Annotated in this window: 55 protein-coding genes (2 of these 55 cut by a window edge); 27 read left to right on the top strand and 28 right to left on the bottom strand. The window is 32.3% G+C overall.

The window, feature by feature from the left end; translation table 11 throughout:
- Window positions 1–33: the final stretch of a YdeI/OmpD-associated family protein gene (locus RH81_RS14295; RefSeq protein WP_033961524.1), read on the top strand. Its footprint begins 531 nt before the window's first position; the window shows 33 of its 564 coding nt (coding positions 532–564); the start codon falls outside the window, past its left edge; it ends in the stop codon at window positions 31–33.
- A 48-nt stretch (window positions 34–81) separates the two neighbouring features.
- On the opposite strand, the gene RH81_RS14290 is transcribed toward RH81_RS14295, so the two are convergent.
- Entirely contained in the window at window positions 82–1,548 is a 1,467-nt protein-coding gene (locus RH81_RS14290; RefSeq protein WP_033962161.1) for a hypothetical protein, read from the bottom strand.
- A gap of 1 nt (window position 1,549) precedes the next feature.
- Window positions 1,550–2,677, bottom strand: a complete 1,128-nt coding sequence (locus RH81_RS14285) for a vWA domain-containing protein (protein WP_033961523.1) — start codon at window positions 2,675–2,677, stop codon at window positions 1,550–1,552.
- 138 nt (window positions 2,678–2,815) lie between these two features.
- Between RH81_RS14285 and RH81_RS14280 the strand changes: the two genes are divergently transcribed.
- From RH81_RS14280 to RH81_RS14270, 3 genes are all read left to right on the top strand, one after another.
- A complete protein-coding gene (locus RH81_RS14280; protein WP_033961521.1) occupies window positions 2,816–3,250 on the top strand; it encodes an RrF2 family transcriptional regulator in 435 nt (144 codons plus the stop codon).
- Window positions 3,251–3,299: 49 nt separating this feature from the next.
- A complete protein-coding gene (gene ric, locus RH81_RS14275; RefSeq protein ID WP_033961520.1) occupies window positions 3,300–4,031 on the top strand; it encodes an iron-sulfur cluster repair di-iron protein in 732 nt (243 codons plus the stop codon).
- Between the two features lie 156 nt (window positions 4,032–4,187).
- Window positions 4,188–5,402: a hypothetical protein gene (locus RH81_RS14270; protein ID WP_033961518.1), complete on the top strand. Its 1,215-nt coding sequence runs from the start codon at window positions 4,188–4,190 to the stop codon at window positions 5,400–5,402.
- Here RH81_RS14270 and RH81_RS17340 read toward each other — a convergent pair.
- From RH81_RS17340 to RH81_RS14160, 22 genes are all read right to left on the bottom strand, one after another.
- Window positions 5,377–5,613, bottom strand: coding sequence for a cytochrome C oxidase subunit IV family protein (locus tag RH81_RS17340; RefSeq protein WP_033961516.1), 237 nt, complete (start codon window positions 5,611–5,613; stop codon window positions 5,377–5,379). The genes RH81_RS14270 and RH81_RS17340 overlap by 26 nt on opposite strands.
- Before the next feature lies 1 nt (window position 5,614).
- On the bottom strand, window positions 5,615–6,196 hold the full coding sequence (locus RH81_RS14260; RefSeq protein WP_033961513.1) for a cytochrome c oxidase subunit 3: 582 nt from the start codon (window positions 6,194–6,196) through the stop codon (window positions 5,615–5,617).
- Window positions 6,197–6,214: 18 nt separating this feature from the next.
- Complete coding sequence (locus RH81_RS14255) at window positions 6,215–7,990, bottom strand: nitric oxide reductase activation protein NorD (protein ID WP_033961511.1); 1,776 nt, start codon at window positions 7,988–7,990, stop codon at window positions 6,215–6,217.
- Between the two features lies 1 nt (window position 7,991).
- Window positions 7,992–8,765: a CbbQ/NirQ/NorQ/GpvN family protein gene (locus tag RH81_RS14250; RefSeq protein WP_033961508.1), complete on the bottom strand. Its 774-nt coding sequence runs from the start codon at window positions 8,763–8,765 to the stop codon at window positions 7,992–7,994.
- An 89-nt stretch (window positions 8,766–8,854) separates the two neighbouring features.
- Entirely contained in the window at window positions 8,855–10,132 is a 1,278-nt protein-coding gene (locus RH81_RS14245) for an alginate export family protein (RefSeq protein WP_033961506.1), read from the bottom strand.
- A 17-nt stretch (window positions 10,133–10,149) separates the two neighbouring features.
- Window positions 10,150–11,493: a cbb3-type cytochrome c oxidase subunit I gene (locus RH81_RS14240; RefSeq protein WP_033961504.1), complete on the bottom strand. Its 1,344-nt coding sequence runs from the start codon at window positions 11,491–11,493 to the stop codon at window positions 10,150–10,152.
- A gap of 11 nt (window positions 11,494–11,504) precedes the next feature.
- Window positions 11,505–11,939 (bottom strand): c-type cytochrome, encoded by a 435-nt coding sequence (locus RH81_RS14235; protein ID WP_033961503.1) that lies wholly within the window; start codon window positions 11,937–11,939, stop codon window positions 11,505–11,507.
- Window positions 11,940–11,960: 21 nt separating this feature from the next.
- Window positions 11,961–12,686 carry an SCO family protein gene (locus RH81_RS14230; protein ID WP_033961502.1) on the bottom strand — a complete coding sequence of 242 codons (726 nt, stop codon included), beginning with the start codon at window positions 12,684–12,686 and terminating at the stop codon, window positions 11,961–11,963.
- A 2-nt stretch (window positions 12,687–12,688) separates the two neighbouring features.
- Window positions 12,689–13,462: a formylglycine-generating enzyme family protein gene (locus tag RH81_RS14225; protein WP_033961501.1), complete on the bottom strand. Its 774-nt coding sequence runs from the start codon at window positions 13,460–13,462 to the stop codon at window positions 12,689–12,691.
- A gap of 27 nt (window positions 13,463–13,489) precedes the next feature.
- On the bottom strand, window positions 13,490–14,941 hold the full coding sequence (nirK, locus tag RH81_RS14220; RefSeq protein ID WP_033961500.1) for a copper-containing nitrite reductase: 1,452 nt from the start codon (window positions 14,939–14,941) through the stop codon (window positions 13,490–13,492).
- Window positions 14,942–15,254: 313 nt separating this feature from the next.
- A complete protein-coding gene (locus tag RH81_RS14215; protein ID WP_033961499.1) occupies window positions 15,255–17,252 on the bottom strand; it encodes a TonB-dependent receptor plug domain-containing protein in 1,998 nt (665 codons plus the stop codon).
- Window positions 17,253–17,369: 117 nt separating this feature from the next.
- The gene (locus RH81_RS14210) at window positions 17,370–18,233 is read right to left on the bottom strand and encodes a hypothetical protein (RefSeq protein WP_033961497.1); all 864 of its coding nucleotides are present in this window, start codon (window positions 18,231–18,233) and stop codon (window positions 17,370–17,372) included.
- Between the two features lie 103 nt (window positions 18,234–18,336).
- Window positions 18,337–18,729, bottom strand: a complete 393-nt coding sequence (locus tag RH81_RS14205; RefSeq protein ID WP_033961495.1) for a hypothetical protein — start codon at window positions 18,727–18,729, stop codon at window positions 18,337–18,339.
- A gap of 47 nt (window positions 18,730–18,776) precedes the next feature.
- Window positions 18,777–19,229 (bottom strand): hypothetical protein, encoded by a 453-nt coding sequence (locus tag RH81_RS14200; protein ID WP_152604843.1) that lies wholly within the window; start codon window positions 19,227–19,229, stop codon window positions 18,777–18,779.
- Between the two features lie 21 nt (window positions 19,230–19,250).
- The gene (locus tag RH81_RS14195; protein ID WP_033961492.1) at window positions 19,251–20,033 is read right to left on the bottom strand and encodes an ABC transporter permease; all 783 of its coding nucleotides are present in this window, start codon (window positions 20,031–20,033) and stop codon (window positions 19,251–19,253) included.
- A complete protein-coding gene (locus tag RH81_RS14190) occupies window positions 20,026–20,733 on the bottom strand; it encodes an ABC transporter ATP-binding protein (RefSeq protein WP_033961489.1) in 708 nt (235 codons plus the stop codon). Before RH81_RS14190 ends, RH81_RS14195 begins: the two co-directional genes overlap by 8 nt.
- Window positions 20,727–21,962, bottom strand: coding sequence for a nitrous oxide reductase family maturation protein NosD (locus RH81_RS14185; protein WP_033961486.1), 1,236 nt, complete (start codon window positions 21,960–21,962; stop codon window positions 20,727–20,729). The genes RH81_RS14190 and RH81_RS14185 overlap by 7 nt, the downstream gene beginning before the upstream one ends.
- Before the next feature lie 4 nt (window positions 21,963–21,966).
- The gene (locus RH81_RS14180) at window positions 21,967–22,404 is read right to left on the bottom strand and encodes a nitrous oxide reductase accessory protein NosL (protein ID WP_033961485.1); all 438 of its coding nucleotides are present in this window, start codon (window positions 22,402–22,404) and stop codon (window positions 21,967–21,969) included.
- 31 nt (window positions 22,405–22,435) lie between these two features.
- Window positions 22,436–23,035 (bottom strand): hypothetical protein, encoded by a 600-nt coding sequence (locus tag RH81_RS14175; RefSeq protein WP_033961484.1) that lies wholly within the window; start codon window positions 23,033–23,035, stop codon window positions 22,436–22,438.
- A 121-nt stretch (window positions 23,036–23,156) separates the two neighbouring features.
- Window positions 23,157–25,127, bottom strand: a complete 1,971-nt coding sequence (gene nosZ / locus RH81_RS14170) for a Sec-dependent nitrous-oxide reductase (RefSeq protein WP_033961479.1) — start codon at window positions 25,125–25,127, stop codon at window positions 23,157–23,159.
- A gap of 26 nt (window positions 25,128–25,153) precedes the next feature.
- A complete protein-coding gene (locus RH81_RS14165; protein ID WP_033961476.1) occupies window positions 25,154–25,729 on the bottom strand; it encodes a fasciclin domain-containing protein in 576 nt (191 codons plus the stop codon).
- A gap of 6 nt (window positions 25,730–25,735) precedes the next feature.
- Window positions 25,736–26,239 (bottom strand): c-type cytochrome, encoded by a 504-nt coding sequence (locus RH81_RS14160; RefSeq protein WP_033961475.1) that lies wholly within the window; start codon window positions 26,237–26,239, stop codon window positions 25,736–25,738.
- A gap of 212 nt (window positions 26,240–26,451) precedes the next feature.
- Between RH81_RS14160 and RH81_RS14155 the strand changes: the two genes are divergently transcribed.
- The gene (locus tag RH81_RS14155) at window positions 26,452–29,694 is read left to right on the top strand and encodes a WD40/YVTN/BNR-like repeat-containing protein (RefSeq protein ID WP_033961472.1); all 3,243 of its coding nucleotides are present in this window, start codon (window positions 26,452–26,454) and stop codon (window positions 29,692–29,694) included.
- 53 nt (window positions 29,695–29,747) lie between these two features.
- On the opposite strand, the gene RH81_RS14150 is transcribed toward RH81_RS14155, so the two are convergent.
- Window positions 29,748–30,425, bottom strand: coding sequence for a Crp/Fnr family transcriptional regulator (locus RH81_RS14150; protein WP_033961471.1), 678 nt, complete (start codon window positions 30,423–30,425; stop codon window positions 29,748–29,750).
- 108 nt (window positions 30,426–30,533) lie between these two features.
- On the opposite strand from RH81_RS14150, the gene RH81_RS14145 reads away from it, so the two are divergent.
- The 11 genes from RH81_RS14145 to RH81_RS14095 all read left to right on the top strand — a co-directional run bounded on the left by RH81_RS14145 (window position 30,534) and on the right by RH81_RS14095 (window position 41,855).
- Window positions 30,534–32,912: a heavy metal translocating P-type ATPase gene (locus tag RH81_RS14145; RefSeq protein ID WP_033961470.1), complete on the top strand. Its 2,379-nt coding sequence runs from the start codon at window positions 30,534–30,536 to the stop codon at window positions 32,910–32,912.
- Window positions 32,909–34,273, top strand: a complete 1,365-nt coding sequence (hemN, locus tag RH81_RS14140; RefSeq protein WP_033961468.1) for an oxygen-independent coproporphyrinogen III oxidase — start codon at window positions 32,909–32,911, stop codon at window positions 34,271–34,273. The genes RH81_RS14145 and hemN overlap by 4 nt, the downstream gene beginning before the upstream one ends.
- A 76-nt stretch (window positions 34,274–34,349) precedes the next feature.
- Entirely contained in the window at window positions 34,350–34,535 is a 186-nt protein-coding gene (ccoS, locus tag RH81_RS14135; protein ID WP_033961466.1) for a cbb3-type cytochrome oxidase assembly protein CcoS, read from the top strand.
- A 10-nt stretch (window positions 34,536–34,545) separates the two neighbouring features.
- Window positions 34,546–36,735, top strand: a complete 2,190-nt coding sequence (gene ccoN / locus RH81_RS14130) for a cytochrome-c oxidase, cbb3-type subunit I (RefSeq protein WP_033961463.1) — start codon at window positions 34,546–34,548, stop codon at window positions 36,733–36,735.
- A gap of 6 nt (window positions 36,736–36,741) precedes the next feature.
- Window positions 36,742–36,927: a cytochrome c oxidase subunit IV gene (locus RH81_RS14125; RefSeq protein WP_033961462.1), complete on the top strand. Its 186-nt coding sequence runs from the start codon at window positions 36,742–36,744 to the stop codon at window positions 36,925–36,927.
- Window positions 36,924–37,832 (top strand): cbb3-type cytochrome c oxidase N-terminal domain-containing protein, encoded by a 909-nt coding sequence (locus RH81_RS14120; RefSeq protein ID WP_033961461.1) that lies wholly within the window; start codon window positions 36,924–36,926, stop codon window positions 37,830–37,832. Before RH81_RS14125 ends, RH81_RS14120 begins: the two co-directional genes overlap by 4 nt.
- A 53-nt stretch (window positions 37,833–37,885) precedes the next feature.
- Window positions 37,886–39,310, top strand: a complete 1,425-nt coding sequence (gene ccoG / locus RH81_RS14115; protein WP_033961460.1) for a cytochrome c oxidase accessory protein CcoG — start codon at window positions 37,886–37,888, stop codon at window positions 39,308–39,310.
- A gap of 13 nt (window positions 39,311–39,323) precedes the next feature.
- Window positions 39,324–39,770: a FixH family protein gene (locus RH81_RS14110; protein WP_033961459.1), complete on the top strand. Its 447-nt coding sequence runs from the start codon at window positions 39,324–39,326 to the stop codon at window positions 39,768–39,770.
- Window positions 39,771–40,472 (top strand): sulfite exporter TauE/SafE family protein, encoded by a 702-nt coding sequence (locus tag RH81_RS14105; protein WP_033961456.1) that lies wholly within the window; start codon window positions 39,771–39,773, stop codon window positions 40,470–40,472.
- An 87-nt stretch (window positions 40,473–40,559) separates the two neighbouring features.
- A complete protein-coding gene (locus RH81_RS14100) occupies window positions 40,560–41,393 on the top strand; it encodes a universal stress protein (protein WP_033961454.1) in 834 nt (277 codons plus the stop codon).
- A gap of 12 nt (window positions 41,394–41,405) precedes the next feature.
- Window positions 41,406–41,855 carry a pyridoxamine 5'-phosphate oxidase family protein gene (locus tag RH81_RS14095; protein ID WP_033961451.1) on the top strand — a complete coding sequence of 150 codons (450 nt, stop codon included), beginning with the start codon at window positions 41,406–41,408 and terminating at the stop codon, window positions 41,853–41,855.
- A gap of 3 nt (window positions 41,856–41,858) precedes the next feature.
- On the opposite strand, the gene RH81_RS14090 is transcribed toward RH81_RS14095, so the two are convergent.
- Entirely contained in the window at window positions 41,859–43,022 is a 1,164-nt protein-coding gene (locus RH81_RS14090; RefSeq protein ID WP_052172572.1) for a M14 family metallopeptidase, read from the bottom strand.
- Between the two features lie 2 nt (window positions 43,023–43,024).
- Window positions 43,025–44,908, bottom strand: a complete 1,884-nt coding sequence (locus RH81_RS14085; protein WP_241478989.1) for a CBS domain-containing protein — start codon at window positions 44,906–44,908, stop codon at window positions 43,025–43,027.
- Window positions 44,909–45,005: 97 nt separating this feature from the next.
- On the opposite strand from RH81_RS14085, the gene RH81_RS14080 reads away from it, so the two are divergent.
- Complete coding sequence (locus RH81_RS14080; RefSeq protein ID WP_033961448.1) at window positions 45,006–45,425, top strand: CBS domain-containing protein; 420 nt, start codon at window positions 45,006–45,008, stop codon at window positions 45,423–45,425.
- Window positions 45,426–45,495: 70 nt separating this feature from the next.
- On the opposite strand, the gene RH81_RS14075 is transcribed toward RH81_RS14080, so the two are convergent.
- Window positions 45,496–46,329, bottom strand: coding sequence for a universal stress protein (locus RH81_RS14075; protein WP_033961446.1), 834 nt, complete (start codon window positions 46,327–46,329; stop codon window positions 45,496–45,498).
- 197 nt (window positions 46,330–46,526) lie between these two features.
- On the opposite strand from RH81_RS14075, the gene RH81_RS14070 reads away from it, so the two are divergent.
- The 10 genes from RH81_RS14070 to RH81_RS14025 form a co-directional block, all read left to right on the top strand.
- Window positions 46,527–47,159 carry a superoxide dismutase family protein gene (locus RH81_RS14070; RefSeq protein WP_033962155.1) on the top strand — a complete coding sequence of 211 codons (633 nt, stop codon included), beginning with the start codon at window positions 46,527–46,529 and terminating at the stop codon, window positions 47,157–47,159.
- 150 nt (window positions 47,160–47,309) lie between these two features.
- Window positions 47,310–48,017, top strand: coding sequence for a hypothetical protein (locus RH81_RS14065; RefSeq protein WP_033961444.1), 708 nt, complete (start codon window positions 47,310–47,312; stop codon window positions 48,015–48,017).
- Window positions 48,018–48,225: 208 nt separating this feature from the next.
- Window positions 48,226–49,140, top strand: coding sequence for a hypothetical protein (locus tag RH81_RS14060; protein ID WP_033961441.1), 915 nt, complete (start codon window positions 48,226–48,228; stop codon window positions 49,138–49,140).
- Window positions 49,141–49,229: 89 nt separating this feature from the next.
- Window positions 49,230–50,093, top strand: a complete 864-nt coding sequence (locus RH81_RS14055; protein WP_033961440.1) for a hypothetical protein — start codon at window positions 49,230–49,232, stop codon at window positions 50,091–50,093.
- A gap of 332 nt (window positions 50,094–50,425) precedes the next feature.
- Window positions 50,426–51,745, top strand: coding sequence for a hypothetical protein (locus RH81_RS16625; protein WP_052172571.1), 1,320 nt, complete (start codon window positions 50,426–50,428; stop codon window positions 51,743–51,745).
- 1 nt (window position 51,746) lies between these two features.
- Window positions 51,747–53,504, top strand: coding sequence for an ATP-binding protein (locus RH81_RS14045; RefSeq protein ID WP_206539390.1), 1,758 nt, complete (start codon window positions 51,747–51,749; stop codon window positions 53,502–53,504).
- A gap of 1,950 nt (window positions 53,505–55,454) precedes the next feature.
- Window positions 55,455–55,667 carry an immunity 17 family protein gene (locus RH81_RS14040; protein WP_033961439.1) on the top strand — a complete coding sequence of 71 codons (213 nt, stop codon included), beginning with the start codon at window positions 55,455–55,457 and terminating at the stop codon, window positions 55,665–55,667.
- 31 nt (window positions 55,668–55,698) lie between these two features.
- Window positions 55,699–56,391 carry a hypothetical protein gene (locus RH81_RS14035; protein WP_152604842.1) on the top strand — a complete coding sequence of 231 codons (693 nt, stop codon included), beginning with the start codon at window positions 55,699–55,701 and terminating at the stop codon, window positions 56,389–56,391.
- A gap of 231 nt (window positions 56,392–56,622) precedes the next feature.
- The gene (locus RH81_RS14030; protein WP_033961437.1) at window positions 56,623–57,594 is read left to right on the top strand and encodes a 3-oxoacyl-ACP synthase III family protein; all 972 of its coding nucleotides are present in this window, start codon (window positions 56,623–56,625) and stop codon (window positions 57,592–57,594) included.
- Window positions 57,595–57,627: 33 nt separating this feature from the next.
- Window positions 57,628–57,671: the 5' portion of an SDR family oxidoreductase gene (locus RH81_RS14025; RefSeq protein ID WP_033961435.1), read on the top strand. 778 nt of this gene lie beyond the right edge of the window; the window shows 44 of its 822 coding nt (coding positions 1–44); its start codon is at window positions 57,628–57,630; its stop codon lies beyond the right edge, outside the window.

Here is a 57,671-nt window from a genome sequence, read left to right as displayed (position 1 = left end):
GCTAATAATATAAAAAGTAGAGGTAATTGGTAAATTAGTTTATAAAACTAAAAAGGGAAGCAATTTGCTTCCCTTTTTAAATTATATTCCATTAATAAAACTACCATAAGGATCTTTGAATTGAATGCCTTCAGTAAATCGGTATTTACTAAGTTGCTTAAATTCTACAAGAGCCCAAAGAACAAACTCTTTAACGAAATAACTATCTTCTTTACTTATATTAGGTTGATGTAATCCTAACAAATCATCTAATGGAGAAATTGCATCAAGTAAACTCTTATATTCTTTGTCTCGCAAATCGTCTAAAATTTCAAATCCATCTTTTTGATTGAAAAACCATGATATGATATCGTCATAAGGTGTTTCATCATTTTCTTTTTTTAACTTTTCTATCTTCGGAAAGAATTCAGGAAATAAACTCTTAACAGCTTCACCAATTAAATTATAAGCTACAACAGCTGCACCTTCTTGTTCTCCTTCATAAACCAATTCTACCTTTCCAGTAATTGCAGGAATGATTCCGACAAAATCGCTTAAACGTAGCATCGTTTTGTCATCACCTGACAACAATGCTCTACGTTCTGCTGTACTAAATAAGTTTTCTAAAGCTGTAATACTAAGCCTAGCACTTACACCACTTTTAGCATCTATGTATTCACTTTCTCGAGCTTCAAATACAATTTGCTCTAATAAATCTCTTGCTAAATCTGGAACGATTACAGCATCCTTCTGACTTTCAACAAGTTTGGCTTCTTGTTCTGTAATCAAACGAGCTGTTTCAATATCAACTGGATAATGCGTTAAAATCTGACTTCCAATCCTATCTTTCAATGGTGTAACAATACTTCCTCTATTGGTATAATCCTCTGGGTTTGCTGTAAAAAGAAACTGGACATCTAATGGTAATCTCAATTTAAAACCTCTAATTTGAATATCACCTTCTTGCAAAATATTGAATAATGCTACCTGAATTCTAGCTTGTAAATCTGGTAATTCATTAATTACGAAAATACATCGATTTGCTCTTGGAATCATTCCGTAGTGAATGACACGATCATCAGCATAACTTAATTTTAAATTCGCTGCTTTAATAGGATCAACATCTCCAATAAGATCTGCAACTGTCACATCTGGTGTTGCTAATTTTTCGGCAAAACGATCACTTCTATGCAACCAAGCGATTGGTGTATCGTCTCCTTTTTCTGAAATTAACTCGGTAGCAAAACGAGAAATAGGGTTAAGTGGGTCATCGTTAATCTCTGAGCCATCCACATATGGAATGTATTCGTCCAACAAGTTTAGCATCAAACGTGCTAAACGCGTTTTTGCCTGTCCACGAAGACCTAATAAATTAATATTATGTCTTGAAAGAATAGCGCGCTCTAGTTCAGGAATTACAGTGTTTTCATAACCATGTACACCTTCAAAAGCTGTTTCTTTGTTTTTTATTTTTTCAATTAGATTATCTCTTAGTTCATCTTTTATAGATCTAGATTGATAACCAGCTTTTTTTAAAGCGCCTAAAGTTTTTATTGTTTCTATCTTCATTTTATCCTTTAATTCTTTTTTTTCTGTTTGTTTCATAGTCTTCAAAAATCATTTCACCCAATCCTTTTAAACCAGTATAAAAGGCTTTTCCTTGATTGGCTCTTGTAAACTCTTGAACAAATTGCATCAAGTATTGATCTTGAGCAATCATAAATGTGGTAATTGGTATGTGCAATTTTCTTGCTTGTTGTGCCATCGCGTAGCACTTATTAGTGATGTAAGGATTAAGTCCGTTGCTATCCTTATAATATTGTCCATCAGGCAATCGCAGACAACTTGGCTTTCCATCGGTAATCATGAAAATCTGCTTATTCGTATTTCGTTTTCTTCGGAGTAAATCCATTGCCAATTGCAAACCAGCTACTGTATTGGTATGATAAGGTCCAACTTTTAGATATGGCAAATCTTTAATTTCAATCTGCCACGAATCATTTCCAAAGACAATAATATCTAAGGTATCTTTTGGGTAACGTGTTGTAATCAATTCTGCCAATGCCATTGCAACTCGCTTTGCTGGTGTGATGCGATCTTCACCATATAATATCATACTATGACTAATATCTATCATCAAAACAGTACTCATCTGCGACTTGTGCATTGTTTCTTCAACGATCAAATCATCTTCAGTTAAATTAAAATCATCAATACCATGATTAATTTGAGCGTTTCTTAAACTTTCGGTCATAGAAACTTTATCTAAAGCATCTCCAAACTGATAGTTTCTAAAATCTCCAGTATGTTCATCTCCAATTCCTGGGCTTTTACTTTTGTGATTTCCCTGTCCACTACGCTTAATTTTTCCAAAAATATGATCTAAAGCCTGCTGACGAATTGCACGTTCGGTCTTAGCAGTAATTGCCATTCCTGCTTTTCCATCGGGATCAATTTCTTCTTTGATATAGCCTTTCTTTTTAAGATCTTCAATAAAATCGTCAATAGAATATTCAGCAGTAGTTAACTCATACTCCTTATTTAATTCTCGAAGCCATGAAATAGCCTCATCAAAATCTCCAGAAGTGTGTGTAATAAGCTCTTTTAAAATTTCAAAAAGTGTTTCAAAAGGTGATTTATTAGGAGCTTCGTAAGGTTTAAAAACGAATCCTTTCCTTAAATCTGTATTATATTTCATAGCACTATAAAAATACTGCTTTTTGTACCAATAGATATTAAAGGAATTATAAAATAATGCAAGATTTTTTCATTTTTATATCAGACAATTTTGTCCTAGTTAAAAAATTTTCTGATATTTGCATTAAAATAACAATCAATGTTTTCAAAAGCTTGTGAATACGGAATTAGAGCATCAATATTTATTGCTAAAAATTCTATTGAAGGCAGACGAGTAAGTCCTAAAGAAATATCAAAAGAGATTGATTCTCCTCAAGCTTTTACTGCAAAAATTTTACAAGATTTAGTAAAACACAAAATCATTAAATCTATTCAAGGAGCCTATGGTGGCTTTGAAATAGATAAGGATCTAATTGCTACCGTTAAATTATCTCAAATTGTTGAGGCCATAGATGGCAATAGCGTGTATTTGGGTTGTGGCTTAGGATTAAAAGAATGTAGCGAAGATCATCCTTGTCCAATGCATGATAAATTCAAATCCATCCGTAACGGTTTAAGAGACATGTTAGAAAACACAAATTTGGATGAATTAGCAAGAGGTATAAAAAATGGTGAAGCATTTTTAAAAATTTGAAAAAAAATTTGAATATAAATAGGATAAACTTGTCCGAAATGAATTAATTATGGAAACATTAGAAAAAAACACTCAAAAAGAAATAGGCCATTTTGTTGCTAAAGATTACAGAACTGCCGCTATTTTCTCAAAACACAAAATTGATTTTTGCTGCAATGGTAATAGAACAGTAGCAGAAGCTTGTGATAAAAAAGGCATTGATAGTAATTTATTAATGGATGAAATAAATACAGTTTTGAGCAATAAGGGAGCTGAAACGATTGACTATAAATCGTGGCCTTTAGATTTATTAGTGGACTATATTGAAAAGAAGCATCACAGATATGTTGAAGAAAAAATTCCTGTTATTCGTCAATTTTTAGATAAGTTATGCCGTGTACATGGTGAGCGTCATCCAGAATTGTTTAAAATCAACGAATTGTTTACAGGTTCCGCAGGCGACTTAGCAGCACATATGAAAAAAGAGGAACTAATTCTTTTCCCGTTTATAAAGCAATTGGTAAAAGCTAAATTGGAAGGTGGAGCTGTGCAATCTCCTCAATTTCAAACTGTAGAAAATCCAATAGCTATGATGAAACATGAACACGATAACGAAGGAGAACGCTTTAGAAAAATTGCAGAGCTTACAGATAATTACAATCCACCAGCAGATGCCTGCAATACGTATAAAGTAACCTTTTCAATGCTAGATGAGTTTGAAAAAGACTTGCATTTACATATTCACCTAGAGAATAATATTCTATTTCCAAAGGCTGTACAATTAGAAAAACTCTTTGCTTAACATTTGGTTTTTATTTAAGTTACACTTCCTATGAGTTACTTAACCTATTGTAATTGCTGTATTTTCGAGGGAAACCACAGAAGTTACAATATTTGGACTCAGGGGAAGTGTTCTTTTTTTTAATACCTTTAATCATTAAGTATACAAAGAAATAATATGCAGAAAAAACTTGTTATTGTTTGCCTTCTAAATTTTTTAGTAGCCGCTTTAATGGGTTTAGCATTACGTTATTCATTTATTGAATCCATAGGATTAAATTATCGATATCTAACACATGCGCATTCTCACGTTGCTATGTTGGGTTGGGTCTATTTAATGTTGTTCGTGTGTATTGTACATTATTTTATCCCAGAAAAAAAGCCAATCTACAATCGTTTGTTTTGGTTAACTCAGTTTGCTGTAATTGGTATGATGCTTAGTTTTCCTTTTCAAGGTTATGGCGTTGTTTCTATTACATTTTCAACATTGCACATCTTATGTAGTTACTATTTTGTTTATTTGATATGGAAGCATCACAAAACAACATCTAAGGCTACTGCGTTACTTTTAAAGGCTTCACTCCTATTTATGTTATTATCAACATTGGGAGTTTGGTGTTTGGGACCTGCCGTAGGACTGATGGGTAAAGCCTCTGCATTTTATCAAATTGCCATACAGTTCTTTTTACATTTTCAGTTTAATGGTTGGTTTTTAATTTCTGCTTTAGCCATCCTATTTCATTTATTAAACATTGAATATTCTAAAACAATTAAACGCTTTTTTTATTTACTAATAATCTCAACAATACTAACAGTGGCATTACCTATTCAATGGTTTGCTCCTCATAACATTTTATTATGGATTAATGGAATTGGGACTATTTTTCAACTCATTACATTGTTTTATTTTTTAAAAATCTTTAGGCTTAACAAAGTTATTTTATCAAAAAATGAATTTAAACTGACCAATTACTTATTATACTTTGCCGTCTTTTGCTATAGCTTAAAAATTGTATTACAAGGGCTCACATTAATTCCAGAATTAGCAAGTAATGCCTATCAACATCGCAACTTTGTGATAGGATTTATTCATTTATTAATGTTGGGAGTTATTTCAGGGTTTTTATTTTCTTTTATTCTGAAAAAGGAATTAGTCAACACCTCTAGAACTTTATACCTAGGAATCTATAGCTTTCTTTTAGGTTTCATTTTAACTGAAATAGTATTGTTTATTCAAGGCTATTATTTTTACTTCGGAAAAGGATTACTTCCTAATTATTACTTGTTACTCTTCATTTTTAGCATTTTAATGCCTTTAGGAATACTTTTACTCCTATTAAATATGACAAGCCATAAAAGCAATCCTATTAAAAAACCACCACAATTGAAGTGATAAAAAACAATAGGAAGGCAACAATGATTCCTTTCCAAAATCCGTGTGCTTTTTTTAGTTCCATAAATTGAAAAGCAATACCCAAGAACTTTAGTGAAGACAGTAACAAAATGAGCAGCACAATATAATTGCTATTTAGTTTAGAAACCAAAGCTGAAACTATTGTCAGTATAATTAATATTATCCAAGTTAAGGTTGCGTTTAGTTTCATATCAAAAAAGTAAATAAATTACAGGAAAAAGTAACATCCATATCAAATCACACATGTGCCAAAATGCAGCACTAGACTCAACATCTTCAATACTAGTAGTAGAATTTTCTTTTCTTATTCCAAAATAAACAGTAGTTAAAATCACCAAACCTACAATAACATGAATGACGTGAAACAAAGTAAGCATCCAATAAAAGGTAAAAAAAGTGTCGTAGTTAAGATCAAAGCCTTGACTGATTTTCTCATTATATTCAAAGCTCTTTAATCCTAGAAAAAGAAGACCAAAAAACATAGTTAAGAGCAATAACTTTTGAAACTTCTTTTTATTACCTTTCTTTAATTCTGTTACTGAAATTGCCATAAAAAAACCACTAGTCAGTAAGAATATGGTATTTATCAATCCAAAAGTTTTACTCAATTTTAAGCTAGAATCATGAAATAATTCAATTTCTTGATTGCCATAATAAGCCATTGCAATGAGTGCTGCACCAAAGGTGAATAACTCAAGAAAAATGATAATCCAGATTAGTATTCCTCCAGGAGGATAGTATACGTTTTTATAATCTATAGTTATTTTTTGCATCTATTAAAAAATTTCAAGTTATGATTGATGCTTAATTTTCTCATACAATTTCACAAGAGATTGTAATAATTCTACAGGAGTTGTAAGGATTTGGTAGTGATTTTGTCCGAACATTTGTGGTAAATAATATTTAGCTTGTGCTTCAATAGCTAATGCATACGAATTGATTTGGCGCTCATTTAATTCCCTTAAGGCTTGCTTCACATCATTAATCCCGTACTTTCCCTCATATTTATCGTAATCGTTTGGCTTTCCATCAGAGATTAAAATTACCCATTTGTTTTTAGTATCACGCTTATCTAACAAAGCACCCGAATGACGTAATGCAGCACCAATTCTTGTATAGCCACTTGGCTCTACTGCTCCTACTCTATGTTTTGCTGTATTCCAGTCATCATCAAAACCTTTAAGTGTTAGGTATGTGGAGTGATTTCTCGTTTTTGAGTAAAAGCAATCGATAGAAAAATCGATATTGAATTCATCCAAAATTTCACCAAACAAAATAGATACCTGCTTTTCTACATCTATCACTCGGTTTCCGTCGGCATAACCATCACTAGAAAGGCTAACATCTAAAAGCAATAAAATAGATAAATCCTTCTCTTTTTTCCGTTTAGATAAATAAATTTTTTCTGAAGGTGTATGTCCAGATTTTACATCGATGAACAAATCAGTTATTGCATCAATATCAAATTCCTCTCCCTGTGTTTGATTTCTTTGCTGCTGGTATTTATTATTAACTGTGGTTAGCATTTTTCGTAAACCAACCAAGGTAGACCTATTATCGTTTAATGTTTTTTTATAGTAATCAACATCTCTCTTCAGCTGTGTTTTTGGATATACTTTACAAAAATCCTCCTTATAACTTCTGTCCTTATAATTCCATTCGTCATAAGTTATATGGTAACCAGAGCTGTCACTTTCGGCACTTTCTAAAATTGTAGTATTCTCTGTAAACTCCGCCTGATACACAGAATGTGCAGTGTCATCAACACGAACTGTATGTTTCATATTCACCTCATCTAAGGCATTAGAATGATCTTCTAGATCATCATCACCATCCATATCTCTAAAATTACCACCAAATTCTTCTGCAGTTTCTACCTTTTCAAATTGATGTTGCAACACAGCATCCTCCATTTGTTTTTGGTCTATTTGCACAGAGATTATTTCTTCTACAGCTTTAGATTTGATAGTTGTTTTAACTTGCTCTTGATTGGCTTCCTTAACCTTATCAGTGAAATTCTTTAATTGTATATCAGTATCATCATTAAGTGAATCTTTCATCCATTTTCCATAGATAAACGAATAATCTGCAGGAAGTTTTGACGTTTCTATTAGTTTATAATGAGAGATGAATTTATTGTAATAATTTTCAGCTATCGGGAACTGTTCAAATAAACCCTTGAGCACTTTATTTGCCGTTTCTTCAGCTTTTTCTTGTGATTCTTTAAGGTCATGATCTACATTATCTTTCCAATTTAGATCTAAATTTTTCTGAATGGATAAATACAATATTCTGAATAAATAAAAAGAAATATTTTCATCTATGGTAGAGAAATCATAGAACTTGACAGGTAAGAAAAAGTTATTGTTTTTGAAACCTCCTTCTCTTTCCGCTTCAAATATTTCAATAGCTTCACCAGTAATAGCACGAGCAAAAATCATTAAGCGTGGTTTGAGATCACTTAAATAAACAGCATGTTCTAATGCTGCCTCTTTCTTCCTTTTTCGTTTTTTAAAAAAGAAAGCAAACTTGGTGAAAATATATTCATCTGGCTCGAACTCAAACATATTATATCATTAAATCACTTAAATCTTTTAGTGCTTGAATAACTTCTAAATCGTCAGTTAATGGTTCTACAACGGCAACATGCACTGCTAATCTTTTTGGCAAGCCGATATGAATTAATTTAGCTGCATCTACCAATAATCGTGTTGAAACGGTTTCAGTTAAACCCAATTCTGTTAGATTTCTAATCTTAGTTGCAATGTTTACCAACTTTTTAGCCACATCAGGTTCAATTCCTGTCTCAGACACAACTATTTCAGCTTCTAACTTTTCTGTAGGATAGTCAAAAGAAATGGCAACAAATCGTTGTCTAGTAGACGGTTTCAGTTCTTTAAAACCTCGTTGATAACCAGGGTTAAACGAAGCGACAAGCATAAAGTTTTCATGTGCTTTAATGGTTTTTCCCAACTTATCAATAAACAATTCTCTTCGATGATCTGTTAAAGAGTGAATAGCTACAATTACATCTGGTCTAGCTTCTGCTATTTCATCTAAATATAAAATATGTCCTTCTTTAACAGCCGTTGTTAATGGACCATCCAACCAAACTGTTTCTGCTCCTTTAATGATAAAACGTCCGATTAAATCTGTAGACGATGTTTCTTCATGACAGGAAATAGTAATTAATTTAGTGTTTAATTCATGAGCCATGAACTCAATAAATCTCGACTTTCCGGTTCCTGTTGGTCCTTTTAATAAAAAAGGAATCTTACACTTATAGGTATGTTCAAAAACCGTGATTTCTTTTCCTACTTCTTGATAAAATGGCTTACTCATTTTAGTGTTTTTTATCGAATTAAAAAACCAGAGTCAATCTTCCTTCAAAATTTCGACTCTGGTTTATTTAAAAATTTAATTATCTAGACTTACTGTGCTTGTAGCGTATGTGAAAATAATTTCGGTTTAAAGGTAATCATCACCCAAGCCCAAGAATTATTTTCATCTTTATCTCCGCCTTTTAATATCTCCATAGTATCTGTAGCAAACATTTTAGAATACCCAGCATTTAATGAAATATCACTAGCCAATTTATAACCAACCGTTAAATCTATTTCTGTTCCCAGATTGCTATCCATTTTTTCTGTACCATCAAATACATTTCCTGCAGATGAGAAAAAGTGAGGCATTATTTTAGCCGAAAACTTGTTATTTTTATAGCCTATTGACCCATAAAAATCGTTCAAACCAACATTATTAGCATGGTTTCCAACATAAAAATAATCCATAAAACCATTAAACTTATGATTTGTACCAAATAATGGCGCAAAAGATTTTATATCAGCATCTGTATCATCCATATCCTTACCTGAAAGAAATTCTGCTCCAATACCAACATTAAAATTATCATTTATTTTATAACCTAAGTTCCCTGAAAAATAAGAGGCACTTACATCTGTATCTAACGATTTTCCAGTTTGAAAGTATGCTGCTACATTAGCATTAAATTTACCTGAAGCATATGTTAATCTTGGACCAACAGTTTGCATATAATCGATGGTTTGCTTTTCATCAGGTAAGTTTTCATTCTCTAAATACTCAATTCCTGTATTTAAAGCTAAAACACTTAATCCAAATTTCTCAAAACTACCATGATACCATGCATACTGAAATGATTTGTATCCAGCAGCATTACTATATAAGTTATCTACATTAGATTGTGAATCTGAATTTAACGCTAAACCGACATCGAATTTATGGTTGGCATTAGGTACATATTTAAACAAAAATGCATCATGGCTTCTTGCTTGCTGAGCCCAACCTACGCTTCCAAATATTCTATGGTCATCATAAACTATTTCTTGGCGTCCGAATTTAAAAGACACTTTTCCATTCAGTTTATAGGTTGCCCAAGCTTCGTGTAATGCTGATGCTTGATCATCACTAGCTAATGTGCTTACATCTCCCCAAACTCTAATGTTTTGAAAAACGACTTTGAAATTCATTTTCTCATTTACAAATCCAAAGTTTAATCGCGTACGTTGAGACACGAAATTTGTTCCATCTTCATCGGTATTTAAAAGAGTTCCGAATCCGTGTTTATTTTCGTAACGTGGCCTTAACTCTGCTGACAAATCAAAGGTTTGTGCATAAGAATTTAGTCCCATTAACAGTGCAATGGTGAAATAAACTATATGTTTTTTCATTTTTTTCTAAGTTTTTTTTAGTCTGTTGACGTTAGGTCTATAGCTTCATCAGTTGGTCTTCCATGTTTGTAGAAATCAATGATGTATAGAATAATTCCTGTTACAAATAAAGTAGCACACAGAATTAGCACATAAAAATGAACTTCGATTTCTTTCTGAACTTCCATAAATTCCATTTTCATTTTACGTTCCAAATATACTTGAACAACTCCGGCAACACCAAAGGCGACTGTCATACCAATCATTCCTATATTTGAAAACCAAAACGCCATTCTTCCACGAGAACTATCATAGAGTTTCCTACCAGTCATATTGGGTAAAGAGTAGCTTATAATTGCTAAAACAATCATTGCGTAAGCTCCCCAAAATGCAAGGTGACCATGCATAGCTGTTACTAAAGTTCCGTGTGTGTATAAATTTGTTTGTGGTAATGTGTGTGCAAATCCTAATAATCCTGCACCTACAAATGAAACAATAGCAGCTCCAAGTGTCCAGTATAATGCTAATTTGTTTGGATGTTTCTTTTCTCCTTTTCTGTACATATTTACTGCAAATAAAGCCATGGCTAAAAATGCTAAAGGTTCTAAAGCAGAGAATATACCACCAACGATTAACCAAATTTTATTTACTCCAATATAGTAGTAATGGTGACCTGTTCCTAAAACACCAGATAAGAATGTTAATCCTACAATAACATATAGCCATTTCTCAATAACTTCTCTATCAACACCAGTTAGTTTAATTAATAAGAAAGATAAAATACCTCCCATTATTAACTCCCAAACACCTTCAACCCAAAGGTGAACAACCCACCATCTAAAGAATGAATCTGTTACTTGACTATCAAAAGGCAACATTCCTGGCAAGTATAATAAAGCTGCAAAGAATAACCCCATAGTAAGCACTAATGCTGTTGTTGTTCTACGTTTTCCTTTAAATAAGGTCGTTAGAATTATTCCTAAAAATAAAAGTACATTTATAACAACTAGGTAATCAAGACCTCTTGGTATTTCTAAGAACTTACGTCCTTCCCAAATATTAAAGTGAAAACCTATAATTGCAGCAACTCCAACTAATGCTAAACTAATTAGCTGTACATAAGCTAGTTTTACACTTACGAGTTCGCGTTGTGCTTCTTCTGGAATAATATAATATGCTGCTCCCATAAAACCAGATAGTAGCCAAACTACTAATAGATTTAAATGAACTGCTTTTGCTGTGTTAAATGGAATAATATCATGCAAACCGTCAAATCCTGCGTGTGCAAATCCCATAATAAAACCGTATACTAATTGTAATACGAATAGCAACATTGATAATGCAAAAAACCAATACGCTACTTTTTGTGATTTATATTTCATAATGTTTTAGTTTAATTATTATCTTTTGCTAATGGTGAGACTACTGTGTCGAATCCGTTTAAATCAATATCATCTATCCAATCGAAAAATTCAATTATATCTAATGCCTCTTCTTCTGAAAAACCATAGGCAACCATTTTTCTGCCGTTAGGTTCCCATGCAACAGGCGACATTAAAACTGCTTTAATGTAACCTTTACCTCTTCTGTCAATTACTTTAGTTAATTCTGGAGCATAATAGCCTCCTTCTCCTAAAATAGTATGACATCCCATACAATTGTTTGAATCCCAAAGATTCTTACCACGAACAACAGCTTCTGTGATATTCTCATGGTTTGTTTGATCAACATCTTTTGATAAAGAAAAAATGGTAAGTCCAATAAATATTAGGAAAGTAACCAATGTTCCTCCAAGAAAAAAAGCGCGTGCTTGTTTTTTTGATAACATATTATTTAGTTTTGATTAGTATTATTTGTTATTTGTTAATTCTAAAATAGTCTGAACGGTTTCTTTATTATCAACCCCTAAACCTTCTTGTTGGTGCGCTAATTCTCCTTTGTTATTAAACACACTTATTATATTTGAGTGAGAAAAGTCTAAAGGCGATATTTGTTTGTATTTCACAGCTAAAACATTTGCGAATTCTCTAACTCCACTTACGGTTCCTTGAAGAAAAGTCCATTGTTCACCATCCATGAGATTTTCTTTTGCAAACGTTTTTAAATGTTCTGGCGTATCAGTTTCTGGATCAATACTCACTAAAACAAATTGAAGGTTGTCTAAGTTTTCTTTTGGAATTTTAGCCTCAATATTTCTCATATCTGCTACTAAACGTGGACATGCAGCTTTACACGTTGTGTAAATCATTACCATGACTAAGGTTTTTCCTTTTAAATCTTCAAGCTGAATAGTTTCTCCTTCTTCAGTATTCCATTTAGATGTTAAGTTGAAAATAGATTCATCAGAAATTTCGCCATCGTCGACTACTTTTGAAGTTTTACTTGCTACTGGTTTTAAATCCATTTTACAGATTGGACAACTCCCAGATTCAGAATAAGTTTTATCTCCCTCACATTGCATAGGACATTGATACAAATCAAACTTTTGCTTGTCATTTTTAGACGTTTTAGAATTGCAAGAAACCATGGTTAAAAGCAATATAAACACTGAGGTTACTATTTTTAATTGTTTCATTTTTATTCTTTAATATCTTTTACGCATCTAAATCCTAAATTTTTCAAACCGTATTTTGCTTTTACACTACCTCTTATAGCGTAACGCATAAAAGCTGCATAATTCATTAAATCTGTAGCGCCAATTGCAGCACTTCCACAAAATAAATTACTATCATTATCTACATCTTTTCTAGATTCACCAGAAATTAAAACCGAATTAAAATCTGAAGTCCATTCCCAAACCAAACCATGTAAATCGTAAACTCCCCAATAATTTTTAAAGGTTGAACCTATTTCATTATTAAAAGTTTTTGGCTTTTCATACCAACTTAAAATATACTTATTGTAGGTTTCTAAAGATCTGGCATCTGGCATAGTTTTGTTTGCCATTGCAACATATTCCCATTCATCTATAGTTGCTAATCGTTTACCTTGGCAATCGCAATAATCGTTTGCAACGAACCAAGAAACATTGGTAACAGGAGCTTTTAAAGATTGATTTTTTCCTAGAATAGTATCAGAAATCCAACTAACCAAATAATTATCGTCTGCAAAAATCTTTTTAATATTAGATCGCTGCCATTTGGGTTTCTTTTTAATAAATTCCAAAAACTCTTTGTTTGTTACGGGATAGACATCCATTTGAAAATCACCAATAGTCACTTTTAATGAATCTCTCCCATAAAGTGGTATATAAGTTCCACCTTTTACAGATACCATTTTAGACTGACTTTGAGCCATTGTCATTGTTAGTAATAAGGATATACTCAATGTCAGTCTTAAAACAGTTATCATCTTTTGCTATTAATTTTTAATTATAGTTTAGTGACCGTTTTTAACAGCTTCAACTTGAGACTTAGTAACATTTGTTTTGTTATTATCCCAAGAGTTATAGATATACGTCATTACATCAGCTATCTCATCACTGCTAATTGCTTGTCTTGTCATAACACTGTTATACTTCTCTCCATTTACAGTAATCTCTCCTGTTTTTCCCTTAAGAACTATTTGAATAGCTCTATTGACATCAGCATTTAAATAATCTGATTTTGCTAAAGGAGGAAATGCGTTTGGAATACCTTGTCCTTCTGCTTGATGACAGGCAAAACAAGTTTGCATATAAACATTCTTCCCTGATTCCATTTTTTCAGCTAAGGTTTTATCTGAAGATGCCACTACTGTTTTAACATTTTCGTCTTCTGGCATTTCTTGAATTCCACCACCTTCTGGTTGATAAATTCCTTCTTGCATCATACCAGAATATATCTTCATATCTTCTTCACCTTGCACTTTAAGCATTCCTAAAGCACCTTTATTAAATGCTCTAAAAATAGAGTGATCTACCAAAATAAATGTTCCAGGAACATCAACTCTAAATTCAACTATAGCAGCTCCACCTGCAGGAACTAGAGTTGTCTGTACATTTGTATTAATCATATCACCTCCTTCTACATGAACTTTATCGAAAATTTCACCAATAACATGAAATGACGACACTAAATTTGGACCTCCATTACCAACATAAAGACGAACGGTTTCACCAACATTTGCAGTAATAGCATTATCTCCTGTTAAAGCACCTACACTACCATTAAATACAACATAGTCAGCATCTTCATCAACCGCTTTTTGCATATCAAATGGTTGTAGACCTGGTTCTCCATGTTCACCTTTAGTATAAAAGTCACCTTGCATGATATAGTATTCTTTATCTACTTGAGGTAAACCTCCTTCAGGTTCAACTAGAATTAAACCATACATACCATTAGCAATATGCATTCCAACTGGTGCAGTCGCACAATGGTATACATATAACCCAGGGTTTAAGGTTTTGAAATTGAATGTTTTCTCATGACCAGGAGCCACAAAAGAAGAAGTTGCTCCACCTCCTGGACCAGTTACTGCATGTAAATCTATATTATGCGGCAACTTATTATCTGGATGATTAGATAAAGTAAACTCTACTTCATCGCCAACTCTAGTTCTAATAAAACTTCCTGGAACCGAACCTCCAAAGGTCCAGTAATTGTAGGTAGTACCATCAGTCATGGTTCCCACTTGTTCGAGAATCTCCATGTTTACAATAAGTTTTTTTGCTTTACGTCTTCCAACTCCTCGTGGTACGTTGGGAGGTGACGTTAATTCGGCCATCATTTCTTTACTTACTGGAATATCAGCTGCGTCTGTATGTTCTTTTTTTTCACTCTCTGTACAAGATGTTAAAAAAAGCATTCCAAGTATTATGGTACCCAGTAATAAATTTAGTTTTCTCATTTTGGTTGGTGTTATGGTTTATTTCAATATACGATTAAATAAGCTTTTTTTTTAATAGGACAATTTTGTCCTATTATATTTTCAAAAATAGTATAATGACTTTTCTAAAAACATGACTTTTATCACACTTTCAAAAAAATAATACGCATAACAAAAAGGAAGAATTATTTGGATTAATAATCTTTCACCTTAGACTTAGAAAAAGTTCTTAACTATGGACAATATGCCAACCAACGAAAATTTATTTAGTGCATACTCTATAAATAAAATTTAGTCCATAATTAGTATAAGTTTATCATTACTCACTCCATTTTTACAGAATTAAAGATAGGTTCATATAAAAATTGCGCCCTTGTCTAGGAATATTATTCCAATCTGCAAATGTAGAATAGTTAGTATCTAAGATATTTTCTACTCCATATTTTAAAAAGAATTTAGTGTCCTTTGCATGGTATACATTTCCAAAATTAAGGTTTAACACACCATAAGAAGGTGTTTCATCTTCGCCATAATAACTACTATAACTACTTTGGTTTCCGTTACCTTCCAATTGAATTGCGGCATTAAATCGTTTAGCTTTATAATTTACTTCAGCTAAAAAAGTAAATGGTCTTATCAGTGGTAAATTTTCATCATTGCTACCTTGTCCATAATTATAACCAATAGTTCCATTAATTGAAAAGGAGTTTGATAATTCATAACTAGAGTTTAAATACACATCAAATATTGAGGCATTTGGTAAAGCTTCATAAATTCTAACACCATTAGCACCAATAGTCATAGACGTTAGAGTCTCATCGATCTCGCCAATAATATAATCCATAATATAAAAATAAGACGCCTCTACGCCAATATGAAATTTACCTTTATGATAATTAGCTCCAGCATTGACTTCGATAGCTTTTTCATTATCTAGTGTAGGATTTCCTATGTAGTCATAATTATCAAAACTATTAAATAAGAAAAAACCATAGCCTTCACTTACAGATGGAGCTCTCTCTCCATAACCCAACCCAAAAGACACATCGTAGTTAGTTGTTTTATAATTATAGTTTGAAGATATACTCGTTAGAAACCTACTTTTTGAATCTTCAATATCAGGATAAAATATTTGTAGGCTTTCTAAACCTACATCTTCAGCTATTCTATTATTATGATAACCTAAACGTAATGAACCTGAGAGTTGTTCATTTTCACTTAATACAAATATATCTTTTGCAAAAATCCCTGTATAAAACGTTCTAATATCAGGCCAGGTATACATAAACATTGCTGGTTGACTAGAATCATTTGGGTACATCGTCATTTCTGCTAACGATCGATTATAATATCCATTGACATTAAATAGTAAATTGTGTCTTTTAATCGTACTTGTCGCTTTAGAATAAAACCCATATGTATCGCTCCAACCTGGCATATCCATTCGAATTGGCACATCTGGACGATTAGAATCGTCCATAATATGCGTGATTGTGTTAAAATAAAGCTTCGTTTCTAAAGTATTTATAAAGGTAGAATCGCTTACATAATTATGGGTTACGGAAGTTATTAATGCTTCAGCTAAAGACACATCCATTGGCAAAGCAGGATAACCAACATCAGTCGCTTTATCATAAATGATATTCGCATCTATGGCGTGCTTTTCAGAAAGCTTAAAACCTGTTTGCATTGAGATGTTATACTTTTGAAATTGAGAATACAAAACCTCATCATTTCCTCCTGCGTCATAATTATCTGATTTTCTAAAAATACCATCAGTATTTATGTAAAAAGTATTTCCAGAATATTCCACATCTAAACCTCCAACTCTATAGTTTCCATTTGTCTCATAACCCAAATCGAAGTTCGTTTTAAATCCAGATTGATAAAACTTGCTTGAAGGCAGTTGTAAATCAATACCACCTCCTACGCAATGTCCGTTTTCGGTACCATTTTGCCCAGAACCAACACTTACTTTTTCAAGATTAGACACATCAACATAAGATGTAATTGGGTCCATTTTGTCTGTACATGCACCAAAAATTTGCATGCCATCAATAGTGATATTCAACCGTTCACTATTCATGTTATTTATTGTAGGTTCCCATGCATAATTACCACGTTTTATCATGGCTACTTTATTAGATTTTTCAAGATAATCATCAATACTAGACAAGGTCTTTTCTTGTCGATGATTACTTAATCTACGTTTACCGATAACGATAACTTCAGTTAACCTTGTTGTATCTTTTTCAACAACAGGTTCCTCTTTTTGAGCGAATATAAATCCACTAAAGAGTATACAAATACTATATATGGTGAGCTTTTTCATTAATACAATGTTTAGAAAATGAACTGTCTTTTGAGTGTGGTTAACCGTTTTGAATAAACCACACTCAAAATTGACAGAAAAAAAATGGAATAGCTTTATTTAGCTATTGGTAAGCATTTAGAATTCTAATTCTAAATACAGAGAACTTTGTGTGTTCTCATCGGTTACATTTTCTCCTTTAAGCACATCGTCATTGGTATTCATGAACTTCAAATTAAGAACCCAATAACCTGTCATAGTTAAAGATAAATCTGCATGATACATGTCATCTACCATACTATAATTCAAATCTGTATTATTAGGTGAGCTGTGATTGCCCATACCTGGCATTCTTGGATCTAATGCAATTGAATAATTTTCTACAACTGGAAATGTCATCATGTTTTCCATTTTGTGAACACCGACCATTAAATCATTGATTCCAATAATTGGATTATTTGGTTTGATAAGTGATATGATATAACGACTATCATCACTACCCATGAAACTAGTAACGTTTTGATTGTCATTTTGTCTCACAGTTATAGCATCACTTGCTGTATAATCTACACCATCAATAGTATAGTTGACTGTTAAAGACCAACCAGAACCATCTGTATTTGTCATTTGATATATAATATAACCTTCAAAAACTGTATTTTTTCCTGAAGCTTTTATAATTGCAGATCTTGGGGAAGAGTGTTGCATTGTTGGCATTTGCATCATTGGCATCCATGAGAATGAAGCATCTTCGATGTATGCGTCTGTTGCATTGTCTTTTAATCTTATACTAATTGCGTTATAGCCTGTATAAAAATCTCCTTCTTTATTAAATAATTCAACTGTATGGGTTGCATTAGTTAGGTCTAGAATCTTTGAAAGCCCTTCAACTTCGTTAGTGATTATAGGATCGTCATCATCGTCATCTGAAGAACAAGATGTTGTTAGTACTGATAAAAACAATATTGGTAATAGTATATATATAAATTTAATTGATTTCATAATGTTAGCTTTAATATTTAAAATAAGACTTAAAACCCCTTGCTCACTTGTTTATACAAGCAAGAACTAGAGTAAAATCGAACAGATTTTATAATTTAAAAAACTAACAGAAATTTGGTGGAGGTGTATCTATTTCGAGATACATTTTAATTATTTTTGGTGTATTCTTAATCAATTCATGTCGTCTTGATTGAGACTCTAAATCAGACGTATCAACTTGACTAATAGTTGAGATAAAAAAAGCATCTAAAATCAGTCTTTTGTTTTCTTGAAGTGGTGTTTCAGAGTTTGAATTGGTATTACTTTCAGATAATTCTTTACGCAATTGACATTTACCATTACATCCTTTTTGCTCCTCTTTTTGAATACATAAAGTTTTTGCAATGAACTCTTGATTAATCATGAAATCACCAACAATAGCAAGTGTATTTATATTATGGGCAAATAATATAAATACTAAAACAAATACTGTTATTTTATGAACTATCGCAGTCATCGTACCGCAAATCTAAGACTATGTTATTGTAAAAAATATGACTAATATCATACTTTAAAGAACTTAAAATAAGCTCCTATTAACAGTTCTAGATTATCAAGTGCAGATTGAGTTTTCTCAATATTTTTTTCCTCTCTTAAAACTGATATTTCATCAAGCATAGGAATTAACACCACATGCAATTGATCATGTGGTTCACCTTTCATACTGCAATGTTTAATGATATATCCCGTTTGCTTTGAAAGGGTCTTACCTAAGGTTTTATAATCGCTTAAATCTTCTGTTTTGAATGCTGAAATAATGGAATCCATTTTTGTAATGCCTTCATGTGTTTCTGCATTCGCAATCCACTTTTCAGTAGCATTCAATTTAAGTGATAAAGTATCCACAATTGAAATTGTTTCTACATCAGAACCCTGTTTAGAATTCACCTTTTTTGTTTCGCTTTTACAACCAATCATAAAAATTAGAAAACATCCAATTACAAAAACCTTTTTCATATTCAATTTTATTTATTAATTCTAAAAATCTTTCTTTCGTGATTTAAACACAATTCTCAACACAGGTAATACCACCCAAACCGTTAACATAACAAAAGATACAATAAGACCAAAACTAGTTCCGAAGAATTGCTTAAAGATAGCACCTGTATATCCTAATAATGCCGAAATATCTAATTTTAAAAGAATAAGTGTTCGTGATAAATCTATAGGATTCAACATGGTACCAACTAACGATAATTTGTCAAGAGGGTAATCTTCAAACATAATTAAGGTCATTAAAAATAAGCCATCGTAAATAATTGCTAAAAACAACCATAATAAGATTGCATAGCCAAAGCCTTTAATTCTATTCTCATTTGACAACGCAATATTAAATGCTAAAGCCGTGAAAATTAAGGTTAGAAATGTACCTGTTATTAGCAGTAATGAAAAATCCCAAATAGCACTACTTTCAAACAAACCATAGAATACAAAAGGGATTCCTAGTCCGAGAACTAAACTAATTGAGAGTGACAAAGCAACACCTAAATACTGTCCAAGAAATATTGAAGACCGTTTTAAAGGTTGTGCTAAAAGAAGTTCGGTAAACTCCTTAGAATTGTAATAATACATGACTCCAAAAATGGTTCCTATTAAAGGAACCAAAACAATAATCACATTCATTAACGTGATGACAGCTTTTGATAAATCGTTATTCAAAAACAATAGAACAAGTCCTAATAGTAAATAGAATGCAAAATAGACGTAACTCCAACGACTACGCATTAAATCAAAAAAACTATATTTTAATATTTTAAGCATGGTTATCGGTTAATATAGACGCAATAGCATGTTCAAAATCTGGCTGATTGGTCTTGGTTTTTAATTCTGAAATTGAACCTCTGAAGTAAATCTTGCCTTCTAGTAAGAAGACGATTTCATCTGAAACTTCTTCCACAAAACTCATAATATGAGATGTGATTAAAATGGTCTTTCCTTTAGCTTTTTCTGCTTGAATCAAATCTTTCAAACGAATTAAGGAAATTGGATCTAATCCAGTTGTTGGTTCATCTAAAATAATAAGTGGACTATCGAACATAAACGTCAAAACGATATTCACTTTTTGTTTGGTTCCTCCTGAGAGGTTTCCTAATTTTTTATCTAAAAAAGGCTCTAATTTAAATAGTTCAATTAACCGTTGATCTTCATTGGTATTTTTACGTAGGTCTTTGATCATTTTAATCAACTCCTTAACTTTTAGGTTGCTTGGAAAATTGGCGATTTGTGGTAAATAGTCAATTTTGTGTCGATAGTTTGAATTTTTCTTTATGTTTTCTCCCAAGACATTAATCACTCCTTTGTTAGGAATAACCATACCAAGAATAGACTTAATTAATGTTGTTTTACCCGAACCGTTTGGCCCAAGTACTGCGAAAATGCCACCTTCATTAATCGTTAAATCTAAACCACTTAATACTTGGTTCTTTCCAAATTTTTTATGTAAATTTTCAATATTTACCATGTTACTTTCTTTGTTAGTGGGTGATTATCCAAGAGGTCATCTGGTGTAAAAACAGGTGACACTTTTTCAGAAAAATCAATAATATCTATAAACATACTTCGTAATAAAATGATAGTTTCTGGTGTACGATTTACAATATAAGAAAACAGTTTTACAGGTCTGTAAGGAATATCTCCTACTCCGTCTTTATCTAAGTCGTAGCCAGTATAATTGCTCCAATAGTTTCCATCAAACACGTTATCATTAACCTTACTATTGTAAGCAATATCAAATGAGTTATACAGAAAATTATTTTCGACAAATTGGTTGGTATAACATGCGCCACGTACTTTTATAGCCCAACCGTTATTTTTGAAATTGTTGTTTTTATATATGATTCGGTTAGACCCTTCAATATTAATCCCAATTGTGTTTTCTTCAAAAGTATTACCAATAATTTCGGCATCATTTATTTCTTTCAAGAGTAATCCATAAGAAGCTGTTCCCCAGTTTTCTTTAAATATGTTGTTTAACATTTTAATTTTCTTAGAAAACATCACAGCTACTCCTGCTCCATTGTTTTCAAATGTATTGTCTTGATAGATATCATCATTAGAGAACATAAAGTGTAAACCATACCTTAGGTTTAAAGCACTCACATTATTTTTTATTAGACAATCGTCTGAAAACTCTAAATATATACCATCCCGAACATGCTCCACATAGTTATGCTCAATTTCGATATGGTGACTATACCAGAGTTGTATTCCATTTCCGGAGTTATACTCCTCAATGGCATCACCAATAATCTTATTATGAAATACTTTTCCGTAGCTAGACTTCTCGATATATATTCCGAAAAACAGCTTTTCTAGTACTAAATTTTTGATCTCAAAATGTTTGCTTCTTCTAACACGAATAGCTGCATAATCTTCTGTATAACTTGTACCTACATTGATTATAAACAAACCATCAACGGTTACATTATCTGATATAACAGTAATGATCTCTCCTTTTAATTCACCATCAATAACTGGGTAGTCCTCACCAATAATAGTCAAGGGCTTGTTCACTAAAATATCATGCTCCTTATAAGTGCCTTTTTTCACCATAATAGTGTCAAAGTCTTTTGCTTGATTTATAGCATCTTGAATTGTTGAAATAGGACAACTTTTACAAACTTCTAGTTGAAGTGCATAAGAAGAATTGGTCATAAAAATGACGGACAAAAAAATGAATACAGTTTTCATGAAACTAGTCTTTAAAATGTGCTAGTAATTCATCCCAATTATATAATGTTCCTCCCTTTGCTGATTGCATTTTTTCTGCATCAGCTTTATCCTTAAAAGCTGATAAAAATGCTCCCATTGGACTAGGAATATTTTCACTTATTAAGAACGTAGCTTTTGTTGCATCAATAAGACTTTCAGGTGTTGTGTAGTTATTTGTTAAATACAATGCTATATCTGTAGTGTCAAACTCCTCCATAAAATTGATCATACATTCCGTAGCATCAAACTTATAGACTTTTCCTTTTTGAGTTACAATTTCTGCAGCATGAATTTTATCTACGATGGTCATTTTACAGAAATGACAACCATCGCTGCCATAATCTATGGGCTTTGGTGATACATTGCAGCTCAAAATGAGCAATAGCAATGCTATGCTAGAATAGCGTTTTAGTGTTTGCATGATTTTAGTGTTTTAGTGTTTTGATTTTTGCCTACATAGTCAAAGATTTTTTATGTCTCTTTTTTCCAACAAGATAGGCAATAAATGAAATCCCTATACCAAGAGTTAAGAATAAAGCACCTAGTTGCGGATAAGAGTGTGCTTTAAAATTCAAAATATCTCTACTTCCAAAAAGAGGTGGCTGAAATCCCATTTGGGTACCATCTGGATTGGTGAATTTCATAATAGCTTTAGGATCGAGGTTATGACCATAGTCATGTTCCCACAAATAAAAGTCATACATTCCTGCAGCACTCATTGCAATCATTAATATAAACCAACCTAAAAACCATTTGTAATTACCTTTAAATGCAATAAGTAGACCTATAACACATGTGATAATAATTCCCATAGGGAAAATCTTAAACTCAGGAATCGCATCTGGAATATACTTCATGCCTACATAATGATTCATCAAGTTTATGTTTTTGATGTCATGCGGATTGGCATCTGAAAAGTCATTGATATGAATATACATACCTAAAGGTGTAGGATATTGCGGTGCTTCTAAAGTAATTTTCCAAAGTGGAAACAGAAATAATCCTAAAGGTAAAATCGCTGCGAGTAGCATGATGATATTTGACTTTTTCATCGTAAAAAGATTTAGTAGTTTTATTAGTGTTTTAAAAAATAAAGGCGAGAGCAAAAGTTAACTCTCGCCTTTGATATAGGGAAATAAACACTAAAACAAAATCTCCCTAATTCTAAATAATTTATTCAATATCTTCTCCTAGTGACCATTTTATTGGTGTATCTGCATCTGCTGCTGATACTCTAATATAGCCTTGCATTTCTTGGTGAAGTGCAGAACAGAAATCAGTACAATAGAATGGCCAAACACCTACTTTAGTCGGTTCCCAAACTGAACTTTTAGTTTGTCCTGGCATAACTAATAGTTCAGATGTATTTTGTCCTAGAACTGCAAATCCATGTGGTACATCAAAATCTTGCTCTAAGTTAGTGACGTGGAAATAAACTTTATCACCCACTTTAACACCTTCAATATTATCTGGTGAGAAGTGACTTCTAATAGTCGTCATATAAATATGGACTTCGTTTCCTTTTCTCACAACTTTAGTATCTGCATCAGATAAAGCAGCGTATGGGTGCTTGTTATCTTCTAAGTTATATATTTTCTGAGAACGTTCTTTTATTAAACCTGCTTCCATTGCAGCTGCATAATGAGGTTCTCCGTGTGTTGGAAAATCCAAAAGCAACTCCATTTTTTCTCCAGAAATATCATACAATTGTGCAGAGTGTTCCATTTCTGGACCAGTTGGCAAGTATCTGTCTTTAGTGATTTTATTCATCGCGAACATGTATTTACCTTGTGGTTTTCCAGAGTTCCCTCCAGGAATAGTTAAGTGACCAACAGAGTAATACGTAGGTTGTCTATCAATAACTTCCCAAGTACCTAATTTCCATTTCACAACTTCCGAAGAAATAAAGAATGTAGTATAAGCATTCCCTTTACCATCAAACTCGGTATGTAAAGGACCTAAACCTGGTTGCTCAACAGAACCTGCTAGTACATCTTCAAATTTTAAAATTGGAATACCATAAGCTTCACCATCAAATTTCTCACCTTCAATTGCAGCTAGCATTTTTGTAAATGAGTGCACAGTTAAATTAGCAGAAAGTTTACCATTACCAACAATGTATTCACCTGAAGGATCGACATCGCAACCGTGAGGTGATTTTGGTGTTGGTAAAAAATATACAGCTCCAGGAACATCTATTGGATTAACTACACGAACTTCTTTTATCATTGTAGAAGTCGCAGTATGCGTATGCTCATCATAAACATTGTGTGCATAATCTGCTGGCATCATTGTACCACCACCATTATTTACATACTCTTCAATTTTTTTCCAGTTTACAGCTGCAATAAAATCTTTATCATTTTGAGATGCATTAACCTCTAATAAAGTACTTGCTTCTTCTGTATTATAAGTAGTAAAAAAGAACCAACCATGAGATTTTCCACGTCCAGGGTGAGATAAATCATAGTTAAAACCTGGCATTAATACTTGGAATTTTATATCCATATTACCAGTTTCAGGAGCTACACTAATAAAAGATAAAGCACCTTGAAAGTTTCCTTTATAATCCTTAATTGGCATATCACGTTGTGGAATTGGCACTGAAAAACGTGTACCCGCAACAACATACTCTGTATTTTCTGTTACAAATGAAGAACTATGATTACCTGCACTATTAGGTACTTCAATAATCTCTGTAGTTTCAAATGTTTTAAGATCAATTTTTGCAATTCTTGGTGTGTTATTTTCATTTATAAAAATAAAACGTCCATCTATTTCTCCAGCAGTTTGTGAAATGTCTGGATGGTGAGAATCTCCCCAAGGAATGAAACCATGAGACGTATTTAGCATTGGTTTTGTTTCTTCAGAATACCCATAACCAGAAGTTGCAAATTGGGAAAACACAGGGATTTCCTTAAACATACGACCTGATGGTAAACCATAAACGGTTAGATTACCACTATATCCTCCTGATATGAATGCATAATGCGAATCATGTTCTCCAGGAGCAACATATACTTTTTCCGCTACATTACTTGCTAAAGCACCAGATTTGCTATCTGATGATTTTGTGTTATTACAACTTGTAAAAGCTGCAAAAACAAATACAAGGGCAAAAGTTAATTTTAATAAATTTTTCATGTTTTCTTTTAAATTTAATTAGTGTTTTATTCTTCAGTTGGTGGTAACAACACCTTATCTATGATATGAACAATACCGTTACCAGCTTTTACGCTTCCTAGTATTTTTGCTCCTCCTATCATAGGTTCTCCATCTACAACTTCAACTTTTACATATTGGTTGTTTGCTTGACCTAACTTTTTAAATTTCTTCAAAAAGTCTTTTGAATAATTCCCTGGTGTTACATGATACTTCAAAATATTGGCTAAAGCATCTTTGTTCTCAGGTTTTAATAAAGATTCAACAGTTCCTTCTGGCAATGCCGCAAATGCTTCATTTGTTGGTGCAAAAACCATTAATGGTCCAGCGTTTACTAAAGCGTTTTCTAATTGTGCAGCCTGAACAGCAGCGACTAAAGTAGTATGGTCTTTAGAACCAATAGCTATACTTAAAACCGTTGTACTTCCATCATCTTTAATAAAAGCTTGACCTGTTCTTTTTGTCGATTCTGCTTCAACTTTAGTTTCTGTAGTTGTTGCTGTTGCGTCTTTGTCTGTTTCTTTACATGAGTAAACTAAAGCTACAAATGAAAAAACAAAAAATAGTTGTTTGGTTAGTTTCATAATTATTTATTTAAGTGTTCTGAAGTATTCTAAAACTGCTCTAGCATCTTCTTCAGAAAGGTTTTGATTTGCCATTGGAGCACCATTGAATTCCATTAATAATTCTTTAGCTAATGGATCTACTTTTACCATTTCCTCAGGATTTAAAATCATGTTCATTATCCATTCTGGAGAACGACGTTTCATAATTCCTGTTGGAGCTGGTCCAATAAATTTTTTGTCTGTTCTATGGCAAGCTGTACACATTTTTTTATATACATCTGCTCCGTGAGTTACCATTTCCTGGTCAATTTCCGCTCCTAAAGTCACAGATTTAATTGGACCTACACCTTTTGTAGCTAAGTCAATTCTTTTTGAAGCAGTAACTGCTGCTTCTTTAGGCGTCTCTACTTTTGTAGGAACTTCTTTTTTACCGTAAGAAATAGGTTCTTTTTTCTTTTCTTCTTTGCCTCCACAACTTAATAGTAGGGTTACAAATAATACAGTCATGAGTTTTAGTGTTGTCTTCATATTGTTTTAATTTATACTGCAAAAATAGTTGCCTTTCACAGTAATAAATATGATAAATATCATATTTGGGATAAAATCGTCTTATTTAAAAATGTATTTTCATTTTAGTTCATTTTTTTGTTAAAAATGTTCAAGGAATTACATGTAAAACTACATCCCAATAACTTTTGCTTATCTTTATCCAACTTAAAAAAAACGCTAACTTTTTACACATGAAAAAAATACTTTACCTCCTGATGCTCTTTGCATCTTTTTCTCTTTTCGCTCAAGAATTATCAATGGATTTGGTCAAAAACATGAAACCACGTAATATTGGACCAGGAGGTATGTCTGGTCGTGTGACAAGCATTGATGTAGTTCATAATAACACTGACATTATGTACGTAGGTACAGCTTCTGGAGGTTTATGGAAATCTACATCTGGAGGTATTAAATGGGATCCTATTTTTGAAGAAGAAGCAACGAGTTCTATTGGTGCTGTTGCCGTACAACAATCAAATCCTAGTGTGATTTGGGTTGGAACTGGCGAAGGTAATCCTAGAAATAGTTTAAATGGTGGTTATGGTATTTATAAATCACTTGATGCAGGTAAAACTTGGGACTTGATGGGCTTAGAAAAAACACGTCATATTCATCGTGTAATTATTGATCCTACAAATCCTGATATTGTTTATGCTGCTGCCATTGGTTCTCCTTGGGGAGAACATCCTGAACGCGGTATTTTTAAAACAACTGATGGTGGTATTACTTGGGTGAAAATTCTATTTGCTAATAATAAAACAGGAGCTGCAGACTTAGTTATGGATCCATCAAATCCAAACAAATTAATTGCTGCACTTTGGGAACATAAACGAGATCCTTGGTTTTTTAATTCTGGTGGTGAAGGTTCTGGATTACATATTACTCATGATGGTGGTAATACATGGAGAAAGGTAACAGATCAAGACGGTTTCCCTAAAGGTAATTTGGGTCGCATTGGTGTTGCTATTGCTGCTAACAAACCAAATATTGTTTATGCTCTTGTTGAGGCTAAAAAGAATGCGCTATACAAGAGTGAAGATGGTGGTGTAAACTGGAAAAAAGTAAATGATAAATCTAGTGGACGAGGTGGTGAAGGTATAGGAAATAGACCGTTTTATTACGCTGAAATCTATGTAGATCCTCAAAATGAAAATCGTGTCTATTCAGTTTTTACATATATAAATGTATCTGAAGATGGAGGAAAAAGCTTTAACCAGTTAATGCCAGCTTATGGTGTAAGCAATGGCGTTCATCCAGATCATCATGCTTGGTGGATTCATCCTACTAATGGTGATTTTATGATTGATGGTAATGATGGTGGAATGAATATCACTAAAGATGGCGGAAAAAATTGGCGTTTTATTGGAAACTTGCCTGTAGCACAATTCTACCATATTAATGTAGATAATGAAATTCCATATAATGTATATGGTGGCATGCAAGATAATGGATCTTGGAGAGGTCCTGCATATGCATGGCGAGTTCAAGGTATTAGAAATAGTTATTGGCAGGAGATTAGCTTTGGTGATGGTTTTGATGTGGTTCCAGATAAAGACGATTCTCGTTTTGGCTGGTCTATGAGTCAGCAAGGTTATGTTAGTAGATACGATTGGCAAACTGGGAATAATTTCACGGTTAAACCTACGCATTCAGATCCAGAAGTAGAGCTGCGTTTTAATTGGAATTCTGCTATTAATATTGATCCATTTGATAATAGCACACTGTACTTCGGAAGTCAATTTGTTCATAAATCAACTGATAAAGGACAAACATGGACGGTTATTTCGGAAGATCTAACGACTAATGATCCTGAAAAGCTAAAACAAAACGAAAGCGGCGGATTAACAATGGATGCTACAGGAGCTGAAAACCATTGTTCAATTTTGGTTATTGAACCTTCTACCCTAGAACAAAATATGTTCTGGGTTGGTACTGATGATGGACAAGTACATTATACGCAAAATGGTGGACAAACCTATACAGACGTTACTAAAAATATTAAGGGTTTACCTGCTGGAAGTTGGATTCCGCAAATAAAGGCTTCTAATAAAAATAAAGGTGAAGCACTTTTAATCGCTAATGATTACCGTCGATTTAATTTTACACCTTATGTATATAGAACAAAAGATTATGGTAAAACATGGCAACGTATTGCTGATGGGAATGATGTAGAAAGCTATGCCTTATCAATTGTTGAAGATCCAGTAGAGAAAAACTTAGTGTTCTTAGGCACAGATGATGGATTATATGTTTCAATTGATGCAGGAAACACCTGGACAAAATGGACCCAAGGATTTCCAACTGTATCTGTCAAAGATTTAGTGATTCATCCTAGGGAACATGATTTAATTATAGGAACATTTGGTCGTGCTGCTTGGGTTTTAGATGATATTCGCCCGCTTAGAGCTCTAGCTAAAAACAAACAAATTGTAAATCAGAAATTAGAATTATTTGCACCACCAACAGCATACCAAGCTGCTTACCAACAACCGACTGGAAGTCGTTTTGGAGCTGATGGTATGTATCATGGTGAGAATAGAGGTTCTGGAGCCATCTTTTCATATTTTGTACAAATAGATGAAACTAAAAAAGACGAAACCACCGAAAATGATAATGAAGAAGACATTGACGAAGATGAAGCTGAAAATGAAAATGAAAAAGATGAAACAAAAGTAAAGTGGGACTCGTTAACCATGAAAATTTATGATGGAGAACGATTAATTCGTACGCTCAAGCAAAAAGCTCCTGACTCAACAGGTATTCATAAATGGTCTTGGTTTATGGATGAAGCTGGAGTTTCTGGACCATCACGAAAAATTAGAAAACAAAACAGAGAACCAAGTGGAGTTATTGTAAAACCTGGAGCTTATAAAGCTGTATTGCATTTTGGTGATCAATCCTCTGAAGAAACTATTACTGTTGAGTCTGATCCTCGATTAGATGTTTCAATGACTAATACCAATGAAGTGTATGCTGCTTCAAAAAGACTTGAAAAAATGCAGGAGACAGTAGCAAATGCTGTTAAACAACTCGTTGAAAGCAAACAAATTGCTAATACATTTAAAGGAGACTTAAGCAAATTAGATAAGGATCAATACAAAGACGATATTAAAGCTTCTAAAAACTTAATTAAAGACATTGATGTACTCATCGACTTATTTTTAGGAAAAGAAGATAAACGTCAGGGAATTACGAATACGTCAGTTGTTACAGTAACAGATCGATTAGGCATGGCAAGCTGGTATGTTGGTTCTAGACAAAATGGATTAACAAGTACCGAAGACACATTGATAAAACAGGCTGAAGATGCTGTAAAAGATGCGCTTGAAAAAACAAATATGTTTTTTCAGGACTCTTGGAAATCATATCAAACTAAAATGGAAGCATTAGAAACTAATCCGTTTAAAGAGGTCAGTACATTTAAATTAGATTAATCAATACAACAGAATTTAAACTAAAAAAAGCTCTAAAATATTAGAGTTTTTTTTTATTCGATACGTCTTAATCCTTCAATATTTTCTAACTTTATCCTTTTGCCTTTAGTAGAAATTAAACTTTCCTTTTTAAATTGTGAAAGTATCCTAATAGCAGATTCTGTAGCAGTTCCAACAACATTAGCATAGTCTTCTCTTGACAAAACCACACTTAAATAACCATCATCATCAACTCCAAAACTATTATGTATATATATTAATATATCAGCTAATCGTTCTCTAACTGATTTCTGAGCCATATTAACAATAATGTCTTCAGAATCCTTTAGATCTTTAGCCATGTTCCTTAAAACTTCCATTGTGAATTTAGGATTGTTTTGAAGGTCTCCCATGATTTCTCTCTTAGGAATAAAACAAACTTCCATATCATTAAGTGCAACTGCGCTTAAATTTGCCGATTCATCTCCAACCAATGAACGTTGCCCTAATAAGTCACCCTTGACAACCAATTTTACAATTTGGTCCTTGCCATTAGCACTTAGCTTTGATAATTTGCAAATACCATCTTTTACACAATAGACACCATTAATGGTTTCTCCTTCCTCAAAAATAACTTCGCCTTTTTTTACAAATCTAGATGTTTTACATCCAGAAATTCGAAGCAATTCCTCTTTCGTCAGAGCTTTTAATGAATTAAATTCTCTTACGATGCACTGTTCACATCTACTCATACCTAATAAAATCTATATCTTCAAAAATACTAAAAACATGACAAAAATCATAGTTTAAATCACACTCTTTGTTAACCTTTGCAATCAGGTATAAATGAGCAAATAATTATGGAGCAAACAACTTGTTTCCACTGTGGTGATAATTGTAATACAACAATAATCTCCTACAACGACAAAAACTTCTGTTGTAATGGCTGTAAAACCGTTTATGAGATTTTCTCTGAAAACGATTTAACATGCTACTACGATCTGCAATCTTCTCCTGGAGCAATCCCAAAAGAAATTGAAGGTAAATACGATTTTCTTTCAAAAGACAACATTGTTGATAAATTAACAGAATTCAATGATGGTAAAACACAAATTGCAACATTATTTATTCCTCATATTCATTGTAGTTCTTGTATCTGGATATTAGAAAACCTCAATAAATTAAATCCATTTATCACGTCATCACAAGTCAATTTCGGAAAGAAAACTGTGCGTGTTACTTACAAATCTGAAACCTGTTCGCTTAAAGATGTTGTACTCTTATTAAATTCTATAGGCTACGAACCATACATTTCTTTAGACGATTTTAAAACAGGAACGCAAAACGTTAATCGCAGTCTTATTTATAAAGTAGGTATAGCTGGTTTTGCTTTTGGAAATGTGATGTTTTTATCATTTCCAGAATACTTTCAAGTCGATGGTTTTTGGATTGAAAAATACAAACCTTTATTTCGTTGGCTAATGTTTGCCTTTTCATTACCAGTTGTATTCTACGCTGGACGGGATTATTTCGTTTCTGCATACAAAGGTTTAAGTTCTAAATTATTAAATATTGATGTTCCAATAGCCTTAGGTATTGCCGTCTTATTTATTAGAAGTACTGTTGAAATTGCATTCGACTTAGGTTCTGGCTTTTTTGATAGTCTAACAGGTTTGGTTTTCTTTTTATTACTCGGAAAGTTCTTCCAACAAAAAACATATACATTTTTATCTTTTGAACGGGATTATAAATCATACTTCCCAATTGCTATTACCAAAATAAACAAGCAAGGTGACGAAACACCAATTCAGGTCTATGATATTGAAAAAGGAGACCGTTTGCTTATTAGAAATGAAGAATTAATTCCGGTAGACGGCATCCTTATTAATGGAAAAGCAAAAATCGATTATAGCTTTGTTACTGGAGAATCTGAAGCACTTAGGAAACAATCTGGAGATAAATTATTTGCTGGTGGAAAACAAACATCTGGTGTTATTGAAATGGAAGCGATCAAATCGGTTGAGCAAAGTTACCTGACTCAATTATGGAGTAATGATGTCTTCAGTACAAATAAAGAAGATGGTTTCACAACCTTGACCAATACCATAAGTAAACGTTTTACAATCATCGTCTTAAGTATTGCATTTATCGCAACAACATTTTGGTTATTTACTGACCCTTCTAAAGCAATGAATGTATTTACGGCAGTTCTTATAATTGCTTGTCCTTGTGCTATTGCTTTATCTGCTCCATTTACGTTTGGTAATTTGTTGCGCATCTTCGGAAAGTTAAAATTCTATGTAAAAAATGCTTCGGTAATTGAGCAATTAGCAGCGATTAATACAATTATTTTTGATAAAACCGGAACCATAACTTCTAATAAAAGAAGTACTGCCAATTATGATGGAATTGCCTTAAAGCCTTCCGAAGAGTTACTATTAAAGAACACGCTTCGAGGCTCAAATCATCCTTTAAGCAGAACATTATATGACATTTTAGATGAGCATAATATTATTACTTTAAATAATTTTGAAGAACATTTGGGTAAAGGCATTGAGGCTTCTCATAATAACGACCACATTAAAATTGGTTCGGCAAGTTTTGTTGGTTCCGAAGAACTGTCTGTACTAAATACGGCAGTACATATTAGCACAAACAATCAATACAAAGGAAAGTATACGTTTTATAATAGCTATAGGAAAGGATTATCTAAATTATTCAATAGTCTAAAAAAGCAATTTGACTTGGTGATACTTTCAGGAGATAATGAAGGTGAATTTGATAATCTTAAGAAGTTACTCCCTTCAAAAACAAAATTAATCTTTAATCAAAAACCAGACGACAAGCTAGAATACATTAAATATCATCAAACTGAAGGTGCCAAAGTACTTATGATTGGCGACGGACTTAATGATGCTGGTGCACTTGCACAAAGCAATGTTGGCATAGCCATATCTGAAAATGTTAACGTCTTCTCTCCTGCTTGTGATGCCATTTTAGATGCTTCTAAATTTAATCAATTATACAGTTTTATTAAAGCTTCAAAAAGCGCAATTACAATTATAAAATGGAGTTTCGTTTTATCATTTATATATAATATCATCGGACTTTATTTTGCTGTTACTGGGCAGTTAGCTCCTGTCATTGCAGCAATACTAATGCCATTAAGTTCAATAAGCATAGTCATATTTACAACAATCGCAACAAATATTGTTGGAAGAAAATTATCAAAATCATGAAGACATCGTTAATTCAAAAATATAATATTCCAGGTCCAAGGTATACGAGTTATCCAACAGTTCCATTTTGGGACGAAGTTCAATTCACCAAAGACAAATGGCTAAAGACTTTTAAAACGTCTTTTGAAGAAAGTAATAGCGAACAAGGCATAAGTTTATATATTCATCTTCCTTTTTGTGAAAGTTTATGTACGTTTTGTGCGTGTCATAAGCATATTACCAAACGACATTCTATGGAAGAAAGCTACATCGAAACCGTTTTAAAAGAATGGAGTTTATATGTAGATTTAATGTCTTCTCGACCGATTATAAAAGAAATTCATTTAGGTGGAGGAACACCAACATTCTTCTCAAGTGAAAACTTAGGAAATCTGATTAATGGGTTATTAGAGCCTTCAGAATTGCATAGTGACTATGAATTTAGTTTTGAAGGTCACCCAAACAATACAACAAAAGAACAACTTCAAACGCTCAATGACTTAGGATTTACACGTGTCAGTTTTGGAATTCAAGATTATGACGCCACAGTTCAGAAAGCGATACATCGTGTTCAATCCTTTGAACAAGTTAAAAAAGTAACCGAATGGTCTAGAGCTATAGGCTATACGTCTATAAGTCATGATTTAATTTTTGGATTACCATTTCAAAATATAGAAACCATGACAGAAAGCATTAACAAAACAAAACGCTTACGACCTGATCGTATTTCGTTTTATAGCTATGCACATGTGCCTTGGGTTAAAGGTGTTGGTCAACGTGGTTTCAATGAAGATAATTTGCCTAAAGGAGATGAAAAACGAGCGTTGTATGAAACTGGCAAGCAACTCCTAACCGATTTAGGTTATGAAGAAATTGGAATGGATCATTTTGCTTTAAAAAGCGATCACTTATATAAAGCGACTATCAATAAAACATTACATCGTAATTTCATGGGTTATACCGCGAATACGACACAAGTTATGATTGGTTTAGGAATGTCTTCTATTAGTGATAGTTGGTATGGGTTTGCGCAAAACGTCAAAACCGTAAAAGACTATGAGCGCATTGTAAATTCAGGAGAAATCCCTATATTCCGTGGACATATTTTAACTGATGAAGATTTAGTAATTAGACAGCATATTCTAAATATTATGTGTCAGTTAGAAACATCATGGTCTGATCAAAATTTAAAATTTCCAAAAATTGAGATGGTTTTAGAGTCCTTAAAAGAGGCTCAAAAAGACGGATTAATTCTTGTTGAAAAGGACTCCTTAAAAGTTCCTGAAGAGGCTAAACCATTTATTAGAAATATATGCATGGGATTTGATTTAAGACTTCATGAAAGTCGACCAGAAACCCAAGTGTTTTCTATGACAATATAATTTTTTTAAATATGACATTTGTCATATTATATAAGTGCAAACCAATGTAATTTTGAATTATAACTTCTAAGTAGGTATGAGTGTTATATATATTTTATTAAGTATCAGTATTATCGTAGCAATCTTGTTTTTTATAGCGTTTATAGCAGCTGTAAAAAGTGGACAGTATGATGATAGTTATACACCTTCTGTTAGAATGCTTTTTGAAGACGAACTCGTTAAAGAGCAACCAAAACCATCTGTTAAATCAAAAAAAGACTAATTAAATTATTATGGAAGTCCAACAGTTTCATTACGATAACAAAATCGTCAAAAATTTCCTCTATGCAACAATGCTTTGGGGAGTTGTAGGAATGTTAGTGGGTCTACTGCTCGCATTTATGTTTTTATTCCCAAATTTAACCGACGGTATTTCGTGGTTAAGTTTTGGTCGACTTAGACCATTACACACCAATGCGGTTATTTTTGCCTTTGTAGGTAACGCCATTTTTGCAGGTGTGTACTACTCATCTCAACGTTTGCTAAAAGCTAGAATGTTTAGCGACCTTCTAAGTAAAGTCAATTTTTGGGGTTGGCAATTAATCATCGTTGGAGCCGCAATCACACTTCCGTTAGGATATACAACTTCTAAAGAATATGCTGAATTAGAATGGCCATTTGATATTGCCATTGCAGTTGTTTGGGTCGTTTTTGGTTGGAACCTGATAGGAACAATTCTTAAAAGAAGACAACGTCACCTTTATGTAGCTATTTGGTTTTACCTAGCAACATTTGTAACGGTTGCCGTACTTCATATTTTTAATAGTTTAGAATTACCTGTAAGCGGACTTAAAAGTTACTCAGTTTATGCTGGTGTGCAAGATGCCTTAGTTCAATGGTGGTATGGTCACAATGCGGTTGCATTTTTCTTAACTACACCATTCTTAGGTTTAATGTACTACTTTGTACCTAAAGCAGCCAACAGACCTGTATACTCATATCGATTATCTATTGTTCACTTTTGGTCATTGATATTCATATACATTTGGGCTGGACCTCACCATTTATTATATACAGCTTTACCTGAATGGGCTCAAAATTTAGGTGTTGCATTTTCTATAATGTTACTAATGCCTTCTTGGGGTGGAATGATTAACGGACTACTAACACTTCGTGGTGCTTGGGATAAAGTACGAACAGATCCTGTTCTAAAATTTATGGTTGTTGCAATTACTGGTTATGGTATGGCAACCTTTGAAGGTCCTATGTTATCTCTAAAAAATGTAAATGCCATTGCGCATTATACCGATTGGATTATCGCACACGTTCACGTCGGTGCTTTAGCTTGGAATGGCTTCCTAGCCTTCGGTATGATTTATTACTTAATTCCACGTTTAGTTAAAACAAAATTATATTCTACAGCCTTAGCGAATGTCCATTTTTGGATTGGCACACTTGGTATCATAATGTATGCCTTACCTATGTATGTTGCTGGATTCACACAAGCAAGTATGTGGAAACAATTTAATCCTGACGGAACTTTAGTTTATGGAAACTTCTTAGAAACAGTTTCTGAAATTATACCAATGTATTGGATGCGTGCTATTGGAGGTACTCTCTTTATAACTGGTATGTTGATCTTAGTTTATAATATCATTATGACTATTAGAAAAGGTAGTCCAGTAACTGATGAATTAGCAGAAGCTCCAGCATTACAAAACGTTTCTAAAAAACGTGTTGCTGGTGAAGGATGGCATACTTGGTTAGAACGTAAGCCTGTTAAATTGACCATTCTTGCAACTGTCGCTATTTTAATTGGTGGTATTGTACAAATTGTACCAACCATCATGGTGAAATCAAATATACCTACAATTAGTAGCGTAAAACCTTATACTCCATTAGAACTAGAAGGTAGAGATTTATACATTAGAGAAGGTTGTGTTGGTTGTCACTCTCAAATGGTTAGACCATTTAGAAGTGAAGTTGAACGCTATGGTGAATATTCTAAAGCTGGAGAATTTGTTTACGATCACCCATTCCTTTGGGGAAGTAAACGTACTGGACCAGATTTACATCGTATAGGTGGAAAGTATTCTGACAATTGGCACCTCAACCACATGTATGATCCACAAAGTACCTCATCAGGTTCTATTATGCCAGCTTATCAATGGCTGGTAAGAGATGAACTTGACAAATCTCTAACTGAAGCTAAAATGGAAGCTATGGTAACACTTGGTGTTCCATATACTGAAGATGAAATTGCCAATGCACAACAATCTATGTTAGAACAAGGAACTAAAATTGAGGAAAACTTGTATTCAGACCCTGATTTTGCTAAAAATTATGAAGCCGACAAACAAGCTGGCGGACAAGAATTTATAGAGATGCGTAATCGTGAAATCGTTGCAATCATTGCATACTTACAGCGATTAGGTACAGACATTAAAGTAAAAGATGCTGAAGTATCATCAACTCAAAACTAATTTATCATGCTAAAATTTGTAAAAAACCATATGGAAAGCATCACAGGAATAGAAATCTATCCTATGATCTCCTTACTTATATTTTTCAGTTTTTTCGTCATCCTATTCTGGTGGGTAATCACTGCAAAAAAAGAATACATAAATAAGGTAAGTAGCCTTCCTTTAGACAACCAAAACACTACAGAATTATGAGAAATTTTATTCCTTCTTGGTTAAGAGTACCTGTTGTATTCTTTATTATAATGGGTATCGTAGAATACACTATTGATTCTGGTGAGAAACCAGCATTTATTGAAGAACCAATGGTACTATTATTCTTAGTATTAGTACTATTAATAATCATTGCTATTGAAGCTATAGTGTCTTCAATAAAAAATGTATTATATCAAAGTTTAGATGAAGAATCTAAAGCAAGATTTGATGCTAAAAAGTCTAAAACTCCAGCATTAATTACTTGGATTGATGAAACTTATAATAAGTTAGTAGGTACAAAACCTATGGCAGAAGAACATGAAATCATTTTAGATCATAACTATGATGGCATTAAAGAATTAGATAACAATCTTCCGCCATGGTGGATCTATGGATTCTATGCAAGTATTGTTTTTGCAGCGGTTTATTTGGTTCGTTTTCATGTCCTTAATGGTGAAAACCAATATGATGAGCTAGAATCTGATTTAGTACAAGCAAAACTTGATATTGAAGAATATAAGAAAACTGCTAAAGATTTAGTTGACTTTAATACAGTTGAACTATTAACTGATGCTGGTGATTTAAAAGCTGGACAGAAACTGTTTGATTTGAACTGTGTCGCTTGTCATAAAGCTGATGGTGGAGGTGGAATTGGTCCCAACTTAACAGATAAAAATTGGATTTTAGGTGGTGGAATTAAAAACGTCTTTAAAACAATTTCTGAAGGTGGTCGTGACGGAAAAGGTATGATTGCTTGGAAACAAAGTTTGAAACCTTCTGAAATGGCGCAAATCTCTAGTTATGTACTTCAATTTGAAGGTACAACACCTGCTGAACCAAAAGCTGCCGAAGGTGATATTTGGGTAGATGAAAATGCACCAGTTGAAGAAATAATAGAAGATTAATTTTTTATTGACTTTACAGATTAATATCTGCTAAGCCTCAAAATAAGATTATCATGAACACCCCAGAAAACGAAACTTTTAGAGATTCCATTGGCACAATCAATGAAGATGGTAATCGTGCTTGGGTATTTCCTAAAAAACCTAGTGGATGGTTTTATGAAAAACGCAAAATTGTAAGCTATGTATTATTAGCCTTTCTTTTTGCTGCACCATTCATTAAAATAAACGGGAATCAGTTTTTAATGTTCAATGTGCTAGAACGACGTTTTAACATATTTGGTTTCCCATTTTGGCCTCAGGATTTTCACCTGTTTGTGATATCTATGTTGATTGGTGTGATTTTTATTACATTATTTACAGTAGGTTTTGGTCGTATTTTTTGTGGATGGATTTGTCCGCAAACTATATTTATGGAAATGGTATTCCGAAGAATAGAATACTGGATTGATGGAGATAGAAATAAACAACGAAAATTACAACGACAAAAATGGAACGCCGAAAAAATTAAGAAGCGTGTCTTAAAATGGTTTATCTTTTTAGTCATATCCTTTTTAATCGCTAATATATTTCTAGCGTATATAATTGGAAGCGACAAACTATTAAGATATATCATTGACGGACCATTTGAGCATTTAGGCACTTTGTTTCCGTTGATTATTTTCACTGGAGTTTTCTATTTTGTATTTGCGTGGTTTAGAGAACAAGTGTGTATCATCGCTTGTCCTTACGGAAGACTGCAAGGTGTTCTTTTAGACAACAAATCTATCGTTGTCGCTTACGATCATAAACGTGGTGAAAGTGAAAACGGAAGAAAGAAATTTAGAAAAAACGAAGATCGCGCAGAGCTTGGTCATGGAGATTGTATTGATTGTTTACAATGTGTAAATGTTTGTCCGACTGGAATAGACATTAGAAACGGAACACAATTAGAATGTGTCAACTGTACAGCTTGTATTGATGAATGTGATCACATTATGGAAAGCATTAATCTTCCTAAAGGATTGATTAGATATGCGAGTGAAGAAAATATTGAGAAAAATGAGAAATTTGAATTTTCTCCAAGATTAAAAGGATATACAGCCGTTTTAGTCATTCTCACTGGTGTATTAATTGGGATGTTACTCTTAAGAAATGATGTTGAAGCAAGAGTATTACGATTACCAGGACAACTCTATGAGCACAAAGGTGAAACCGTAATAAGTAATGTCTTTACCTATAAACTCATTAATAAAACTACACAGAAGATTGAAGATGTCAATTTTAAATTACGTAGTTATAAAGGAGAGATTAAATTGGTTTCTAATACAGGTGAAGTAGAAGTTCCTGAACAAGGATTAGCAGAAGGTACTTTATTTATAGAAATTGATAAAAGCGAATTAAAAGGAGATAAGAATAAATTAATGATTGAAGTCTATAGTGGTGACCTTCTCATCGAAACGACAACCGTTAATTTTTTGGCTCCTAGAAGTTATAATTAAAAGTCATAAGGTTATGAAAATAAATTGGGGAACAGGAGTTGTATTAGCATTTATAGGCTTTATAAGCTTTATTATGTTCTTCGTTATACGCATGAACACGAACGATAAATACGATCATGACTTAGTTACAGAAGATTATTATAAAGCTGAACTAGAATATCAAAACGACATTAATAAAGAGGAAAACTCTCAAAACTTAGCTTCAGATATTACTTGGGAAAAAACGTCTGAAGGTTTAGAAATTATTTTTCCAGAACAGCTTAAAGCTGACGAAATTAAAGGAAAAGTGTTCCTATATAGACCATCTAACAAACAAGTGGACTTTGAAACTTCGATTTCATTGTCTAATCACAATTTGCTCATACCTGACAAACGTTTGCTAGATGGTCGTTGGAACATTAAAGTTGATTGGCAATATAACGGAAAATCGTATCTGTACAAAAAAGAAATTGTCTACTAAGTGCTTTGGTCTGCAATCATATTTGGTTTATTAGGTAGTTTCCATTGTGTTGGAATGTGTGGTCCTATTGCCTTTATGCTACCTGTAGACAGAAGTAACTCCTTTAGAAAAATCTCTCAAATTTTAACGTATCACTTAGGTCGATTATTAGCTTATGCGTTAATAGGTTTCGGCTTTGGGCTTATTGGTAAAAGTCTCTACATCTTCGGAATACAACAGCAACTATCTATTATTATTGGAATCTTAATGATTATTGTCGTCCTTATTCCTGTTCAAACTTTTAATAAATACAATTTTTCTAAACCTTTATATAAAGTCATTTCAAAAGTAAAATCATCATTAGGTAAAGCTTTAAAAAAGAAAACTGCAGATACGTTTTTAACGATAGGCTTTCTAAATGGATTTTTGCCATGTGGTTTGGTATATATGGCTGTTTTTGCATCGTTAACTATGCCAAATGCTTTAGAGAGCGGCTTATACATGATGCTATTTGGTGTAGGAACCATTCCGTTGATGACGACTGCTATTTATTTAGGGAAGTTTTTAAATTCAAAAGTTAAACAACGCATTCAAAAAGCCATTCCTGTGTTTGTTGTCATAATCGGTTTACTTTTCATTATTCGTGGTATGGGATTAGGCATACCTTACCTCTCTCCTTCTCCAATTGTTGACGTTGCTACTAGTGCTGTAGATTGTCATTAGACTTTATTTATTCTAAATATTAAACTGACATTCGTCATAGTTCTTTACCGTGTATTTCTGTAACTTTAGTTAATAGGAACAACACAAATGAAAACTATTCTATTACTTACAGACTTTTCCAATTGCGCAACTAATGCCATCCATTATGCTATGCGCTTTTTCGAATCTAAAACATGTGTTTTTCATGTCATGAATGTGCATAAAGCTGGGACATTTATTTCTGACGATTTGATGATCTCTCCTACGGAAAGTATCTATGATTCATTTACAAAAATTCCTAAGCAAAAACTAAATGCACTTGTAGACGAATTAAAACAAACGTATCATAACCCAAATCATAAATTCGAAATTATTGTTGATTTTGATGTGTTTACAGATGCAATCAACCAAGCCGTAAAACGTAATAACATTGATTATGTTGTTATGGGATCTAATGGAGCAACAGGTGCGAAAGAAGTGGTTTTTGGTAGCAATGCCATTAATGTGATTAGACAAGTCATGTGTAAAACGCTGGTTGTACCAAATGACTATACGTTTAAACCCATCTCTAATTTCTTATTGCCTTTACAGTTTGATGACAACGTACCAAGTGAACAGTTAGACATCATAAGCGACTTCACTAAAAAATATGAACTCAAACTACATGTCTTGAGAGTATGCGCTAAAAACGAAACTACCAATAGCATTACCAGTGATCAAGATCGACTAGATAAGTTTAATTGTAAGTATTCTGTTGAAGAAGAATCTACATTTTATCAAGCCGTAACCAATTATCTCAAATCGAATGCAATTGATATGACTGGCTTAATTGTTCATGATAAATCCTTTATAAAACGATTCTTTACGGAGTCGCCAACTATAGAATTAAGTAAGGTTATCAAATTACCTTTAATGATATTCCACAGCAGAACATTAATTTAAAACTTTAATACGATGATTAAGAGTTTAGACAGAGAAGAATGCGAAATTGTTTTAAGACACAACTACATTGGTCATTTAGCTTATATCTATAGAAACAGACCTTATGTCATTCCTATTACGTATTTCTATAAAGACAATAGAATAATTTGTTATTCTGGTGAAGGCCATAAAATTATTGCCATGCGTAAACATGCGCCAATTACAATGGAAGTTTCAGAAATTGATTCTGTAAACCAGTGGAAATCTATAGCTATACATGGCAGTTATGAAGAATTTGATGGCAGTACAGCGAAGGCATTACTCCATGATTTCTCATTAGGAATCAAAGATATTATAATGAATAAGGAGCACAGAGATTTGAACTTTATCAGTGAGTTTTCAGCAAAAATTGCTAAGAATGATATTCCAATTGTATTTGTAATAAATATTGAAGACATCACTGGGAAAAAGCGACGAAAATAAGCGTTAACTAAAAGGCGTTACTTTTCGGTCACGTTTTATAAAGTGAATTTTATCCTCTATAATAATCTTCTTTCTATAGCCGAATAAATGAAATATTTTAGTCGTTAAAAACAACGCTATTCTTCGGTTTGCAACGAGACAATAATCATTTTCTGGATGTTTGTTAATACCAGGAAGTAGTCTTAAAAATTGATGGAACTTCAAACTTCTCAATACTTTAGATAGTATTAGCCAGAACTTGGATAATTTCCGAACTACAAAAAAGCCATCCTCACCTTGCTTTTGATACAATGGCATAAAAATCAATCCGGTAAATGGGCTTTTCACTTCGCTACTACCATTATAAGCTAGAGATTGATGTTTCATTACAGGTTTGAAATTCTTGAAACCAGGTTTCATCTTAAACTGATTAGATTCAGATAAAGAATGTCTATAAATAATTTCGTAAAAACCATTTTCAATGGTCAGTAATCTATTCGAACTTTTATAGGCAAATTGGTCTTTTGATACCATGCCTAGTTTTTCCATAACCATCCAAACAAAAGCTTCACAATACAATATAGAATTTTCATCATCGTGCTGACCAGCTTCAAAACCTACAGATATATGACCAAATTCGTTGATATAAGACAGCAATGGTCCATCTAAATATTCTTCAATACCCAAAACAATAGGAATATTAAACTTATTGGCTAAACCTCTATTATTAAGTGAGTCACTAATGGTTATAAAAGGAACTGTTGGAGACGATGTGGTATGTAAATCTACAAATACAAAATCACCATTATTAGTATTACAAATATCTTTAATAGTATTATATAATTCATGCTGTTCTTTCTTCTCTTCAAACTCAAAAAAATCATCGTCATCATCTAAGGACTCGATTTCATCTTTTGTCCATAGCCTATTAAGGTCAAAGTCTTTATAACGCATGCTCGTTTTCAAAGCATTCATATTACCTAGTAAGGCATAAAAATTACCTTTAATGGTAATATTATTTACGATAATATCACTAATCACTTTTTGCAAACCATAAACACCTGCTGGTTCATTACCATGAATACCACCAACACATATTACTGTAGTGCCATTGACATCATTATTCTGGCTATAGAAAATTCTATCTTTAACCATATAGGTTAAGGGTTTGGTAGCTTCTTTTATCATGGCTATAAATTAATTTTTTCTAAATCTGTTTTGGTAATTATGCCTACTAATTCATTATGATCAACAATTGGTAAACAGCGTATTTTATGTTCAATCATTAAAGACTTAGCATCTTCAATAAGCATGTCTGGAATTGCAGTTTTAATTTCTTTTTGCATCACTTGAGATGCAGAGTAATCATCAAACTTATCCAAATCAGAAATATCACTTGCTGAAATAATTCCAACGATTTTATGATTCGTATTAATCACAGGAATGTGATGAATATCTTTCCAAAGCATGATGTTTTTAATAAGGCGCACTGAATCATTTTCATGAACTGTAAAAATCTGAGTAGACATTACCTTATGTACTTTATTACTAGAATTTGCGTCTTTCCTCGCTAAAGGTTTCGCTAATTCCCATTTACTAACAGGTAAATTTTCCTGCTGGTTTTTATGCATGTGATAGGCTAATAATATATTGGCCTCTTCTCTAGAAACCGTTTCTTGTAGCATTCTACTACTTCTTACTAACCACTTGCTACCAGTTGTATTTTTATCAACACGTTCTTTGATGATATTGAGATAAAACTCAATATCTTTTAGATCTACATTCGCTTTTAAAAGCCCGTCGTGAGCCATTGGCAACAAGACAAGTTTTATCAATTTCTTTGCTGAAATACCACTACCAAACCAATTGAAATAGGTATCCAAACCAGTTCGTGCTGCTTTGATAAAATTTCCTTTGGCATCTTTAAATTCCATGCGTTTCCAAATCGATTTACAATCGTCTGGCATTCCTAACATGGTACCAACCCAAAACATCGCGTTAGCAATTTCATCTTTTATGCTTGGACCAGAAGGAATGTATCTATTTTCAATACGTAGATGTGCGACATTTTTATGAACACCATAACAGACTCTATTCCATTTGTACAAGGTTCCATTATGTAAGCCAATCGCTTTAAGATCTGGTTTAATTCCGTTTTTTAAATCATCAATAGGATTGCCAGATAAATCGGCAGTCACTAAAGGTGCATATCGTGCAACGTCATCTGTAAACACTTCTAAAATAGAATCTTTAATCCAATTGTTTCCGAAGTTTACTCGCGCTTTTTGTTCTCTTAGTAATTGAGACGTGTTTCTTAAATCTATACTCTGCTGAAATAAAGCAATTCGCGTTTCACTCCACAACTCTCGTCCTAAAAGCATTGGCGAATTCGTCATCACAGATAATACAGGTCCAGCAATTGCTTGCGACCAATTATACTGATCTACAATATTCTCTAAATCAATTTGGAGGTGGACTTGAAAGCTGGTATTACAAGCTTCAAATAAAATAGATTCGTGATCTAGAATCAGCTCGTCTACACCTCTTACTTTCACTCTAAAATCGTTACCTCTCACCTTCTTCATTACATCATTGAGCACTTTATAACGTTGGTGAGGCGTCATGTTTTCAAACACAAGATCCTTTCGTTTAAACGTTGGTAAAATTCCGGTAAGAATGATTTTGTTATAATCTATAGCTTCCGCAGCTTGGTGTGCTTTATCAATTAAATCACAGAGGTCTTTTTCTAATTGTGTAAAGCAGTTTTCCTTTAAGACTAGAGGATCAAGGTTAGCCTCTACATTAAAAAGACCCAACTCTGTAGTAAAGTGAGGGTCATTAATTTTTTCTAAAATTTCTAAGGCATTAAAGGAAGGTCTGTAATACTTATCTACAATACAAAGTTCTTGTTCGGCACCAATACGCTGAACCCCTTTTTCGAAGGCATCAGATTTAATCATCATGTCCAGCGCTTCTATATCATTTAGCAAATGATTTATAAACTGCTTTCTCTGAGCATTAGTTGTTATTGGTATTACCGATTGTGATCCCATAGTATTGATACAATATCTCAAAGTTAATGTATTAGGTACGCAGGAATTATGACTTTTATCATAGTTTCGAGTAGCGTATATGGGTATCTTTAGTATAGAAATTAAAACCTAAACCATTATGAGAAAGCGTATGCCAGTGTCAACTATAATGACCAAAGATATTATTGCAGTAAATAGAACAGACGATTTAGAGACTGCCGAAACACTATTCAAACAACACCATATTAGACATATTCCTGTCGTATCAGGAGACGTTATTATTGGAATGTTAAGCTATACTGATTTATTACGAATTAGTTTTGCTGATGCATTAAATGAAGATGAAACAGAAGTCGATACTGTTGTATACAATATGTTTACAATTGATCAAGTGATGTCTAAAAATGTAGTGACTGTAAATTCAGAAACGAGCATTAAGGAGGTTGCAGGAATAATAACTAAAAATGAGTTTCATGCCCTACCTGTTGTAGACAATGGTGAACTTGTAGGTATTGTAACCAGTACAGATTTAATCAACTTTTTGATTGAACAATTTTAAACCTTAACCGTTAAACATTAAAAAAAGAGTTAGTTTCCTAACTCTTTTTTTATGCGCTTACTTTATGTATTTATATTTTAAATGTAATCACTGGTAAGGTAGAATGATTCGCAATATCTTCACCTATACTTCCGCTAAAGAAATGAGAAATCCCTCGTCGTCCATGCGTTGGTACAGCAATTAAATCAGCTCCAATAAGATTAGCAAATGCTAGTACACCATCTTCAACTGTATAATCTGAAATGTAATGGATGTCATTTATCTTATTTAAATTACCATCAACCTTTTCTAGAAACTTCGCTACTGTAGATTCCATTTCAGCAGAGTTTTTAAAACGCTCTCCTGGTAAGTTTACATATAAGAGTTTCAAGTTAGAATTTGAATTTTCAAAAAACTGACATGCTTTCACGTAAGGTTCAATCATTGCTTCTGAAAAATCACAAGCGAAAACAACAGTTTCAAACTGAACATTCACTGGTTTTTGCTTAACGATAAGCACAGGAACAACAGAATGTCTTACTACCTTTTCGGTATTTGATCCTACAAAAATTTCGGAAAGACCACTAGCGCCATGAGAACCCATCACAATTAAATCTGCATTGTGTTCTGTAGCTACATCATTGACTTCGCGAAACACTTTAAAGTGTTTTACAACAGGTGTGACTTTCACGTCTTTTAAATAGTCTCTTTCTAGAAACTCATTAAATTTCTTTTCAGCAAGTTTCAAAAAGAATACCGTTTGCATTTGTTGGTCATCTCCAGAATCTACTAGCATATTGGTAGACATTTCTAACATATGTAATGCAATTATTTCGGCATCATTTTTCTTTGCCATAATTGCAGCAGTTTCAAGTGCAAATTCAGAATATTGAGAAAAATCAATTGGTACGATTATTTTTTTCATGATTTAAAATTTAGTGTTTGTGTTATAATTATTCACCATTAATGGCAAATAAACCTTTAATTATTAGTCAAAGGTAAGGTCTAGATATGGCAATAAAAATGACATTTATCATACCAATATTTAAACAAAAAATAATTTTAGTGCGAATTAAATAATCAGTATCTTTCAAATTGAATTAACGACTTAAACACTAAATGATGAAACACAAAATTTTAGGACTAGCAATAATGGCAACATGTCTATTTGTATCCTGTAAAAGCGATAAAAAAGAAACAGAAACGGTTGTAGAAGAGGCTGCTACAGAAGTAGCAACTGAAGCTGCAACAAAAACGCCTGTATTAACTGAAGTAAAAGAAAAGCCAGCCTATTATTCTGAAACACGAAAAGTAGCTATGAGTTTAGACTCAAAAAGTGGAAGTACTGCGACTGGTAATATTGTATTCACACAAGAAGGTGGCATCGTAACTATGATTGCTGTTTTGAGTAAATTAACTCCTGGAGAGCATGCGATTCATATTCATGACAAAGCCGATTGTTCTTCTGACGACGGAAAATCTTCTGGAGGCCATTGGAATCCTACTGCACAGCCACACGGAAAATGGGCAGATGCAAAAGGATATCACAAAGGTGATATTGGAAACTTTACAGCAAATAGCGATGGTCGTGGTACCATCACTAAAATTACTGACGAATGGTGTATAGGTTGTGGTGACGCGACCAAAGATATTTTAGGAAAAGCGATCATCGTACACCAAGGTGTTGATGACTTTACTTCTCAACCATCTGGTGCTGCTGGTGCTAGAGTAAGTTGTGGTGGTATTATAGAATAATACACTAAAAAATAATTTTCAAAAAGAGCTATAGCGTAATGTTATAGCTCTTTTTGTATAATATACCCTTTGTTGGGTATGGTTTTTAGCGCTTACTATTGGTAATTTTCCCATTATAAAACTAGTAGTAACAACCTAAAACCAAGTATTATGAAAAAATTTAATTGTTTATTGATTGTTTTAGCATGTATAGCGCAAACCATGAATGCTCAAGTAGAAATATTTACTTCAGATTATATTGCACTTACAGTCCCTCAACATTACTATGGAGAAATCACTTATGTCAATGACAGTTTGTTTCAAGAAGTAATGGATATTTCAGATTTAAAAAATGACAAAACCTTATTACGTTCATTGCCAAATATTGTTTCTAATGTAACTGTGTATGAAGTGGAGCATAATGGCGAATTAAAAGTATTAGGCATTGGTATTTCGGGAAAGAACAAAGTATATCAAGTTATTTATGACTATTCTCAAACACAAACTTTAGTTTATGGAACAGGAGAGGAAGCAGAATCTGTTTTAGTGGGAATTGGAGTGCGAATGGTTGCAAAAGTAAAAACGAAAAAAGCTGGAATTAATTTATCAAGTCCATTTGGTTTGACTGCAAATACTAATAAAATTGAAGGCTCTTTAGAAGTGAGAGTTACAGGAATAAGTTCACCAAAAATAAATGGTATAATTCCTACTACTACAGATTTATCACCTTCCTCAATATCTGTTGCACTTCAAGCTGTAGCTACTATAAAATCTCATATTTATGATAAAGAAACTATTATTACACCACAATACTTAGGGTATAATAAAATAGACAATACCATAAAAAACCAGAAGGTCAATACACAGAAAATAAATTAACCTTTCACAATAACATGTGTAATAACCACGATCTATTTAGACGCATTATGTATTAAAATATACGTAGTTTCTACGTATATAAAGTATTGGTATTTGTTATAAATTTACGTTGAACAAAAGTTCCGGCTATCCGTAATATAGCTAAGGATAATGTGTGTACTTTTCCGTACATAAGCAGTTTCAAACAATTTAAATCAAATTTTACCCAATGAAAAAACTGAATGCACTACTTATCATGTCACTTTTATTAATACTATCATCTTGTAGTTCTGATGATGATGATAATAATGGTAAAGTTTCGAACACCACAAAAGATTTAGTTTCAATAACCGAAGATTATTACACTAATAACACGCCAACTGCTAGTTCAAAATTTAATTTTTATTACGATAAATTAATTAACATTCAACATTCTAACGGTAGTTATGATGACATCTATTATGAGAGAGGTTTAATCTCAAGAATTTTAGAATTTGACGCCAATAATAATTTGGAATGGACAATAACCTATGCTTACAATAGCTTTAATCAATTAATACAAAAAAAAGTAATTCCTAGTCCAAATAACCCGATTACTGTGAGTCGCCAAAAAGACTTTGTCTATAATGGAAACGTAATTCAATCTGAAAATTCTTGGAGTGATGGCGGATTTCATGCAAACACCATCACACTAAATAGCGACAATTTCATGATAGAAGACAAACTATTTAATAGTGATAACGATCTTGTAGATCAAAGACTATTTGAATATGTAAATAATAATTTGACTAAGCAAACTAAAAATAATGCAGATAATAACACGACATACGAAGAAACATACAACTATTTAAACAAGACTAGTTCTAAAGAATACAGATATAGTCAATATTTATTTGGGAGTGAATGGAAAAATAATAGTGCGCTTAATACTCAATTTGGTTTAGGTCAACAAAGAGCTACTAAAATAAGTGAAAACTATGTTTCAGATTACCATGCCTATCATTTTGTTTTAAACGTTTCAGTAACAGGAACATTTAGTTACGAATTTGATGCTAATGATTATATACTGAAACAAACAGAAACTATTACACGGACGTCAACAGCAGATATTTATAAAACAGTGACAACGTACCAATATGAATAAAAACAAACATAAGTTACGGCTATCCGTAATGTAGCTCTGGATAATGAGTATATCTTTCCGCATATAACGAGTTGTAAGCAATTTACCGAATGGAAGCAGAATTTGAAGAAAAAGAATATGAAAGTCCCTTAATTCATCAGCTAATGATGGAATCTAACAATATGTGGTCACCAGGTCAAGTGTTTGAAGGAAACTTTGGGATTGATACTTCTTTAGAAGTTTTAAGACCTGATTTTTGGAAAACTATTGGTCATTTTGATTATCCAAATAGTGTTATTCTATCTGATTATAATTTTGGGTATGTATGGAGAAAAATAAAACGTAAAAGAAAACTTCCAGATTTTAGTCTTAACCTTTTTTTACAAATTAAAAGACCTGAAGGGTTAAAAAATAGACCTCGCAATTTAAAAGCTCTTGGATTAAGAAGTCCATATTGGCGATTTGGAATTAAGAAACACCAACAGGAATTATTAATGCAATTGGCTCGAAAATTAAATAATCGTGCATTTGTTGCCTATGCAAGTCCTGCGTTCCATTTAGCAAATGATTTATATACCAATACTAGAAATAATACTCTGGTAGAAAATTCAACTTTTGTTAGAGCAGAAAGATTAAATGGGCATTATAAATGGGTTTATGATTGTTCTGGTTCAAATGGTATTGCTTGCTCAAAACCACAAAGAATTGAGGATGAATATTTCTTTAATGAGATTAATAATGCAATTAAAAAAAACAACAATGAAAAGAATAATGAAAATGAAAATTTAATTCAATTAGAGCAAAGTATAATAGAAATATCAAGTAAAAGTAGAAAGTCTAATTATATAGCAAATGAAATCCTATTTAGATATGAAAGTATCGTAGAAATGGAAATCAGCAAGGAAAGTAAAAGCTATATTTTAATCAAAATTTTTGCAAATCTTACTAATTCGAATTGGATTACACTTGGATAAAAAACTGCTTACAACACCGTGTATAATTAATTGCTGGTCCTGTGTGTACTCGAATGTAAAAAATATAAATGAAATTTAAGTTTAACCTAATCAAAATAACCTAAACATGAAAAGATTTAAAGATGACCCAACACAAGAAGATTTGGACAATCACTCTGACCAATTAAATCCAAACAACGATGAGTATTGGCATTCAAGAGAGGAAAATTAATTAGTAAACATAAATTACGAAATTTCTTTGCTACTGAACAATGGGTTTCTGCTTAGTTGCAAACTTAGTCCTCAAGCAACGAAACCATACGCAAACACGTTAGAACAAATTAGAGTATACTATGAGCAGAGAAGCAGATTACACAATAAAAGGATTCATTTATCAATTTAATAAAACCCTTGAACAGGTATTCTCTGAACCTAATGGAACTGAAATAACCGTAGAAGGAATTATAGAAGATATAGATGTTAATTCAGATGGTATAACAAAAGCAATTCAATGTAAATATCACGAAACAAAAGAGAAATATAATTTATCCGACATTTCAAAACCAATTTTGCAAATGTTGGTTCATTATTCAAAAAATAAAGATAAAGACATACAGTATATTCTTTATGCACATTTTTCAGATGAAAAAATTGGTGAAAAAAAAATTACTAAAAAAAATATTGAAACTATATTAAAATCAAAAGATAAAAGTTACCTAAAATATATTTCGACAATAATACCACCAAAGGATGATGCAATAATAAAGCTTCTCTTAAAATCCAAATTAAATGGTACAGAAAAAAAACAAATAATAGATTATTACAATTCTGCAACTGATTTAGATTTATCAATAAATATTGATGATTTTCTAAAACCTAAGAAGTTTAGTTTTGTGATAGGTCAATCGTTTGATGATTTAATCAATGAAATAAAAAAGTTAATAAAAGAAAAGAGCAGTTTTTCTACAGAAGATATAAATGATTTGTTCTACCCAAATGCAATTCAAGTTATTGCAAATAAGAGTATTTTACACAATTCTGAAGATAGAAAAATAATAAATACAGATTTTATTAGAGATTTAGAAAAGCATAAGAAAACGGCAATTTCAAGATGGACAAGAGAATTAACATCTTACGAAAATCTTTTAAAAAAAAGAAGAATCCAATTAAAACCAAATCTTCAAAAAAATCACAGATTAAGATATTTTATTTTTAACGAAAAAAGTATAATCAATTTTGAAAATGAAATTGTAAAATTCATATCAAACTATATTAGTAAATATCATTATAAAATCAAACTTCACAATAAGACACCTATTTTCTGTATAAAAACAGAAAACATATCACTATTATCTAATATTGAAAGTAGATTACATCAAAAAGGGGTGAGTTTTGAAAATGGAATAAAAGGTACAACCTTTTTTCAAATTGAATTTCTAAAAGAACCTAAAACAATACAAAATCAAAGTTGGAAAGAGTTTGATATACGAATTTGTGGTTACTCAGATGAAACATCAAAAGCAATAAATAGCGAAAAATCTGATGACCTATTTATTGTAGGGAAAAGAGATTTCAAGGAAATCGATAAACAAGATATTAATACCGAATATATTGAAATTGAAGATTTCAAGGAACTTCAATATCTATTATTGCTATCAGAAAATTATAAATAAGATGGAAGAAAAAGACTTAATGAAAATAGGATCAGTAATTGAAAGTTCTACAAATTCAATTTTAATAAAAATTGATAATGATGAGGTTTTTGAAGCCAACAAAGAAGCAATACAGATTGGAAAGTATTTACAGGTCAAAGAAGGAAATCATAATTTTGTGATTTGTGTTATTCAAAGCATAAAAATCAATGATGAAAATGGAAAATACCTAATAAACTCTCAACCAATAGGAGTGTTTTTTGAAGATTTCAAACAAGGAAGTTCAATTCTGCCATCACCAACAGAAGAAGTATTCATTATTGACAAGGAAGTAATGAATAAAATATTTAGTAAAGACAGTAATTATTCATTTGAGTTAGGGCAATTAATACAAAATAGAGATATAAAACTACACATAAACGGAAATAGATTTTTTAGTAAGCATATTGCTGTTGTAGGTTCTACTGGTTCTGGAAAGTCTTGCACAGTTGCAAAAATTTTACAAGATGTTGTTGGAATAAATAAAAAAGCTAATTTAAATAAAGGAAAACAAAAAAATGCACACGTAATAATTTTTGATATTCATTCTGAATACAAATCAGCATTTGAAATTGAAGATGACGAAAAATTCAATTTAAACTCTCTTGATGTTGATAAATTGAAACTCCCATATTGGTTAATGAACTCAGAAGAATTAGAAGCATTATTTATTGAAAGCAACGAACAAAATTCACATAATCAAGTTTCACAATTTAAAAAGGCAGTAATACTAAACAAAGAAAAGCATAATTCAACATTGACAAAAGTAAATTATGACACGCCTGTTTATTTTAGTATTCAAGAAGTATATAATTACATTTTCAATATGAATAATGAAGTTATAAATAAGATAGAATCTGAAGAACAGAAACCAAAATTAAATGATGGTACTTTAATAGATGATATTACTACATATTTTGATAAAGAATTAAGTTTTATATCAACTTCAACTGCTAAAGCAACTAAAGCAAGTAATGGTGCATTTAATGGCGAATTCAATCGTTTTTTATCAAGATTAGAGACCAAAATAAATGATAAAAGATTAGACTTTTTACTTAAACCTATTAAAACTGGTGGTTCATTATACAAAACAAGTGATTTTAAAGACATTTTAATGCAGTTTTTAGGCTATTTGGAAAAATCTAATATCACAATAATTGATTTAAGTGGAGTTCCTTTTGAAGTTTTAAGCATTACCGTAAGTTTAATCTCAAGGTTGGTTTTTGATTTTGCCTTTCATTATTCTAAACTAAAGCACAGCAAAGGTGAATTAAATGATATTCCTTTCTTAATTGTTTGTGAAGAAGCACATAATTATATTCCTAAATCTGGTGGTGCTGAATATAAATCGTCTAAAAAATCAATTGAGCGTATTGCAAAAGAAGGACGAAAATATGGTTTAAGTTTAATGGTTGTTAGTCAAAGACCTTCAGAAGTTTCTGATACAATTTTTTCTCAATGCAATAACTTTGTTGCGCTTAGGTTGACAAATATTAGCGACCAAAATTATATAAAAGGTCTTTTACCAAACAATGCAAACTCAATAACTGATATTTTACCAACTTTATCTGCTGGAGAATGTTTAATTGTTGGTGATGCAACACCAATGCCTGCAATTGTAAAAATGGAAATGCCAGACCCAGAGCCAAAATCTGAAAGTATAAAATTTCATAAACAATGGGAAAAAGAATGGAAAGAAATTACTTTTAGTGAAGTAATTAAAAAATGGAGAAAAGAATAACTGGCTCTTACAAGGTCTATAATTAATTAAGGATTCTATAAATACTAGGCAAATAAAAACCCTTGAAAATATAAATTAACAAGGGTGTTTACTGATGATCTTGATTGATGTCTGATCTATATAGTATTCGCTATTAACTGTAGCGTCTTTTTGTATTCCAAACAACTGCTTTTGATTTGTTTGATGTTGCTGTAATTCTATTTGTGTTTAAAGTTCTCATGATTGTGATTGTATTGATTGATGGTTAATATATAGTGTTTAGTTGTAACGTCTTTTTGTATTCCAAACGAAACTTTTCGTTTTGTTTGATGCTCCTGTAATTCTATTTGTGTTTAAAGTTCTCATGATTGTGATTGTATTGATTGATGGTTAATATATAGTGTTTAGTTGTAACGTCTTTTTGTATTCCAAACGAAGCTTTTCGTTTTATTTGATGCTCCTGTAATTCTGTTTGTGTTTAAAGTTCTCATGGTTGTGATATTTGATTGTTTATACTCTATAGACGACCCTATTTTAAAAATGTTACAGTCGTTAACCCTTGTTAACAGAGTTTAACAATATATTTAGAAATACGAGAGTGTTTACCTACAACAAAATAATTAATTACTTGTTCTATGACTACTAGGCAAATAAAAACCCTTGAAAATATAAATTAACAAGGGTGTTTACTGATGATCTTGATTGATGTGTGATCTATATAGTATTCGCTATTAACTGTAGCGTCTTTTTGTATTCCAAACAACAGCTTTTGATTTGTTTGATGTTGCTGTAATTCTATTTGTGTTTAAAGTTCTCATGATTGTGATTTTTATTGATTGATGGTTTATATGTATTGTTTAGTTGTAACGTCTTTTTGTATTCCAAACAAAGCTTTTCGTTTTGTTTGATGCTCCTGTAATTCTGTTTGTGTTTAAAGTTCTCATGGTTGTGATATTTATTGATTGATGGTTAATATATAGTGTTTAGTTGTAACGTCTTTTTGTATTCCAAACAAAGCTTTTCGTTTTGTTTGATGCTCCTGTAATTCTGTTTGTGTTTAAAGTTCTCATGGTTGTGATATTTGATTGTTTATACTCTATAGACGACCCTATTTTAAAAATGTTACAGTCATTAACCCTTGTTAACAGAGTTTAACAATATATTTAGAAATACGAGAGTGTTTACCTACAACAAAATAATTAATTACTTGTTCTTTGACTACTAGGCAAATAAAAACCCTTGAAAATATAAATTAACAAGGGTGTTTACTGATGATCTTGATTGATGTGTGATCTATATAGTATTCGCTATTAACTGTAGCGTCTTTTTGTATTCCAAACAACAGCTTTTGATTTGTTTGATGTTGCTGTAATTCTATTTGTGTTTAAAGTTCTCATGATTGTGATTGTATTGATTGATGGTTTATATGTATTGTTTAGTTGTAACGTCTTTTTGTATTCCAAACGAAGCTTTTCGTTTTGTTTGATGCTCCTGTAATTCTGTTTGTGTTTAAAGTTCTCATGGTTGTGATATTTATTGATTGATGGTTAATATATAGTGTTTAGTTGTAACGTCTTTTTGTATTCCAAACAAAGCTTTTCGTTTTGTTTGATGCTCCTGTAATTCTGTTTGTGTTTAAAGTTCTCATGGTTGTGATATTTGATTGTTTATACTCTATAGACGACCCTATTTTAAAAATGTTACAGTCATTAACCATTGTTAACAGATTTTAACAATTTGTTTAGAAATACGACAGCATTTACCTACAGCTAAATAATTAATTACTAGTTCTGCCTGTACTAACTTTATTTTACTAACTTGTTTTCTAAACCTTAAAACAACAGATCATGGCTAAAAGTAAAGACTCAAAAAAGAACGTAAAAAAAGAAGCAGCTCTAACTCCTAAAGAAAAGAAAGCAGCAAAACGCTTAAAGAAAGGGAAGTAGAATTGTACAACAACGCTTAATTACTATGGAAGACAATAAAGAACTGATTGCCTTAATCATTTCAATTGGTGCTGGTGCATTTTCAATTATAGCCAGTATCCTTAATTGGGATTTTTTCTTCGAAAACAGAAAGGCTGAGTTTCTAGTCAATATATTAGGACGAAATGGGTCACGCATTTTTTATGCTATACTTGGATTGTTTCTATTCTTCATCGCTTACAAAATATCAAGTAAATAGTAACGTGAATGTTAGTATTAGCCCGAAAAAAATGAACAGCATTTTCAAAACAATCGGCTTATGTGTCATCTTCATAAGTAGCACTACTCTATGTGCCCAAGATTCAATTCAAGGCGTACGATATGATGTGACCTCTAATATGCTATTGGATTTAATTGAAAAATTTCCAAACAAAAAGGATGATATCCAAAAGTCCATAATATCAGAATCACCACAGTATATAGACTTTCTTAAAATCAATACGGATGTCATTGAATTAAAATGGAAATATGATAGCAGTTTAATGAGTGTGTCCATCTACAATCAAAACCAGATCTATCATATCTCAAATACCAATGAATTGCTTACGATGCCAAATACATCTGCAATAGATACGCTTCACATTCTAAAAAGAGCTATTGAAATCGATTCATTATTTAGTTACCAATTAAAAGAAAAAGACGCGATGCCGCTTCAGGTATTTGTAACCGATAGCATCACAACAAAGCTGTTGCCACTTCAAAACCGAATTAACGATTACCCAGAAATAACTGTTATCACCGATTTAAATGTGTTTCCTAGAACCTATGTGTTTGGAATTCCGAATGCATTTTTGACTTACAATTTTAAAACTGACTTAGAAATTGATGGCAAAAGACTAAAGGATTTATACGACGCTTGGTTGAAAAATCCTGAATCGACCAACGAACGAAAACAATTACTTGACGAGCTAAGAAAAAGGTAACACAAGACCACTTCACAGCATTAATTTTGACTCAAGATTGAGCAAAAATGTATCCAATCGGGAAAAATTCAATTACGAATACTGTAATTCGAGAGACTTTATATAGCTCATTTTATCATATGTGTTTTTTGAGCATATCATTTTTATGCATCTCACAATAATATCCAACTAATTGATTTTTAGGGTTTATTCTATTAATTATTATAGAATTTTGATGGCTAAAATTAGCCTATGATTAATGCATATATAAAAGGAACTGGTTCTTATGCTCCGAAAAATATTGTCAAAAATGACTTTTTTGAATCTGTAGGATCATCAGACAAATGGATTTTCGAAAACCTTGGTATTAAAGAACGTCGAATTTCAACTGGCGAAACCACAAGTGATTTAGCTTATGAAGCTGGATTACTAGCCATTAAAGATGCCAATTTATCACCTAATGATATTGATCTCATTATTTTAGCCACAGCTACTGCAGATAGACTTGCGCCATCATGCGCTTGTTTTGTTCAAGACAAATTAAAGGCTACAAATGCGGTCGCTTTTGATATTTCGGCTGTGTGTTCTGGTGCTTTATTTGCCACCTCTACTGCTGTTCAATATATAAAGTCTGGCATGTATAAAAATGTGCTCGTGATTGGTGCAGATACGTTTTCTACCATAACCGATTGGACACGAAGAGATGCTGTGTTTTTTGGTGATGGTGCAGGTGCCATTGTACTTTCTGATACTACAGAAGATAAAGGATTTATTGACTTTATTTTACATACTGATGGCAGCGGAAAAGAACATTTTACAATTCCTGCTGGTGGATCTGAAAAACCAGCGACTGCAGATACCACCAATTCTGGAGGACACTATTTCCAAATGAATGGTCAAGAAGTTTATAAAACTGCAATTGACGTGGTTCCGAAATGCATTGAAGAAATACTCTCAAAAAACAAACGAACAGTCGACGAAATCAAATTCTTATTGCCTCATCAGCCAAGTATAAAAATTCTTCAGGAAGTTGCAAAACGTGTTGATCTGCCTTTTGAAAAGGTAAAAACCAATATGGACAGATACGCAAATACTTCAGGAGGAACGATTCCTATAATTCTTGATGAGACTTTAAAAAACAACCAATTTGAAAATGGAGATTTGCTATTATTCGCAGCCGTTGGTGCAGGTTGGACTTGGGGAACAGCTTTATACAAATGGTAAATACAAACCGTCATTTTCATTAACACAAAAACTATGCTTTCAAATACAACATTCTTAATTACTGGTATCGCAGATAA

The organism is Psychroserpens jangbogonensis, from assembly GCF_000797465.1.
Taxonomy (GTDB): domain Bacteria; phylum Bacteroidota; class Bacteroidia; order Flavobacteriales; family Flavobacteriaceae; genus Psychroserpens; species Psychroserpens jangbogonensis.
The sequence above is the reverse complement of the archived record's forward strand: the minus strand, read 5'-3'. Positions and strand labels throughout refer to the sequence as shown.

Excerpts from the sequence above, each read along its gene's own strand:
- RH81_RS14290 (WP_033962161.1), bottom strand. The coding sequence starts at position 1,548 with ATGAAGATAGAAACAATAAAAACTTTAGGCGCTTTAAAAAAAGCTGGT.
- RH81_RS14285 (WP_033961523.1), bottom strand. The coding sequence starts at position 2,677 with ATGAAATATAATACAGATTTAAGGAAAGGATTCGTTTTTAAACCTTAC.
- RH81_RS14280 (WP_033961521.1), top strand. The coding sequence starts at position 2,816 with ATGTTTTCAAAAGCTTGTGAATACGGAATTAGAGCATCAATATTTATT.
- ric (WP_033961520.1), top strand. The coding sequence starts at position 3,300 with ATGGAAACATTAGAAAAAAACACTCAAAAAGAAATAGGCCATTTTGTT.
- RH81_RS14270 (WP_033961518.1), top strand. The coding sequence starts at position 4,188 with ATGCAGAAAAAACTTGTTATTGTTTGCCTTCTAAATTTTTTAGTAGCC.
- RH81_RS17340 (WP_033961516.1), bottom strand. The coding sequence starts at position 5,613 with ATGAAACTAAACGCAACCTTAACTTGGATAATATTAATTATACTGACA.
- RH81_RS14260 (WP_033961513.1), bottom strand. The coding sequence starts at position 6,196 with ATGCAAAAAATAACTATAGATTATAAAAACGTATACTATCCTCCTGGA.
- RH81_RS14255 (WP_033961511.1), bottom strand. The coding sequence starts at position 7,990 with ATGTTTGAGTTCGAGCCAGATGAATATATTTTCACCAAGTTTGCTTTC.
- RH81_RS14250 (WP_033961508.1), bottom strand. The coding sequence starts at position 8,765 with ATGAGTAAGCCATTTTATCAAGAAGTAGGAAAAGAAATCACGGTTTTT.
- RH81_RS14245 (WP_033961506.1), bottom strand. The coding sequence starts at position 10,132 with ATGAAAAAACATATAGTTTATTTCACCATTGCACTGTTAATGGGACTA.
- RH81_RS14240 (WP_033961504.1), bottom strand. The coding sequence starts at position 11,493 with ATGAAATATAAATCACAAAAAGTAGCGTATTGGTTTTTTGCATTATCA.
- RH81_RS14235 (WP_033961503.1), bottom strand. The coding sequence starts at position 11,939 with ATGTTATCAAAAAAACAAGCACGCGCTTTTTTTCTTGGAGGAACATTG.
- RH81_RS14230 (WP_033961502.1), bottom strand. The coding sequence starts at position 12,686 with ATGAAACAATTAAAAATAGTAACCTCAGTGTTTATATTGCTTTTAACC.
- RH81_RS14225 (WP_033961501.1), bottom strand. The coding sequence starts at position 13,462 with ATGATAACTGTTTTAAGACTGACATTGAGTATATCCTTATTACTAACA.
- nirK (WP_033961500.1), bottom strand. The coding sequence starts at position 14,941 with ATGAGAAAACTAAATTTATTACTGGGTACCATAATACTTGGAATGCTT.
- RH81_RS14215 (WP_033961499.1), bottom strand. The coding sequence starts at position 17,252 with ATGAAAAAGCTCACCATATATAGTATTTGTATACTCTTTAGTGGATTT.
- RH81_RS14210 (WP_033961497.1), bottom strand. The coding sequence starts at position 18,233 with ATGAAATCAATTAAATTTATATATATACTATTACCAATATTGTTTTTA.
- RH81_RS14205 (WP_033961495.1), bottom strand. The coding sequence starts at position 18,729 with ATGACTGCGATAGTTCATAAAATAACAGTATTTGTTTTAGTATTTATA.
- RH81_RS14200 (WP_152604843.1), bottom strand. The coding sequence starts at position 19,229 with ATGAAAAAGGTTTTTGTAATTGGATGTTTTCTAATTTTTATGATTGGT.
- RH81_RS14195 (WP_033961492.1), bottom strand. The coding sequence starts at position 20,033 with ATGCTTAAAATATTAAAATATAGTTTTTTTGATTTAATGCGTAGTCGT.
- RH81_RS14190 (WP_033961489.1), bottom strand. The coding sequence starts at position 20,733 with ATGGTAAATATTGAAAATTTACATAAAAAATTTGGAAAGAACCAAGTA.
- RH81_RS14185 (WP_033961486.1), bottom strand. The coding sequence starts at position 21,962 with ATGAAAACTGTATTCATTTTTTTGTCCGTCATTTTTATGACCAATTCT.
- RH81_RS14180 (WP_033961485.1), bottom strand. The coding sequence starts at position 22,404 with ATGCAAACACTAAAACGCTATTCTAGCATAGCATTGCTATTGCTCATT.
- RH81_RS14175 (WP_033961484.1), bottom strand. The coding sequence starts at position 23,035 with ATGAAAAAGTCAAATATCATCATGCTACTCGCAGCGATTTTACCTTTA.
- nosZ (WP_033961479.1), bottom strand. The coding sequence starts at position 25,127 with ATGAAAAATTTATTAAAATTAACTTTTGCCCTTGTATTTGTTTTTGCA.
- RH81_RS14165 (WP_033961476.1), bottom strand. The coding sequence starts at position 25,729 with ATGAAACTAACCAAACAACTATTTTTTGTTTTTTCATTTGTAGCTTTA.
- RH81_RS14160 (WP_033961475.1), bottom strand. The coding sequence starts at position 26,239 with ATGAAGACAACACTAAAACTCATGACTGTATTATTTGTAACCCTACTA.
- RH81_RS14155 (WP_033961472.1), top strand. The coding sequence starts at position 26,452 with ATGAAAAAAATACTTTACCTCCTGATGCTCTTTGCATCTTTTTCTCTT.
- RH81_RS14150 (WP_033961471.1), bottom strand. The coding sequence starts at position 30,425 with ATGAGTAGATGTGAACAGTGCATCGTAAGAGAATTTAATTCATTAAAA.
- RH81_RS14145 (WP_033961470.1), top strand. The coding sequence starts at position 30,534 with ATGGAGCAAACAACTTGTTTCCACTGTGGTGATAATTGTAATACAACA.
- hemN (WP_033961468.1), top strand. The coding sequence starts at position 32,909 with ATGAAGACATCGTTAATTCAAAAATATAATATTCCAGGTCCAAGGTAT.
- ccoS (WP_033961466.1), top strand. The coding sequence starts at position 34,350 with ATGAGTGTTATATATATTTTATTAAGTATCAGTATTATCGTAGCAATC.
- ccoN (WP_033961463.1), top strand. The coding sequence starts at position 34,546 with ATGGAAGTCCAACAGTTTCATTACGATAACAAAATCGTCAAAAATTTC.
- RH81_RS14125 (WP_033961462.1), top strand. The coding sequence starts at position 36,742 with ATGCTAAAATTTGTAAAAAACCATATGGAAAGCATCACAGGAATAGAA.
- RH81_RS14120 (WP_033961461.1), top strand. The coding sequence starts at position 36,924 with ATGAGAAATTTTATTCCTTCTTGGTTAAGAGTACCTGTTGTATTCTTT.
- ccoG (WP_033961460.1), top strand. The coding sequence starts at position 37,886 with ATGAACACCCCAGAAAACGAAACTTTTAGAGATTCCATTGGCACAATC.
- RH81_RS14110 (WP_033961459.1), top strand. The coding sequence starts at position 39,324 with ATGAAAATAAATTGGGGAACAGGAGTTGTATTAGCATTTATAGGCTTT.
- RH81_RS14100 (WP_033961454.1), top strand. The coding sequence starts at position 40,560 with ATGAAAACTATTCTATTACTTACAGACTTTTCCAATTGCGCAACTAAT.
- RH81_RS14095 (WP_033961451.1), top strand. The coding sequence starts at position 41,406 with ATGATTAAGAGTTTAGACAGAGAAGAATGCGAAATTGTTTTAAGACAC.
- RH81_RS14090 (WP_052172572.1), bottom strand. The coding sequence starts at position 43,022 with ATGATAAAAGAAGCTACCAAACCCTTAACCTATATGGTTAAAGATAGA.
- RH81_RS14080 (WP_033961448.1), top strand. The coding sequence starts at position 45,006 with ATGAGAAAGCGTATGCCAGTGTCAACTATAATGACCAAAGATATTATT.
- RH81_RS14075 (WP_033961446.1), bottom strand. The coding sequence starts at position 46,329 with ATGAAAAAAATAATCGTACCAATTGATTTTTCTCAATATTCTGAATTT.
- RH81_RS14070 (WP_033962155.1), top strand. The coding sequence starts at position 46,527 with ATGAAACACAAAATTTTAGGACTAGCAATAATGGCAACATGTCTATTT.
- RH81_RS14065 (WP_033961444.1), top strand. The coding sequence starts at position 47,310 with ATGAAAAAATTTAATTGTTTATTGATTGTTTTAGCATGTATAGCGCAA.
- RH81_RS14060 (WP_033961441.1), top strand. The coding sequence starts at position 48,226 with ATGAAAAAACTGAATGCACTACTTATCATGTCACTTTTATTAATACTA.
- RH81_RS14055 (WP_033961440.1), top strand. The coding sequence starts at position 49,230 with ATGGAAGCAGAATTTGAAGAAAAAGAATATGAAAGTCCCTTAATTCAT.
- RH81_RS16625 (WP_052172571.1), top strand. The coding sequence starts at position 50,426 with ATGAGCAGAGAAGCAGATTACACAATAAAAGGATTCATTTATCAATTT.
- RH81_RS14045 (WP_206539390.1), top strand. The coding sequence starts at position 51,747 with ATGGAAGAAAAAGACTTAATGAAAATAGGATCAGTAATTGAAAGTTCT.
- RH81_RS14040 (WP_033961439.1), top strand. The coding sequence starts at position 55,455 with ATGGAAGACAATAAAGAACTGATTGCCTTAATCATTTCAATTGGTGCT.
- RH81_RS14035 (WP_152604842.1), top strand. The coding sequence starts at position 55,699 with ATGAACAGCATTTTCAAAACAATCGGCTTATGTGTCATCTTCATAAGT.
- RH81_RS14030 (WP_033961437.1), top strand. The coding sequence starts at position 56,623 with ATGATTAATGCATATATAAAAGGAACTGGTTCTTATGCTCCGAAAAAT.